46 protein-coding genes and 1 tRNA gene (2 of these 47 cut by a window edge) are annotated in these 57,671 nt (G+C 38.2%); 37 read left to right on the top strand and 10 right to left on the bottom strand.

The features are described from left to right. On the bottom strand, positions 1-1,125 hold the 5' end (the start) of the coding sequence (locus ABJQ32_17490) for a transglycosylase domain-containing protein (GenBank protein MEP5291453.1). The gene continues 1,143 nt to the left of window position 1, outside the view; 1,125 of the gene's 2,268 nt are visible here — the first part of the coding sequence; it begins with the start codon at positions 1,123-1,125; its stop codon lies off the left edge, out of view. Beyond that, the gene (locus tag ABJQ32_17495) at positions 1,125-3,671 is read right to left on the bottom strand and encodes a tetratricopeptide repeat protein (GenBank protein ID MEP5291454.1); all 2,547 of its coding nucleotides are present in this window, start codon (positions 3,669-3,671) and stop codon (positions 1,125-1,127) included. The genes ABJQ32_17490 and ABJQ32_17495 overlap by 1 nt, the downstream gene beginning before the upstream one ends. Before the next feature lie 103 nt (positions 3,672-3,774). On the opposite strand from ABJQ32_17495, the gene ABJQ32_17500 reads away from it, so the two are divergent. From ABJQ32_17500 to ABJQ32_17550, 11 genes are all read left to right on the top strand, one after another. Beyond that, positions 3,775-4,641 (top strand): M23 family metallopeptidase, encoded by an 867-nt coding sequence (locus ABJQ32_17500; GenBank protein MEP5291455.1) that lies wholly within the window; start codon positions 3,775-3,777, stop codon positions 4,639-4,641. A 9-nt stretch (positions 4,642-4,650) separates the two neighbouring features. Next, the gene (locus tag ABJQ32_17505) at positions 4,651-5,064 is read left to right on the top strand and encodes a polymer-forming cytoskeletal protein (protein MEP5291456.1); all 414 of its coding nucleotides are present in this window, start codon (positions 4,651-4,653) and stop codon (positions 5,062-5,064) included. 198 nt (positions 5,065-5,262) lie between these two features. Next, positions 5,263-5,610, top strand: coding sequence for a hypothetical protein (locus ABJQ32_17510; GenBank protein ID MEP5291457.1), 348 nt, complete (start codon positions 5,263-5,265; stop codon positions 5,608-5,610). Positions 5,611-5,643: 33 nt separating this feature from the next. Next, positions 5,644-6,672 (top strand): F0F1 ATP synthase subunit A, encoded by a 1,029-nt coding sequence (gene atpB, locus ABJQ32_17515; GenBank protein ID MEP5291458.1) that lies wholly within the window; start codon positions 5,644-5,646, stop codon positions 6,670-6,672. Positions 6,673-6,709: 37 nt separating this feature from the next. Continuing rightward, on the top strand, positions 6,710-6,913 hold the full coding sequence (gene atpE / locus ABJQ32_17520) for an ATP synthase F0 subunit C (GenBank protein MEP5291459.1): 204 nt from the start codon (positions 6,710-6,712) through the stop codon (positions 6,911-6,913). Positions 6,914-6,994: 81 nt separating this feature from the next. Next, complete coding sequence (atpF, locus tag ABJQ32_17525) at positions 6,995-7,489, top strand: F0F1 ATP synthase subunit B (GenBank protein MEP5291460.1); 495 nt, start codon at positions 6,995-6,997, stop codon at positions 7,487-7,489. Between the two features lie 2 nt (positions 7,490-7,491). Further along, on the top strand, positions 7,492-8,028 hold the full coding sequence (atpH, locus tag ABJQ32_17530) for an ATP synthase F1 subunit delta (protein ID MEP5291461.1): 537 nt from the start codon (positions 7,492-7,494) through the stop codon (positions 8,026-8,028). Between the two features lie 34 nt (positions 8,029-8,062). After that, a complete protein-coding gene (gene atpA, locus ABJQ32_17535) occupies positions 8,063-9,643 on the top strand; it encodes a F0F1 ATP synthase subunit alpha (protein MEP5291462.1) in 1,581 nt (526 codons plus the stop codon). A gap of 18 nt (positions 9,644-9,661) precedes the next feature. After that, the gene (gene atpG / locus ABJQ32_17540; protein ID MEP5291463.1) at positions 9,662-10,552 is read left to right on the top strand and encodes an ATP synthase F1 subunit gamma; all 891 of its coding nucleotides are present in this window, start codon (positions 9,662-9,664) and stop codon (positions 10,550-10,552) included. Continuing rightward, on the top strand, positions 10,552-11,340 hold the full coding sequence (locus tag ABJQ32_17545) for a hypothetical protein (protein ID MEP5291464.1): 789 nt from the start codon (positions 10,552-10,554) through the stop codon (positions 11,338-11,340). The genes atpG and ABJQ32_17545 overlap by 1 nt, the downstream gene beginning before the upstream one ends. Beyond that, entirely contained in the window at positions 11,331-11,933 is a 603-nt protein-coding gene (locus tag ABJQ32_17550) for a class I SAM-dependent methyltransferase (GenBank protein MEP5291465.1), read from the top strand. The genes ABJQ32_17545 and ABJQ32_17550 overlap by 10 nt, the downstream gene beginning before the upstream one ends. Here ABJQ32_17550 and ABJQ32_17555 read toward each other — a convergent pair. Further along, the gene (locus ABJQ32_17555; GenBank protein MEP5291466.1) at positions 11,911-13,821 is read right to left on the bottom strand and encodes a sensor histidine kinase; all 1,911 of its coding nucleotides are present in this window, start codon (positions 13,819-13,821) and stop codon (positions 11,911-11,913) included. The two genes, ABJQ32_17550 and ABJQ32_17555, sit on opposite strands and share 23 nt — an antisense overlap. Before the next feature lie 68 nt (positions 13,822-13,889). Between ABJQ32_17555 and ABJQ32_17560 the strand changes: the two genes are divergently transcribed. The 14 genes from ABJQ32_17560 (at position 13,890) to ABJQ32_17625 (ending at position 30,778) form a co-directional block, all read left to right on the top strand. Then, positions 13,890-14,618, top strand: a complete 729-nt coding sequence (locus ABJQ32_17560; GenBank protein ID MEP5291467.1) for a response regulator — start codon at positions 13,890-13,892, stop codon at positions 14,616-14,618. 188 nt (positions 14,619-14,806) lie between these two features. Beyond that, positions 14,807-16,303 (top strand): hypothetical protein, encoded by a 1,497-nt coding sequence (locus ABJQ32_17565; GenBank protein ID MEP5291468.1) that lies wholly within the window; start codon positions 14,807-14,809, stop codon positions 16,301-16,303. Further along, positions 16,300-17,232, top strand: coding sequence for an alpha/beta hydrolase (locus tag ABJQ32_17570; GenBank protein ID MEP5291469.1), 933 nt, complete (start codon positions 16,300-16,302; stop codon positions 17,230-17,232). The genes ABJQ32_17565 and ABJQ32_17570 overlap by 4 nt, the downstream gene beginning before the upstream one ends. A gap of 4 nt (positions 17,233-17,236) precedes the next feature. After that, on the top strand, positions 17,237-19,693 hold the full coding sequence (locus ABJQ32_17575; protein ID MEP5291470.1) for a TonB-dependent receptor: 2,457 nt from the start codon (positions 17,237-17,239) through the stop codon (positions 19,691-19,693). A 61-nt stretch (positions 19,694-19,754) separates the two neighbouring features. Continuing rightward, positions 19,755-20,483, top strand: coding sequence for a beta-ketoacyl-ACP reductase (locus ABJQ32_17580; protein ID MEP5291471.1), 729 nt, complete (start codon positions 19,755-19,757; stop codon positions 20,481-20,483). Positions 20,484-20,485: 2 nt separating this feature from the next. Beyond that, positions 20,486-21,475, top strand: a complete 990-nt coding sequence (locus ABJQ32_17585) for a ketoacyl-ACP synthase III (GenBank protein MEP5291472.1) — start codon at positions 20,486-20,488, stop codon at positions 21,473-21,475. 3 nt (positions 21,476-21,478) lie between these two features. Continuing rightward, on the top strand, positions 21,479-22,978 hold the full coding sequence (locus ABJQ32_17590) for an AMP-binding protein (GenBank protein ID MEP5291473.1): 1,500 nt from the start codon (positions 21,479-21,481) through the stop codon (positions 22,976-22,978). Positions 22,979-23,080: 102 nt separating this feature from the next. After that, positions 23,081-25,330, top strand: a complete 2,250-nt coding sequence (locus ABJQ32_17595; GenBank protein MEP5291474.1) for a PHB depolymerase family esterase — start codon at positions 23,081-23,083, stop codon at positions 25,328-25,330. A gap of 276 nt (positions 25,331-25,606) precedes the next feature. Next, complete coding sequence (locus tag ABJQ32_17600; GenBank protein ID MEP5291475.1) at positions 25,607-26,170, top strand: sigma-70 family RNA polymerase sigma factor; 564 nt, start codon at positions 25,607-25,609, stop codon at positions 26,168-26,170. Next, the gene (locus tag ABJQ32_17605; GenBank protein ID MEP5291476.1) at positions 26,142-26,639 is read left to right on the top strand and encodes a hypothetical protein; all 498 of its coding nucleotides are present in this window, start codon (positions 26,142-26,144) and stop codon (positions 26,637-26,639) included. Before ABJQ32_17600 ends, ABJQ32_17605 begins: the two co-directional genes overlap by 29 nt. Before the next feature lie 22 nt (positions 26,640-26,661). Further along, positions 26,662-27,726: a hypothetical protein gene (locus tag ABJQ32_17610; protein ID MEP5291477.1), complete on the top strand. Its 1,065-nt coding sequence runs from the start codon at positions 26,662-26,664 to the stop codon at positions 27,724-27,726. A gap of 29 nt (positions 27,727-27,755) precedes the next feature. Continuing rightward, complete coding sequence (locus ABJQ32_17615; protein MEP5291478.1) at positions 27,756-28,265, top strand: hypothetical protein; 510 nt, start codon at positions 27,756-27,758, stop codon at positions 28,263-28,265. A gap of 4 nt (positions 28,266-28,269) precedes the next feature. Beyond that, the gene (locus tag ABJQ32_17620) at positions 28,270-28,920 is read left to right on the top strand and encodes a hypothetical protein (GenBank protein ID MEP5291479.1); all 651 of its coding nucleotides are present in this window, start codon (positions 28,270-28,272) and stop codon (positions 28,918-28,920) included. Between the two features lie 43 nt (positions 28,921-28,963). Continuing rightward, complete coding sequence (locus ABJQ32_17625) at positions 28,964-30,778, top strand: tetratricopeptide repeat-containing sensor histidine kinase (protein MEP5291480.1); 1,815 nt, start codon at positions 28,964-28,966, stop codon at positions 30,776-30,778. On the opposite strand, the gene ABJQ32_17630 is transcribed toward ABJQ32_17625, so the two are convergent. Beyond that, positions 30,753-31,946 carry an RsmD family RNA methyltransferase gene (locus tag ABJQ32_17630; protein ID MEP5291481.1) on the bottom strand — a complete coding sequence of 398 codons (1,194 nt, stop codon included), beginning with the start codon at positions 31,944-31,946 and terminating at the stop codon, positions 30,753-30,755. The two genes, ABJQ32_17625 and ABJQ32_17630, sit on opposite strands and share 26 nt — an antisense overlap. An 8-nt stretch (positions 31,947-31,954) precedes the next feature. Continuing rightward, the gene (locus ABJQ32_17635; GenBank protein MEP5291482.1) at positions 31,955-32,947 is read right to left on the bottom strand and encodes an aspartate-semialdehyde dehydrogenase; all 993 of its coding nucleotides are present in this window, start codon (positions 32,945-32,947) and stop codon (positions 31,955-31,957) included. A 201-nt stretch (positions 32,948-33,148) separates the two neighbouring features. Between ABJQ32_17635 and ABJQ32_17640 the strand changes: the two genes are divergently transcribed. The 6 genes from ABJQ32_17640 to ABJQ32_17665 all read left to right on the top strand — a co-directional run bounded on the left by ABJQ32_17640 (position 33,149) and on the right by ABJQ32_17665 (position 43,360). Beyond that, a complete protein-coding gene (locus ABJQ32_17640) occupies positions 33,149-35,950 on the top strand; it encodes a triple tyrosine motif-containing protein (protein ID MEP5291483.1) in 2,802 nt (933 codons plus the stop codon). A gap of 48 nt (positions 35,951-35,998) precedes the next feature. Continuing rightward, positions 35,999-40,036: a lamin tail domain-containing protein gene (locus ABJQ32_17645; GenBank protein MEP5291484.1), complete on the top strand. Its 4,038-nt coding sequence runs from the start codon at positions 35,999-36,001 to the stop codon at positions 40,034-40,036. A gap of 101 nt (positions 40,037-40,137) precedes the next feature. Beyond that, positions 40,138-40,512 (top strand): TraR/DksA C4-type zinc finger protein, encoded by a 375-nt coding sequence (locus ABJQ32_17650; protein ID MEP5291485.1) that lies wholly within the window; start codon positions 40,138-40,140, stop codon positions 40,510-40,512. Beyond that, positions 40,512-41,072: an SMC-Scp complex subunit ScpB gene (gene scpB / locus ABJQ32_17655; GenBank protein MEP5291486.1), complete on the top strand. Its 561-nt coding sequence runs from the start codon at positions 40,512-40,514 to the stop codon at positions 41,070-41,072. The genes ABJQ32_17650 and scpB overlap by 1 nt, the downstream gene beginning before the upstream one ends. Positions 41,073-41,092: 20 nt before the next feature. After that, a complete protein-coding gene (locus tag ABJQ32_17660; protein ID MEP5291487.1) occupies positions 41,093-41,836 on the top strand; it encodes a pseudouridine synthase in 744 nt (247 codons plus the stop codon). 192 nt (positions 41,837-42,028) lie between these two features. After that, positions 42,029-43,360: an ammonium transporter gene (locus ABJQ32_17665; GenBank protein MEP5291488.1), complete on the top strand. Its 1,332-nt coding sequence runs from the start codon at positions 42,029-42,031 to the stop codon at positions 43,358-43,360. 12 nt (positions 43,361-43,372) lie between these two features. Here the strand turns inward: ABJQ32_17665 and ABJQ32_17670 are convergent, their stop codons facing one another. From ABJQ32_17670 to ABJQ32_17690, 5 genes are all read right to left on the bottom strand, one after another. Continuing rightward, a complete protein-coding gene (locus ABJQ32_17670) occupies positions 43,373-44,773 on the bottom strand; it encodes a glutamate synthase subunit beta (protein ID MEP5291489.1) in 1,401 nt (466 codons plus the stop codon). 10 nt (positions 44,774-44,783) lie between these two features. Then, positions 44,784-49,229 (bottom strand): glutamate synthase large subunit, encoded by a 4,446-nt coding sequence (gltB, locus tag ABJQ32_17675; protein ID MEP5291490.1) that lies wholly within the window; start codon positions 49,227-49,229, stop codon positions 44,784-44,786. A 194-nt stretch (positions 49,230-49,423) separates the two neighbouring features. Continuing rightward, positions 49,424-50,329 carry an alpha/beta hydrolase gene (locus ABJQ32_17680; GenBank protein ID MEP5291491.1) on the bottom strand — a complete coding sequence of 302 codons (906 nt, stop codon included), beginning with the start codon at positions 50,327-50,329 and terminating at the stop codon, positions 49,424-49,426. A 41-nt stretch (positions 50,330-50,370) separates the two neighbouring features. Beyond that, entirely contained in the window at positions 50,371-50,964 is a 594-nt protein-coding gene (locus ABJQ32_17685; protein ID MEP5291492.1) for a TetR/AcrR family transcriptional regulator, read from the bottom strand. Between the two features lie 327 nt (positions 50,965-51,291). Further along, positions 51,292-51,364, bottom strand: a tRNA-Phe gene (locus ABJQ32_17690). Between the two features lie 82 nt (positions 51,365-51,446). Here ABJQ32_17690 and ABJQ32_17695 point away from each other — a divergent pair. The 6 genes from ABJQ32_17695 to ABJQ32_17720 all read left to right on the top strand — a co-directional run. Then, positions 51,447-52,757, top strand: coding sequence for a (Fe-S)-binding protein (locus tag ABJQ32_17695; protein ID MEP5291493.1), 1,311 nt, complete (start codon positions 51,447-51,449; stop codon positions 52,755-52,757). Then, complete coding sequence (locus tag ABJQ32_17700) at positions 52,754-53,548, top strand: (Fe-S)-binding protein (GenBank protein ID MEP5291494.1); 795 nt, start codon at positions 52,754-52,756, stop codon at positions 53,546-53,548. The genes ABJQ32_17695 and ABJQ32_17700 overlap by 4 nt, the downstream gene beginning before the upstream one ends. A gap of 22 nt (positions 53,549-53,570) precedes the next feature. Then, the gene (locus ABJQ32_17705; protein ID MEP5291495.1) at positions 53,571-54,035 is read left to right on the top strand and encodes a hypothetical protein; all 465 of its coding nucleotides are present in this window, start codon (positions 53,571-53,573) and stop codon (positions 54,033-54,035) included. 78 nt (positions 54,036-54,113) lie between these two features. Then, positions 54,114-56,093, top strand: a complete 1,980-nt coding sequence (locus tag ABJQ32_17710; protein MEP5291496.1) for an OmpA family protein — start codon at positions 54,114-54,116, stop codon at positions 56,091-56,093. 27 nt (positions 56,094-56,120) lie between these two features. Beyond that, positions 56,121-57,281, top strand: a complete 1,161-nt coding sequence (locus ABJQ32_17715) for an AIR synthase related protein (protein MEP5291497.1) — start codon at positions 56,121-56,123, stop codon at positions 57,279-57,281. Between the two features lie 79 nt (positions 57,282-57,360). Continuing rightward, on the top strand, positions 57,361-57,671 hold the beginning of the coding sequence (locus ABJQ32_17720) for a DUF1223 domain-containing protein (GenBank protein MEP5291498.1). The gene runs 427 nt beyond the window's last position; the window shows 311 of its 738 coding nt (coding positions 1-311); its start codon is at positions 57,361-57,363; its stop codon lies beyond the right edge, outside the window.

The following is a 57,671-nucleotide window of genomic DNA, read 5'->3' on the forward strand; positions in this document are numbered from 1 at the left end:
TGACACTAATGCTTTGTAAGCACTAGTACGTTTGATCGCGTTATCAAGAAATTCTGGAATTTCATTGTTTTCATCATCGATCCAAGGGTTCTGATCTGACCAGTGCTCGTTGAAAACCTGTTGAAGTGTATCCATACTTTCAAATACCGCTTCTTCAGCATACTTCTGCATTCTACTGTCTATCGTAGTATAGATTTTCAAACCATCTTCAAAAAGGTCATATCCATTTTCACTAGCCCAGCTGACAAGATAGTTTTTTGCTACCGTTCTAAAATATGTAGCCAAACCTTCGTTTTGACTTTCTACCAAATAATTAAGCTCAAGTTCTTTATTATTTAGTGAATCATATAAGAAGCGATCTATCAATCCGTACTTATGAACATTCCAAAGCACTTCTGTTCTTTTACTCTTGGCTCTTTCAGGGTTGTAAGCAGGGTTAAAGGCCGTTGGTTTATTTATTGATCCCACTAAACTTGCGGATTCCTGATAATCTAATTGTGATGGAAGTTTATTAAAAAACGTATTTGCGGCAACTTTAATCCCATATGAGTTGCTTCCGTATTCAATAGTATTAAGATACATCGCTAGAATTTCTTCCTTAGTGTATGATTGTTCAAGTTGAACTGCAATAATCCATTCCTTGATTTTTGTGATTAGTTGGCCTATTGAAGGATATTTATATAGTGATCCTTTTTGAGTGCTATTGGTACTATACAGGTTTTCTGCTAACTGCATGGTGATCGTGCTGCCACCACCCTGAAAACTAAAAGTAAGTTTACCTATTACAGCTCTTGTAAAACCTCTGAGATCAATCCCTGAATGATCCTTGAATCTTATGTCTTCTGTGACAAGTAAGGTGTTGATGAGCTCTGGTGACAATTCATCATAAGAAACGGGTGTCCTATTTTTTCTAAAATATTTCCCTAAAGACACGCCATCCGTACTGATCAATTCAGAGGATAAATCTGGATCAGGTCTTTCCAATGCTTCTAAACTTGGGAGTCCTCCGAACCAGCCTAAGGCATCATTTTTCACCATTAGAAAAATTGACGGAATACCTAAAATCCCTAGTATAAAAAAAATCCAAATAGTTCTTAAAATGTATTTAGTAAGCTTTTGTCGCATTAATAATTTTTTTCAAAAAATGTGATATATGCTGATACATCTTTCGTTTTATAGAAAATATCAAAGTTATCTTCTGTGATGACAAAAACATCAATTTTTTGTCCTTTAAACTTATTCTTTAATTCAACACTTTCCATGAATGAACTCATAAAATTGAGGGCAGTCCCCTTTCCAGGAAAAATATTGACTAACAGCATTGATTTTTCTTCACTTAAAATGAGGTTGCCCGTTTTTAACGTTGAAAGATTTTTTTCTTCTAAAAACGTATCAATTAATGGAGGAATTGACTCTGTGAGTTCTGATTCAAGATTATATACAATGACAAACAAATGCTTTTGATTAAAGTCCTTGATAAATCGAGCTTTCGCACTATTATATCTTTTTTGTTGAAAATTTTCTGATGCTTCAAGTAAAGACATGGCGTAAGTGTTAAGCTCACTTTCGGGGTAATTTTTAATAAATTCTCCAAGTTCAAATTGATATCTATGGTCTTCCTCCATATGGCCAACAGTGAGAGCTCTGAGGAGGGCTATGTTGTCACTAAATTCATTATCAGGATGCTTAGCCAGTGAGCTGTCTGCAGCAAACAAGACTTCATCAAACTTTTTGATTCTATACATTTCGTATAGATTTTTATATAGCTTTTTTAGTTGTTCACTTGTAGCAAAGCTCTCTTCTCTATAATTAGGATTGTCTACCAACTTAGCATAAATGGTTTCCGGATACTTCTTTTTAAGAATACTTCCTTTTTCAAAAGATCTGGATGCATTAGCTTCTTTATAGAGAAGATAGAGTTGATAGAGTACCTCGGGTTCATATTCCGTCTCTGGAAACCTTTTGAGTAGTTTTTCAAAGGAGTCAGCGGCATTTTCATCCTCTTCAAGCCTCAAATTATATATGTTACCAAGATTATAGAGCGCGTCTTCAATCTCATCTAGGAGTATGCGCTTATTCTCTTCTTCATACGGAACGCCCGACATTAATTTTTTTGCTTCATCCTCTGCGGATTCACTTACAGTTTCCTCACCAGTAGACTCGGATATATCTTCGGAAATTATTTTTTCCTCTTTGATTAAATTGACTGTTTCTTTATTTTTTCTTCTCCAGTGATCCTCAAGTGCACGATCACCCCATTTTCTCACAAATTCACCAGAACCTCTGCTAAGAGCATTGCTATTATTAAAATACCAGTCAGAGCCCTTGGAAGTAGTCGTTATGATGTTTTCACCACCGTTTTGATTAATATTTCTAGCTCGATTGATTGCAACTTGTTTTTCTCTCTTTTTCTTCTCTGCAGCATTTTCTCTCTCTTTTGCAATTTCATTGGTGAGCATTGATATCACAGAATCTCTAGGCAAGGTTGCCAAATGAAGTAAGCTATCATTCTTTTGAATGACAACTACTTGTTTAACAAAATCGACAAGAATTTCTTGTCGTTCCTTGATTTCCTGATAATTTTCTTCGTCTTGCGGCATGGTAGCCACCGTGCTATCATAATAATTTTTAGCAAGGACAAAGTTTTTTAATGTGTCGTAATAAATCTTGCCTAGACTCAAGTAAGAATAAGCTTTCTGTCGGTTGTTGTTCGAGCTATTTTTGATAGAGAGCTTGTAGCTTTTGATAGCCTCATCTATGTTTCCATTTTTTAGTTCAAAACCAGCCAATTCATAATAAATCTTATCTTGGTATTCTTTGTTTTTAGGATCCTTTAAGAGATTCCTAAAATATCGTTGAATTTTTTTTAAGTCATTTCCCTCAGCAAGTTCAGTCACTTGTGCCATGTAGAGCTTGGAGTAAAATTCTAGCTCATACGAAGGGTTGTTTTTTAATACATTTTTATAATACCTGAATGCTTCACTTTCAAAATTCAATTCATGAAAAGTCTGGCCAATAATGAAATTTATTCGAGCCTTGTCTGAAGAGGTCAACAATTCCTCTGCTTTTACCAAACTGCCCACCATTTTACTCTGATCTCCCTTTTTTTGATAGAGATATGCGGTATTAATATGTAATCTTCTTTGATTGTCTTTATTAAGTTTTTCTTTGGCTAGATAATCTGTTACTGCAATAGCATTGTTGTATTCATCGAATTCTGTGAAACTCCTGATTAATTCCGTTAAGGCCTGATGCCTCGCATTATCATCTTCGCTATGGGTATTAACATATTTGAATGTTTCGATAGCATCGGGGAACTCCATTGCATAGTATCGAGCTTTGCCTACCAAAATATAGCTATCATCTTCCCATTTACTGTTTGGGTGTCTTTGAATCGCAATAGATGCTTTTTGAATACAATCTTCTATTTGTGTATTTAATGATGCCGATTTGATTGAGTCAAATTGTGAATAGATGGGTAATACTTTGTTGTAATTCCACTCTTGATCTTCAAATATGGAAGCTTCAATTTCCTTGATTCGCTCTTTTGCGATGAAATAGGCATTATAATGAGCCGTAAGATCATGAAATGAGCCACTGAGCGGATTGTTTTTGTAGGGAGAACAACCTGCAATCAAAACTATTAAATATGCTATAAGAATTTTCTTCAAAATGGAATTAGACTGATTCAATAAATAACGCTCTGAAATTCAAATTGGTGTAAAGATAAAACATGAGGCGATTGCATAACTTTACCGCCTTAAATTGCAATACATGGCCGCAAGAAAGACATTAAGCAACTGGCTAACGAATAAATACTTACTCATTATTCGTAATGAGGAGAATTTTGCCGAGAAAACTACATTTAGCTTCAATTATGCAAGGCTATTTCTCCTAATGGCCGGAATAGGAATTCTTTTACTGACTTTGGCAGTATATCTGGTGACTGTAGCCCTAGAGCAATGGCTGGATCCACGCCATGCTCAGATGGAAGCCAATAGACAAGTACTGGAATTATCTATGACAATAGATTCTCTGGAGCAGGAAGTAAGTAATAAAAATATTTATATTGAAAATGTACGCAGGGTCATTGCGGGAGAGCAGATAGATCAAAGTGAAGAAATAAGCCTTGAGTCTGACTTGCAACCTGCGGAGTTGAAACAAACTATACAGCCTTTAGATTCTCAATTTCGTGCTGAATTTGAGGATTCTGAATTAGCCGATATCACGGCGCTCCCTATTGCTGTTTCTTCCAATGTGTATGAGCTAAGGGATATTTATTTATTCAGTCCATTAGATGGAATAATTACAGATGGATTTAATCCGAAAACCGATCATTATGGCATTGATATGGTAGCTCAAGAAAATGAGCCCGTTAGATCGGTGGCAGATGGAGTTGTGATTATGTCTTCTTGGACACTTGATGGAGGGTATATATTAGCAATTCAGCATCCAGGCAATTTAATTTCGGTTTACAAGCACAATTCGGAATTATTTAAAAACGTTGGTAATTTTGTAGCCGCTGGGGAAGTAGTGGCCACAATAGGAAATACGGGCGAACTTACTTCTGGGCCTCATTTGCATTTGGAATTGTGGCACAATGGCAACCCTGTAAATCCTCAGGAGTATATTGCACTATAAAATCATGCTATGTTGAACAAGAATCAAAAAGAAGTAGAAGAGTTGAGTAACTCAAGTAATATAATTGGGAAAGGCACGATTGTAAATGGAAGTATCGAAACTTTTGGAAATATTCGTGTAGAAGGCAAAGTGGTAGGAGATATTAAGACTAAATCAAAAGCAGCTTTTGGACACTCGTCTCAAGTAGATGGAAGCGTGCTGGCACAGAATGCCGAGGTTGCAGGACATATTACTGGCACCATTGAAGTTACCGAGCAATTGGTTTTGAAAGCAACGGCTACAATAGACGGAGATATTATCACAAACAAGCTTTTGGTTGAGTCTGGCGCCACTTTCAACGGAAAATGTAAAATGGGCGTAAAAAGTAAGGAGATCAAAATTGGGAAGCTCGAAGACACAGAACAACAAGCCCTCAAAGCTTAATCAATCAGACCCAGCACCTGAGAAGAGGCCTTTCATGCGATTTTATGCACTAGCATTTGAGATGGTGATATTAAATCTCGCGCTAATTCTGGGAGGATATTACTTGGACAATTATTTAGGATCTAGCCCAATAGCTATATTGATTGGAACTTTCCTAGCAATGGCGGGCACTATTTGGCTACTTTTAAAATTCCTTTAATGAAAAAATGGATTGCCTTAGGTGCGATAGCAATTTTATTGCTTGTATTAGGCTATTTCTTTGAAGAAGAATTAGCGCTGCACTCATCTTTCCAAGTGATGATTTTTTTCTTTGTCAGTCAAGCATTTGTGCTTTTTCGAATAGACCATTGGGCGCCAAAAGAATGGTCAGTACAGATGTCCATGGTTAAGATTGTCATCAGACTTTTGTCATCATTGGTTTTCATCCTTATCCTTATTTATTCACAATCGGATCACTTTAATCTGGTAGTACAATTTATTGTCCTCTATTTGGTATTCATGATCTTTGAAATAGTTACGTCATTGACTAACTTGCGCCGAAATTGAGGAACGAACGAATATCCGATGAAAATAGGCTCTATGTTGAAGCGATCTAACTTTCTGAGAATCAACAAGTTTTTAGCAATATTACTGCTCGTAATGCCTAGTATGGTTTGGGCTGGGGGCGGTTCTGAAAAGGAAGGAGAAAAATTTGACCCTAGTGAGTTAATTAATCACCACATCTCTGATTCCCATGTATGGGAAATTTATCATGGTCTCACCGTTCATCTACCAATAATTGTATACACAAAAGAAAAAGGAATAGATGTTTTTTCATCGCATCATTTTTTTGATGAGAACCATGAGCTAGTTAGTTACAATGGCTATATCATGGATCATGATCATATCAATTTAGAAAGTGGAGGCCATGTTTTTGATATATCTATTACAAAAAACGTTCTATTTCTATTCATAGACGCGTCGCTTTTACTTCTAGTCTTTTTAGCCGTAGCTAGAGGATACAAGAAAAATGTAGGCAGAGCGCCGAAAGGAATTCAGTCATTATTTGAACCAATCATTCTCTTTATCAGAGATGATATAGCTAAAGAAAACATTGGACCAAAGTATGAGAAGTTCATGCCATTTATGCTTACAGTTTTCTTTTTCATATGGTTTGGGAACTTACTTGGACTATTGCCAGGTGCAGCAAATCTCACTGGTAATATTTCTGTGACATTGACACTTGCCGTAATAACATTGTTAATAACAACTTTTTCTGGAAGAAAGACATACTGGCTTCATATCGTGGATCCTTTGGGAAAATCTATGCCATGGGCCGGAAAGATCTTACTTTATCTTATACTTTGGCCGGTAGAAATCATTGGGATTTTTACTAAGCCATTTTCATTGATGATTCGACTATTTGCAAACATCACTGCAGGACACATTCTGATACTTAGTATTATCAGCTTGGCCTTCATTTTTGAAAGCTTAACGATCGGTGTAGTAGGGGCTGTTTTTGCAACTGTTATGAATATGTTAGAACTTTTCGTGGCAGTACTACAAGCGTACGTTTTTACGCTTTTATCTGCTTTGTATTTTGGACAAGCAGTAGAAGAGCATCATTAATTTAGAAACTAATTTTTTAAACTATAAATAATTTATCATGGGAGCAATTGGAGCAGGTTTAGCAGTACTAGGAGCAGGTCTTGGAATCGGTTTAATCGGTAAAGGAGCTACTGAAAGTATTGCAAGACAGCCTGAAGCAGCTGGTAAAATCCAGACAGCAATGATTATTGCAGCAGCCCTTATTGAAGGTGCGGCTCTTTTCGGCGTTGTAGTAGGACTATTGGCTGGATCAGGAAATTAATCCTTATTCAAATCTGGCTATGACCACATTAGGTGGCATGGCCAGGTTTATTTAGACATTTACATTTAAAAAATATATACAGTGGCATTAGTTACCCCAGACATAGGATTGATCATTTGGCAACTGATCATATTTGGAATTGTACTTTTTATTCTTCGTGCTTTCGTATGGAGACCTATATTAAGTGCACTGAAAGCTCGTGAACATCAAATTGAAGATTCACTTAGAGCTGCAGACAATGCGAAAGTTGAGATGGAGCAAATCAAAGCTGACAATGAGTACCTCCTTCAAGAGGCCAGAATTGAGCGAGATGCCATTTTAAAAGAAGCTAAGGAAGAATCTGTTCATATTGTAGAACATGCCAAAGCGGAGACATCAGATATTACCTCTAAAATGATTCAGGATGCTAGGGAAGCAATTGAAGTTGAAAAGAAAGCAGCCCTTACAGAAGTAAAGGATTTGGTGGCAACACTATCATTGGAGATTGCTGAAAAGGTGCTCAGAGAAAAGCTTTCTGATGACAAGTCTCAAAAAGCTTTGGTTGATAAGTTTATCAAGGACGTAAAAGTTAACTAAGAATGTCAATAGGCAGAATAGCAACGAGATATGCCAAGCCAATACTAGAATTGGCCGAAGAGATGAAAGTGGTTGATAAGGTGAAAGCGGACATGGAAGCTTTTTCTAATGTATGCGAGGAGAGTAGAGATTTTGCATTGATGCTAAAAAGCCCAATCATTCCGCATCAGAGAAAAGGAGAAATTTTGAAGAAAATATTTACGGGTAAAGTAAATGACTTAACTCTTCAAGCTTTTGATGTTATTACTCGCAAGAATCGAGAAAATCTTTTAGAAGATATTGCTGAAGAATTTCTTCATCTATACAATGTTCAGAAAGGTTTTGAAGAGGTCTCCGTAACAACGAGTATCAAGTTGGATGCTGACATGAGAAAAGCATTTGAAAAACTAGCAAAAGAAATTACAGGTAAAGAACCTATTCTGAAGGAGAAAGTAGACTCTGAAATTGTAGGAGGTTACATTATGCGACTTGGCGATCGTCAGCTTGATGAGAGCATAAGCGGGCAGTTAAAAGATTTAAAACTTAAGTTTTCAAAATAATAACATTAAGCCGACAGGCTAAACAGATAAAATTATGGCACAAGTAAGACCTGATGAGGTTTCAGCAATTTTAAGAGAGCAGCTGTCCAATCATAAAACAGAAGCTGAACTTGAAGAAGTGGGTACTGTACTACAGGTAGGTGATGGTGTAGCCAGAATCTACGGACTAAGAAATGCACAAGCTGGAGAACTTTTAGAATTTGAAAACGGACTAAACGCGCTTGTTTTAAATCTTGAAGAAGATAACGTTGGAGCGGTATTGCTAGGAGATTCTAGTGATGTAAATGAGGGCGATACGGTTAAAAGAACTGGTAAAATCGCTTCCATCCAAACAGGTGATGGTATGTGTGGAAGAGTCGTCGATACATTAGGCAAACCGATTGATGGAAAAGGACCAATCCAAGGTGAGCTGTTCGAAATGCCACTTGAAAGAAAAGCACCAGGAGTAATCTTCAGAGAGCCAGTAAGTGAACCTCTTCAAACAGGTATTACTGCCATAGATTCGATGATCCCTGTAGGAAGAGGTCAGCGAGAGTTGGTGATTGGTGATCGTCAGACTGGAAAAACAGCTGTCGTTATCGATACCATTATTAACCAAAAAGAATTTTACGATAAAGGAGAACCTGTATTCTGTATCTATGTTGCTATCGGTCAGAAAGCATCAACAGTAGCAGGGATCGTAGCTCAACTTGAAAAAGCAGGAGCGATGGATTATACGGTGATTGTAAATGCATCTGCTTCAGATCCTGCCCCAATGCAATTCTTCGCCCCATTTACAGGTGCAGCTATTGGGGAATATTTCAGAGATACAGGACGTCCAGCATTGGTTGTTTATGATGATTTATCTAAACAGGCAGTTTCATACAGAGAAGTCTCTCTTCTTCTAAGAAGACCTCCTGGACGTGAAGCATATCCAGGTGATGTATTCTACCTTCACTCAAGACTCTTAGAGCGTGCAGCGAAAGTTATTAATGACGATTCTATTGCAAGCCAAATGAATGACCTTCCTCCTTCATTGAAAGGAAAAGTTAAGGGGGGTGGATCATTGACTGCTCTTCCAATCATTGAAACACAAGCTGGCGATGTATCTGCATATATTCCAACTAACGTAATTTCAATTACAGATGGCCAGATCTTCTTGGAAACCAATCTATTTAACTCAGGCATTAGACCGGCGATTAACGTAGGTATTTCCGTATCTCGAGTGGGAGGTAACGCACAGATCAAATCAATGAAGAAAGTATCTGGTACATTGAAGCTTGATCAAGCTCAATTCCGTGAACTTGAAGCATTTGCCAAGTTTGGTTCCGATCTTGATGCGGCCACACAAAGAACGATTGATAGAGGCAGAAAAAATCAAGAGATTCTGAAGCAGCCACAATTCTCTCCAGTACCAGTTGAGGAACAAGTAGCTACAATTTATGCATCTACAAAAGGATTCCTTGATCCAGTACCTGTTAATCAAGCACGTGAGTTTCAAACTGAATTCATCAACGCGATGAGAACAACCGGTAAGGACGCTTTAGCAGATTTCAAAGCAGGTAAGCTAAGTGAAGAGGCGGTCTCTAAGACAGAAGAAATTGCTAAGGATATTGCATCAAGATTTAAGAAGTAAATAAGATAAGAAAATAGGATGGCCAATCTTAAAGAGGTAAAGGGTAGGATTCAGTCAGTTGTATCAACACAGCAGATCACCAAAGCTATGAAAATGGTGGCGGCTGCAAAGTTGAGAAGAGCACAAGATCGTATCATTCAAATGAGGCCATATTCTCAAAAACTTTCTGAAATTATTCAGAATGTTTCTGCCGGAGATTCTGATTCTGGAGATAATCCATATTCAGAAGAAAGGACAATCGATCGTGTATTGATTGTTGTGGTTTCCTCTGACAGAGGATTGTGTGGAGCGTTTAATAGCAGTGTATTCAAAGGGGTGAAATCGTTAGTTGCAGAGCATTACAGCGATTTAGAGGCTACTGGGAATTTGGAAATTTTGCCAATAGGTAAGAAGGCATTTGAACATTTCGCTAAGAGGAAATACAAAGTGATTGACACATATTCTAACTTGATTGAGAAGTTGAATTTTGCCGATGCAAAGGAGGCTGCAGAAATGGTAATGACCAATTTTGTTAGCAACAAATATGACAGGGTAGATATTGTTTATAATGAGTTCAAAAACGTTGCTACGCAAAATGTAAAAAAAGAACAATTTCTGCCAATCAAAGAAGTTGTGGTTGAAGAGAGTGAAGAAGTGTTTGCTCCTGTAGATTATTTATATGAGCCATCTAAAGATTTTATCTTTAATGAGCTTGTTCCGAAATCTTTAAAGATTCAGTTTTACAAAACATTGTTGGAATCAAATGCATCAGAGCATGGAGCTCGAATGACGGCAATGGATAAGGCAACAGAGAATGCAGATGAGCTTCTCAAAGAACTACGATTAACTTATAATAGAACTCGACAAGCCGCTATTACTAAGGAAATTCTTGAAATAGTAGGTGGAGCTGAAGCATTGGCTCAGGCGTAATGATCAATCGAGCATATCGTATTGCTCAAATTTTATCAATAGACATTGTAATCGGAGCAGTTATTCTGCTCCGATTTTTTTGTGTCCAGATGGATGTGAAAGTAGGTTGGCCTGTTTACATCTTACTGGGAATAACCGTATGGCTGATATATACAACAGATCATTTAAATGATGCTGAGAAAGCTAAAAAATCAGTTCGTGATAGGTATGTTTTTCATAGGAATCATCGAAAAAAGCTTCTTTTCGTAGCTATTATACTATTGATTATACTTTTTGTACTAGTATTTTTTATTCCTGTAGTCATCATGATTGGAGGGATATTCCTTGGTGGGTTTTCGTTTCTCTATCTGATTATTCAACATAAACTTTCAAACTTTTTTTTCAAGGAGTTTTATGTATCTATGGTATATACATCTGGAATATTGATGGTTCCTTTTTCTATGAGTGGGTCAATTCGGTATGAATATCTAATACTTCTATTCTTGTTGACTTTTTTAAACCTCATCATATTTAGCTGGTACGAGAAAGATGCAGATCTAAAAGATGGATTTAAGTCAATAGCAACTCAAAGTAGGAGGAGTTTCTTAGAGAGATTAATTTTCATCGTCGTAAGCTTTGGACTTGGAATATCCATATTAGATTCCAATGTGGTCGCACTTTATTTTATTTTAGGATTTTTAGTCTATGGATTGATGGTTATCTATTCTAGTTGGTTTAAGAAATCCTTTCGTTATCGTTTTGTAGGTGATGGTGTATTTTTGATGCCAATGCTATTAGAATGGCTGTAAATGACTTTAATCGTATTGCTCCCATCTATGATCAAATTGCACATTTGGTTTTTGGCGACAGATTACTAAAAGCTCAAACTCATTTCTTAGATCAAATTAAGCCGGATGATAAAGTATTAATTCTGGGTGGAGGTACGGGGGCGTTATTGGAATATTTGCCAATTTGTAAGCAAATTCATTATGTAGAAAAGTCAGATAAAATGATCCAGCGAGCTCGAAAAAGAAATAGTAAGAGCGAAGTGCAATTCATCAATCAAGATTTTTTAGCTTTCAAATCGCCAAATCAATATGATGTAATACTATGTCCATTTTTTCTTGATTGTTTTGCTGAAAGAAAACTAGAAACGGTCCTTCATAAAGTATCAGCAATGATTGCTAAGGATGGCTGGATGATGATTGCGGATTTCGATGTTCAATCTACCTCGATTTTTTTAAGTCAAATGATGCATCTCTTTTTCAGACTTTTTGCGTCACTTGGTTCAAGTAAACTTCTAGACATTCGGAAGCATATTGTGCGGAAGGGGTTCGATGAATCCTCACTCCAAAAATTCAAAAATGGAATTTTCAGCACTATTTACAAAGTGGAACAGTAAAAGAAACGATCGTTCCTTTTTGAATTTTTATATCCAAAGAACCGCCATTCTTTTCTACGAAATCCTTGCACATCAAGAGACCTATGCCTGAACCTTTTTCTTGTTCTGTGCCATTTCTTGTAAACCCTTCACCTTTGTTCAAGATTTGGACAATCATTTGATTGGTCATCCCTATTCCGCTATCTTCAATGGAGATATTTGAGAGATTATTTATGCTTCTGGCAGCTATCTTAACCTGCCCATGTTTTGGTGTGAATTTGATCGAATTATGCAGAAGATTTCTAATCACAAATTCTAGCATATCCTTATCAGCCATTAAAATGGTATCATCAACTTCATGTTCGATCTTCAGCTTTATTTTCTTTTGCTCCAATAGGAGTGAGAAAAGCTTGACTGACTTATCAACAACTTTTCTTAGATCAATTTCTATTGGATTAAAAGTAAGATTGTCTTGTTGAAGTCTGGACCAAAGTAGAAGATTATCCATTAATAGCGTAAGATTCTGAAGAGAAAATCGGGTTTTGTCGCTGAGGTCTGATAGTTCTTCCTGCGAGAGTTTGTTGTAGTGATTGATAAAAAGGTTGAGGTATGAATCTACAGTTGTCAAAGGGCTCTTCAGCTCATGCGATATGATGGAAAAAAGTCTTGATTTTACCTCATTTAGTTCGCGTAAGTCACTCGCAGAAATTTTAAGCTGTGTCAGGGTTTCCTCAAGTTCTTTAGTTCTTTCTGTCACCTGTTGCTCCAATTCATTCCGTTGCAGTTCGATCAGTCTTTTTTTCTCTATCTCCTTTTCACGGGCGAGTTTTTCTTTTTCAATTTTTTCACTGGCGAGCATTTTCCGAGTACGGTTGAGTCTGTCAGAAAGACCAAGAGAAAATAAGACTACCTGCGCAACTGCGCCAATCTGAATGACATAGCGAGTAAGAAAATTATCCGGCAAATAATTCAACTCCCTGAAGATGAAAAGAATCCCACCAATATTAAATAGCGCAAACGCTACCAGAAACCATAGTGCAGGTTTGTAACCACGCAAATAAACGATTATGCTTGTCAACGTGATAGCAGTCATGGTCATGGTTCCAAGAAAACCAATAACATAGTTTGTCTCAATGAGCCAATCCCTAATTTGCAACCAGCTCATTAGCCACATACCAATCGGGACCAGATAGGAAATTAAAATCATTCGAAAGAACAGATTCCACTTGGGTACATATTGATCTGTATGAAGATATGTCTGTGTAAAAAGAATTCTACAAATGTTGGTAAAAGGTATTATCAAAGCAAAGAAATAGGCATTCCAATGTGGATTCGAGGGCCAAAAATGCTCAAAAGTAAATCCATAGTAGAACCCCATATACAGCCCAAAACCTACAATAGAGAGCACATACCAAAGGTAACTTTGGTCTTTCACAGCGAAGTAAATCATCAGGTTATAAAGTGCCATTACGATCAGAATGCCAAAGAAGAGCCCATGAGCAAGAAGTCTCTGACGTTCTTCAAGACGCCATTCCTGTGATGTATATTCGATCGTAGTTGTTTGATCCAGCTCAAACAATGGATGTGCTCCCCGCATCTTTAATAGCAAAGTATTCTGATCTGGCTTTTCGATTATATTTCTGAAGGAGTAGTAGCTTTTTGAATGGCCAGACAGCATGGTTCCTGTCACTTGTTTTTCTTCTTCACTATATGCCACGACATGGCTCCAACCCGGCAACTCAATGTACGCCGAAGAAGAGGATAAAACTATCTCTGACCAATACCATTGATCATTTGATATCAATGAAGAATCTGCTGGTTTTTGCAAGAGGCTATCAAGAAATAACCCTTGAGCATACATGTCTAGCCCAATAACAAGTAAACCCCCCCAAAGTATAAATCGTCGCATCAAATGAAATTATTGATTGCAATATAAACCTGACTGATTTAGTTGTGAATTGCATTTACATTTGAAGAATGTCAGATGGTAAAACCAAAGTGCTTGTAGCTGAAGATGATTTTGTAGTTGCGAAAAATCTCAGCATTACGCTAGAGGAAAGAGGCTATCATATCCTGGGTATAAACGAATCAGGAGAAGAACTACTTCAATCTTTGAGTCAAAATCAACCTGATATCATTATTATGGATATCAATTTGGCTGGTTTGATGGACGGTGTTGAAGTCACAGCCTTGATAAAGAATAAGACGAATATTCCGGTTTTGTATTTAACCTCGGATAGAGATCAAACAACGCTCGAACGGGCTAAATTGACAAACCCTGATGGCTATCTTATCAAACCCTTTGACGCTGATGAGTTGGTATCCGCTATTGAAATTGCCTTGCATAGGCATCATCTTTCTTCAGGTAATCAAAAGGAGGGCACAGTCGTCAGTGACTCTCACCTGTTTGTCAAAGTGAGAAATCGCCTCGAAAAAGTGATGTTTGAAGATGTAAGGTATCTGGAGGCGAATGACATTTATTCCATACTTGTCACTCATCAAAACAATTTCATACTTAGCTATTCGCTTAAAACTCTGGAAGAGAAGTTACCTAGTCGTCAATTTATGAGAGTGCACAGGTCTTACATTGTAAATGTGGAGCATATCAATGCGATAGAAGATAATTATATTCTGATTTCAGATAAGAACATTCCCATCGGGAAAACCTATCGGGAGGATTTAATGAGGCGATTATCAATAATTTGAAAATTCAAAAAAATAGACCGAATTAGCAAGCTATTTTGACGCTTTTATAAAAATCGGGGATTTTATTGGAGATTTTCCTTTTACCACGACAATACCAACGTTCACCTAAAAAAAAGCATCCTTCACCAGTATTCATTTTTAATAACCCATTTCTAAGTAAAAATTGGAGCTTGTAAAAGCGAAAATCAATGGCTTCTGAGAGTTTTACGGGATATGTATGGATTGCAATTGGTGCCTATATGGCTTTGATTTTGTATTTTGTGATTAGAGGAGCAATCAAAACCAAAAATATTTCAGATTATGCGCTGGGCAATATTGCTTTCTCACCTATAGCAGTAGGGTTAGCTCTGGCAGCATCGATGACTAGCGCCGCAACATTCATAATCAATCCCGGATTTATAGCGTATTACGGCATAAGTGGATTCATTTCATTCGGGCTAGTTCTTTCCTTTGCTTCCCTCTTTTCATTGATCATTATTACAAAAGGGTTTCGAAAAATAGGTGCTTCGGTGGAGGCGCTTACTATGGCACAGTGGATTGGAAATAGATATCAAAACAAGTACTATGCATTATTTTTTGGTTTTGTTTCATTATTACTTGTAACATTCATTGTTCTAATCTGTGTAGGCCTGAGCAAGCTTTTATCCAAAGCACTTAATGTGGATGAAGTAGTGGTGCTGATATCTGCCATCATTTTTGTATTTGGATACATGATGTTTGGGGGTGCCAATTCCATGGTTTACACTAACATGGTTCAGGCTTCATTGATGATCATTGTAGCGTTTATTTTACTTACCTCAGGTGCGGAGCATTTTGAAAATGGCATATCAGGTTTCCTTGCCAAGCTTAACGCCATTGATCCAGCACTTTCGCAGACGCGGAATAGCGGGAGTCCTTTATTCAGAGACTATTTTGAGATCATTTTTTGTCAAGTAGTTGTAGGTATTGCCATAGTCTGTCAGCCGCATATTATTACGAAATCACTTTTGCTGAAAAATGATAAACAAGTCAACACTTACCTTATCGTAGGCGTAGTTGTAGAATCTCTCTTTTTTCTCGTGGTTTTTGCAGGTTTGTACGCAAGGCTGGAATTTCCGGATCTTACAGTAGATGGCAGTCTGCTTAGCCTTGATGGAGTACTTTCCGCATATGTGGTTAAGAAATTCACAATTGGTATTGGCGTGATAGTAGTGATGGGATTAATCTCCGCTGGCCTTTCCACATTGGAAGGCTTAATCCAGAGCTTAAGCACAACAATTACGCAAGATGTAATTCAGCCAATCTTTGGGGAACTCAGGATTCAACCGGTCATTCTTAATAGATTAACAATCGTTTTTCTTGCTGGAATTTCCGGTGTATTCAGCTATCAGCAGCTTGTGGCACCTGATTTGAGCGTAGGTATTTTTGCTCAAAATGGTGTCTACGCATATTTTTCTGCGGCTTTTGTACCCGTGTTATTTGGAACATTTATGAAGCGAATGCCTTTATATGTTCCATTCACAAGTTCCACTGCAGCCATTTTTATTCACTTTTCGGTGTACTATGGAAGACTCACACCCTACATGCAAGAAGAAATAAGAAACCCGGCGATAGCATCTACCATGGCTATTTTAGGTTCATTAGTCATTGGCCTGATACTTTTTGCCTTTGCAAAATCAAAAGAACGAAAGGTCTCGATTGTATGAAAAAATTGATAATCATATTAACTATTACTTCAAGTCATATTTTATCTGCTCAAGATGATGAAATGATACCCTCATATAAATACAACACAGAAAAAGTCACTATCTCAGAAGGAATCGAATTGGCCTATGTAAATGAGGGCCCCCAAGATGCTCCGGTGATACTCATGGTTCATGGCTTGGGTGGTTACATCAAAAATTGGTACCCCACCATTGATGGTTTGAAAGAGACCTACCGATGCATTGCTTTGGATCTTCCCGGATATGGTCAGTCCACAATTCGCGACTTTGAGAAAGAAGACTACATGCAGTTCTTTGCCAACTCAGTGAATGAATTTGCCGAAAAGCTTGAGCTCAATAAAGTGATTCTGATGGGTCATTCCATGGGAGGTCAGGTAAGTATTGTGATGGCACTACAAAACCCAAAATGGCTGGAACGACTAATCTTGGCAGCTCCTGCTGGTTTTGAAACCTTCACAGAAGCTGAAGGTACTTTATTGAAGCAGTTCTCAACAGCTTCTGCATTGATGAGTCATACGGAAGAGCAAATTTATGCAGCCTATCAGGCCAATTTTGTGAGCATGCCTGCTTTGGCGGAAGAAATGATACAGGACAGATTAAAAGCAAAGGAGGCGATGTGGTTTGCAGACTATGCGCTTATAAGAGAAATGGGAGTCAAAGGAATGCTTAGGCACTCGGTGAAAGAAGATTTATCTAAGATTAAAATACCTACGGTGGTGCTGTTCGGGAAGAATGACTTTTTGATTCCAAATAAATACCTACATCCCAGTTTAACAACTAGTCAAATTGCAGAAATAGGAAAAGAAATACCAAATGTAAAAATTAAATTGATTGAAACGGCCGGGCACATGTTGCAAATGGATAACCCGACCAGCTTCAATCTTGCTGTTAAACAATTGCTAACATATTAAAGTTATGAAAAACTTGTACTTAAACATTTTGTTTTCTCTTCTTTCGATGGCATTATTCGCCCAGAAAGGGAGTATTACCGGAACAGTTACTGATAGCAGTACCGGTGAAAAATTGATTGGAGCTAACATAGTTGTAAAAGGAACTCTCAACGGAGATGTCACCGACATAAATGGAAAATTTAGCATAGGAAGTCTATCAGATGGTTCATATATCATAGTAGTAAGTTACGTGGGCTATGAAGCACAGGAGCAGTCCGTTACCGTAAGCGGATCGGTAGCTACTGTTGATTTTCAACTTATAGAGGGAACCGTTTTTGGTGAAGAAATAGTGGTCTCCGGTACCCGAAGGCCTGAAAAGATCACCGAGTCTCCTGCGACTATCGAGGTAATCTCTAAAAAGGACCTGGAAAACTGGGGTTCATTTAATACCGGTGAGTTACTGTCTAGACTGAAAGGTGTGGATTACGTACGTTCTGGAGTAGTGGGAACGGGCATTAACGTTCGAGGATTCAATAGCAATTTCAATGCAAAAAATACTCAGGTGACAGACGGTCGCTTTTCTAGCCTCGTTGCAACAGGATTGCCATTTGGACCATTAAGTCCTCAAATAAAGGAAGACATTGAGCGTGTTGAAGTTATTCTTGGACCAAACTCTGCACTCTACGGACCCAATGCTCATAATGGATTGGTAAATATCATCACCAAGGATCCAAGATCCTCACAGGGGACAACCTTCGCCTTAGGCGCTGGGAATCAAGGTGTTTTTACTGCACGTGGTAGACATGCTCAAGTACTGAACAATAAGTTTGCCTTCAAGCTGAATTTTGAATATACAAGGGGTGAAGAATTCCAGTTTGCAGATTCAGTTTACATCGATCGAACAGATAACGCAGGCAATGGTGGGCCAGACGGGATCAAAGAAGGTTACGAAGAGCTGGACCTAAACAATGACTTTGAATTCTTCAAAGGAGGTGCAAGTCTTTACTATACGCTAAACGATGACTCAGACGTGATCTTTTCATATGACGCAAGCAATAGCACATATCTTTCACCAACCAACGTGGGACGAAATGAAATCGTAGATTGGAAAATTCAAACCTTTCACCTTAGATATGTATCACCTAGAATTTTTGCCCAGGCCTATCTTAGTCTAAGTGATACAAGGGATACACACTCATTAGACGATCGAACAAAAGCATATTATGTAGCCTTAGATGGAGGAGCAACACCTGAGCAGGCATTTGCTACATCTCTTGATGGCGGAGCGCGGTTCATAGACGACTCTAAACGATGGAATGGCGAAGTACAATATAACAATACATGGGGAAACTTCAGCTTTGTAACCGGAGTACAGTATCAGAGAGACATGGCAAACTCACATGGAACTTACCTTTTAGATGAAGATGAGAATGATTTCATCACAGTAGATCAAGTTGGATTGTATGGTCAGGGACAATACAACATTGGAAAAGGGTTTAAAGGAACAGTTGCTGTAAGAGCGGACAATCATGAAGTTTATGGATTCAATTTTGTGCCTAAGGTAGGTTTCACCAAGACGATAAAAAGTGGAACCTTCCGAGCAACTTATGGTCAGGGAGTTGCAGCTCCAACTATTCTCAACATGTATGGTGACTTGTTTGGCGGCTTGATTCTTGGAAACGCCGAAGGGTTTACGTTAGCAGATGGATCGTTAGTTGAAAAACAATCAATAGAAAAACTTCAAACCTATGAAGTAGGCTATAAGGGATCTATTGGATCAAAAAAATTGTATGCAGATGTAAACGCTTACTACAATATTTCTGAAGACTTCTTAAGCCCAGTTACAGTAGTAGGTGTTACCACACAAAGAGGATCGACTCCAATTGATGAAGTACAATCAGCTTTTGGCGTATATGGAGGTTTGGTTGCTACATATGTGAACTTTGGTAAGTTAAACACCTATGGGTTTGATGTCGGACTAAACTACCTTCTAAACAAAGACATCACGCTTGATTTCAATTACTCATACTTTGACTATCCTATAGATGAAAATGACTTAGAGAATGACTTTGACGGAGATGGTACAGTTACTAAGCTGGATGTTTTGGTAAATGCGCCTAAAAACAAGGCAAGCTTTGGAGTCAACTATAGCAAAAACAAAATCTTCGGAAACGTATTTGTCCGCTGGGTACAAGAGTATGATTACTTTTCGAGTTTCCAAATTGCTGCGGCCACTCAGGACCTTACCTATAGAGGAACGCCAATCGTAGAAAATGAGCGAAGCACCGATTCATTTAACTATGGACCATTGGCTGGATTTGTGAACGTAGACCTGGGATTTGGGTATAAGATCACCGATAACTTCACAGGGTCCGTTGCTGTCACCAACCTGTTTGACAGTGAATATCGAGAATTTACCGCATCACCATTTATAGGAAGACTCTACAGTGTGGAGTTGAGAATGAATATTCCAAATAAATAAATATAGGTTGTTCAATGCAAGGACCGATGGCACTACAGTTATCGGTTTTCAATAAAATTTTATGAAAAGACTTGAAGGTAGAATAGCCATTATTACTGGTGGCTCAAACGGAATTGGGAAAGCAACCTGCAAAAAATTTGCAGCTGAGGGTGCTAAAGTCCTCATATGGGACTTAAATGAAGAAGCTGGAGATCAACTGGCGAAAGAGCTTGACGGCCATTTCGAAAAGGTAGACACGGCCGATTATGATGCAGTGAAGAAAGCCACCGCCAACACAGTTTCAAAATATGACAAGATTGATATTCTGGTTAACAATGCGGGCATCACACGAGATGCAACCTTAAAAAAAATGACATCAGAGCAGTGGAAACAGGTGATAGATGTAAACCTCACAGGAGTATTCAATTGCGGGAAACACGTTCAAGAATACATGGTAGAAGCGGGTTATGGCAGAATTATAAATACCTCTTCTGTAGTAGGAATCTATGGAAATTTCGGGCAAACTAACTATGTAGCCACGAAAGCAGGAGTTATTGGAATGACCAAAGTATGGGCAAGAGAGTTAGGTAGGAAAGGGATTACTGTCAATGCAGTAGCACCTGGATTCATTGCAACAGATATGGTAATGGCAATGCCTGAAAAAACCATTGATATGATGCAGTCCAAAGTTCCAACTGGAACACTGGGAAGACCAGAAGACATAGCTAATGCTTATTGTTTCCTGGCTTCTGGTGAAGCTGGATACATCAATGGAGCTACAATTAGTGTGGATGGTGGAATGACAGTATAGATATGAGAAACGCAAAGATTATATCTACAGGAATGTATGTTCCGGAGAACATTATTCCTAATAGTTATTTCGATGAAATTCTCGGAGAGAATGTGTCAGAATGGTTGGAAGCCAATGTGCACATACGCAATAGGCGTTGGTGTTCAGATAATCAGTCAACAGCTAATTTGTGTGGAGAAGCTGCCAAGATCAACCTTAAGCGAGCAGGACTAAGACCAGAAGATATTGATTTGCTGATTGTATGCACAGATACTCCGGAATATATCTCACCGTCAACAGCATCAAAAGTTCAGCATCGAATGGGTATGACGAATGCAGGTACTTTCGATCTTAACTCCGCTTGTGCCGGCTTTGTCATTGGATTGGATACGGCTGTTAAGTATATAAAGGCTGATGAGAACTATACCAATGTGATGGTAATAGGAGCCTATGCTATGAGTAAATATCTCAATGAGCTAGATAAGAAAACATGCAATCTGTTTGCCGATGGAGCGGGTGCAGTTATCCTTTCTTTAACAGATGACGAAAATGAAGGCTATCTCGCGAGTGAACTTAGAACAAAAGGTGAATATTGCGATTGGATGGGAATATATGCGGGGGGAACACATCAGCCGGTAACTAAAGAAGTTGTTGAAAATAATGACCATCTGCTAAAGTTTGTCAAACGATTTCCTTCAGAGTTAAATCCGGATGTTTGGTCAGATATGGCACGAACACTAGCCAGTCGCTCAGCCACTAAGATTGAAGAAGTAGATCAATTTATATTTACTCAAATCAATATTAATAGTATTTGGGCCACTCTTGAGAAACTGGATATTTCCAGAGACAAAGCACATACTGTAATGCATGAATACGGATATACCGGTTCTGCCTGCATCCCGATGGCACTAGATGAAGCGGTCCAGCTGGGGAAAGTGAAGAAAGGAGATCTCATCTATTTTATTGGTTCAGGTGGAGGTTTAGCTTTTGCAAGTGCGGCATTTAGATTTTGACCTATGAACTTTCGAAAAGATTGGATGGATAGATGGGCAACATATGCTCCAATTAAAATGGCAGTAAATGATGCGGATACGGGAGAGAATTATACCTATCAGCAATTAAACAGTCAATCCAATTACCTTGCCCAAAGCCTCGAAGAAATGGGGCTAACTAAAGGTGATCGGGTGGCGGTACTTTCGGAGTATCGATTGGAATATATTGTCTTGCTTGGTGCTGCTATGAAGCTTGGAATCACCATCGTCCCGCTCAACTATCGACTGTCTTCCAGGGAACTTGCCTACATGATCAATAATTGTGAACCTAAGCTAATTGTAAGTGAAGAGAAGTATGAGAACCTATATAGTCCAGAGCTCATAGAATGTGATATTCAAAGCGTCATATTAATGGATGAGTTTGCTTCTGATTTAAGTAAAAAAATAAACGTCTCCTATACATATGAAGCGAAAGAAATAGAAGATGATCATCCACTTTTTATCATTTATACTTCGGGAACTACAGGATTCCCTAAGGGAGCTATTTATACACATAAAATGGCTTTTTGGAATGCTGTTAACACACAGGCCAGGCTCGATCTTACGTCAAGAGATCATACCATAATCTGTATGCCCCCATTTCACACAGGAGGATGGAATGTTCTGCTCATGCCATTTCTACTGCAAGGAGGATCGTTTACGCTTTTAAGAAAATTTGATGCGAGCATTGTAATGAAGCTTTTGGGAGATGAGGAGGCAACCCTTTTCATGGGAGTTCCCACCATGCTGAAAATGATGTCAGAGGTACCCGAGTTTGAAAGTATCTCACTTGATTCTCTCAGATACTTCATTGTAGGCGGAGAAGCTATGCCACTCCCCTTAATTCAGCAGTGGCAGAAAAAAGGCACTCCAATCCGACAAGGCTTTGGACTGACTGAGGTAGGACCAAATGTTTTCTCACTTCATCAAGATGATGCTATTAGAAAAATAGGCTCAATAGGGACACCTAATTTCTTTATTGAAACTAAACTTATGAAAAGTGATGGAACGGAGGCAGATGCAAATGAGGAGGGTGAACTCTGGCTTAAGGGGCCTGTAACCACTCCAGGTTATTGGGAAAATATTGAAGCAACTCTAAAATCTTTTACAGAAGGTTGGTTCAAAACAGGTGATATTCTAGTTAGGGATGAGGGGGGATATTACTTCGTCAAGGACAGGATCAAGAATATGTTTATTTCTGGAGGAGAGAATGTTTATCCTGCCGAGGTAGAACGCTTCTTGCAGACTCATCCTGAGATAAATGAGGTAGCAGTGATAGCTATTCAAGATGATAAGTGGGGTGAGGCAGGAAAAGCGATCATTATAAAGAAAGATACATCCCTTTCTAAGGATCTTGTCATCCATTTTTGTAAGGGGAGTCTTGCAAAATATAAAATACCGAAGGAGGTGGAGTTTGTGACTGAGCTTCCTAAAACTGCTAGCGGAAAAATCGATAGAAAGAAACTAAAAGCATCCTATGCATAAGTTCCGCCTCGGATAATACTGTTTTCTCATCTTTTGAATTGAATGAAGGCGCGTAAATCCTTATTCTATGGAAACAACATTTTAACCCTAAATAATACAATTATGAAGAAAAAATTGATTCTCTTAATAGGTATGGCATGCTCATTCCTATCTAGTGCTCAACTTACCCAAGTAAATGGTTTCGGGTCGAACCCGGGAAATCTTGATATGTACATTTATGTACCGTCCGGGATAGGTTCGGATGCGTCGGTGGTTCTGGTAATGCATGGTTGCACACAAAACGCTAGTTCTTACTCAAATGATTCTGAATGGAATGATCTGGCTGATGAGTACAAATTTTATGTGATATATGCTGATCAACCATCTTCTAATAATTCCTCGAACTGCTTCAACTGGTTTGAAAATGGAGATCAAAATAGAGGTGTTGGAGAAGCCGCTTCCTTAAAAAGCATGGTGGACTACATGAAGTCGAACTATTCTATTGACAATGATAAAGTGTTTGTTGCTGGTTTTTCTGCTGGAGGTGCCATGACTACAGTTATGCTTGCAGCATATCCGGAAGTATTTAGTTCAGGTGCTGTTATGTCAGGACTACCCTATGATGTAGCTACCGGGACAATTGAAGCTTTCCAAGCCATGTTCGGTAATGTCAATCTTTCTCCTGCACAACTAGGCAACAATGTAAGAAATGCATCCAGTTACTCAGGCTCATGGCCTACGGTAGCTGTATTTCATGGTGGATCAGATTTTATTGTTTATACCGTCAATGAGACGGAAATTATGGAGCAATGGACAAATGTTCATGGTATTGATCAAACACCAGAACTGGACGATCAAGCATATTTAGGAAATGCTAATGTTCGGAAAAGGGAGTATAAAGATAACTCTGGAAATGCTCGGGTAGTCACCTACAGTTTTAATGGAATGGGTCATGCTATTGCGGTAGATCCGGGAGCAGGACCTACTCAAGGAGGAAATACAGGATCTTATGCCACAGATATCAATTTTTGGTCTTCATATTATGCTGCTGAGTTTTTCGGTATTCTAGATGCAAGTACCAGCTTGGACGCTCCAACCGCCATTACCGCTTCAGCTAACTCGTTCTCTCAAATTGATCTGAATTGGACTGATAACGAGACTAATGAGACTGGCTATATTGTGGAAAGAGCTGGAAATGCCAATGGGCCATTCACTACAATTGCTAACTTGGGTATTAATGCTACGACTTACAGTGATACAGGGCTCGATCAATTGACAACTTACTTTTATCGAGTCTCCGTGACAAATGTAACATCCACTGCATCAGGAAATATTGTAAATGAGACTACTCCATCTGATGGAACACCTACTCCACCAGCCTCACCATCAGATTTGAATGCTACCTCTAATGGCCTCACTTCCATTAATTTGTTGTGGGATGATAATTCAAATAATGAAGAATTTTTTATTCTGGAAAGATCGGAAGAAGATGAATCGAATTATACTGAAATAGCCGTAATATCGAGCAATACCACCTCCTATACGGATCAAGGGTTAATAAGTGCCACTACATACTTTTACCGAATAAAAGCTCAAAATGCTGTCGGAGTTTCACCTTACTCCTCTTCTGTCAGTGCTTCTACTGATAACGAGGTAACTCTTCAGACGATTGAACAAACATCCGGTTCAGGTATTCTAAGCTATTTCAACTTTAACGATATGGGACAATCATTCACTCCATCGTTTAGTGGAGAGATCGTTTCAATAGATGTTAATTTAGTTAATACGATTTCAGGATCTACCCTGAGAATTTTCTCAGGGAATACGGTTTCCGGAACTCCAATTTATGAGCAGTCTAATATCTCTGTAGGAAGCGGATGGCAAACAGTTTCTTTAAGTAATCCTCTCACGATACAAAATGGACAGCAGTACACTTTCCAGTTGACAAATGCTTCTATTAGATATAGTTTTACTGACATTTATAGCGGAGGGAACTTTTGGTACAATAGTATTTCATATTCAGTTTTTGATGCTGCTTTTATCGTTACAACAAGCTCGAATTCTGGAGCACGCACCAGTTCCAATCAACCTAATCTTCAAAATCAAAAAATTGTTTCTGATTTTGAGGATAGTAAACCATTAGAAGCAAATGTATATCCCAATCCTTCTCAGAATGAAATTGTAGTTGAGTTTAATGAATCATCATTAATTAGATGGATAGAGGTTTTTGGTATCGATGGGAAAAAGTATTTAAACATTGAGACACAAAACAAGAGGGAGAGGCTAGACTTATCCACCTTTGGTAGTGGGATCTTTCTTATTAAAGTAAGTGATGCGAAGCAATCGATATTTAAGAAAGTTATAGTGAAATGATTAAAAAAAGCCCTTCAATTAATGAAGGGCTTTTTAATAACTCATGTATTGTTACCACTGCTTTTTAAATTAAATAATGTCTGCAGTTAACATAAAGTTTAATTAGTACTACTGTACATGGAGGTTTTTAGAAAATAGCCTTTTTCTGATAACTGATTTTCATTCAGAATAACTCTAAATTAATTGAGTTTTCAGAGATGAATCCAAAAAATTACATCGAAATCAACTTTTTTCACGTCTTTATAGAAACCTTTGGCAAAAGGTTCTGTCATTATTATGAACGTGAGCACCACACACACCATCCACAAGCACCTAATTGTGCAAAGTCAGCAAGGAGATCAAGCGTCCATGTCTTCGCTTTATGGTCTATATGCTAAGGCTATGTACAATATTTGCCGTAGGATGATGGGTGATGAGGAAGAGGCGAAGGACATGTTACAAGAATCGTTTATAGATGCGTTTCAGAAATTGCCTTCCTTGAGAGAGGTAAATACATTCAGCTCATGGATCAAACGTATAGTTATAAATAATTGCATTAATGCAATCCGAAAAAAGAAGTTGGATACAGCTGAACTGGAAGAAGGGGCTGATTTTATTGAAGAAGAGGAGGATGATTTTGAATATGCGCAATTTCAAGCTACTCAGATAATGCAGGTAGTAGATTTATTACCTGAGGGATGCAAAACAGTATTGAACTTGTATTTATTTGAAGGGTACGACCATAAAGAAATAGGTGAAATATTGGGTGTTACAGAATCAGCATCTAAAGCGCAATATTGTAAGGCAAAAGCGAGAATAAGGAAAATTCTAGTTGAAGAAAAAAGTCAAAATGCGGGATAATCTGAAGGACCATATAGAAAGCTTGAGAGAGGATTTTGAAGTATATCCCATCGAATTAGATAATGAGTGGGGCAAAGTTTCTAACAAAATTAACCCTAGTATTAAGAGCGAAAGTCGATGGAGAATTGCCGGAATGGCTGCCTGTTTTGCAGCAGTAATAGGTTGTACAGTATTTTTTATGAATACAAGATCAACAGATACTGGTGAAATGGTGGAGCTTGAACATTTTTATAATAGTGAGATTAATCAGAAAATTACTTTAATAAAAACTCAACTGACTGATGATCATATCTTGCAAGATCTTGAAGATATGGATAATGCTTTTGCAGAATTAAAAGCAGATCTAAAGGAAAATGTGGATAATGAGGAAGTAGTTACAGCAATGATGGAAAATTATCGACTTAAACTTCAAATTTTAGAGGAAATTCTATCAGAATTGGAAAAAGAAAGAAGTGAAGAAATACTTTAACATATTATTTACCATCATTATCATGACGCCACTCTTCTCGCAAGTGAGGCAGGAGCGTGATTATGAAAGATCCTTTACTGTGCCTGAAAATGCTAAAGTAGAAGTTATCAGTAAATATGGGGAGGTCATTGTTCGTACATGGAATTATGATTCTATTCGGTTTGAAGTGTTGGTGAGAGCAGAAGGTAAAAATTCATCAGCAGTTGCCAAATCAATGTCTAGAGTTGATGTAAGATTTAGGAAAGTGGGAAGCGTGATTTCAGCAGTTACTGAAATCAGCAAAGGGGGAGGATTTTTTGGCAATGTTCTGAGTGAAGTGGAAGGTGTGATGGGTAATAACAAACTTAAAATTGATTATCAGGTATGGTTGCCGAAAGACGTGATGTTAAGTGTAGAAAACAAGTTTGGAGACCTGTATCTAACTAATCACGATGGTAAAGTTGATTTAGATGTATCGCACGGTGATATTAAAGCCAACGATTTATCTCAATCTCTTAACTTAAAGCATAGTTTCGGGAAGTCATCTTTCGGAAAAATAAATGATGGTATTTTCACTTTGCGAGGGTCAGAGATTAGAGTAGATGAAGCTAAAGAATTGAACATTGAGAGCGGTAGCTCTGAAATCCGTGTTGATAAAATTGATAGAATACAGCTGAATTCAAGAAATGACAAAATTCACTTACTTGAAGCTAGAGAAATAATGTGTGAGGGTTCATTTACCAACTTGACATCAGATTTATTGAAAGGCTCTGCGAGATTGGATTTTAGTTATGGTGATATTTATTTAAGCCGGATCGTTAAGAACTTCAACAGTATTGATATCACTGGTAAATCGACTGATATCAACCTGATTCTAAACCAAGCATCTTACACGAAAACATACATCAAAGGGCCAGAAGATCGTATGATTCTACCTAATAGTATGCTAACAATGCAAAAAGAACAATTTGTAGATGAGGGTAAGATTTCACTTTCTGGTTTCGTTGGAAACACTAACACACGCCATAGCCAACTTCTTATCGAAGCTGACGGTGGAGAATTGATTGTATCGATTAAAGAAACTCCAATTTTTGTAGACAAAAACTAAATCATGCCCGTCACCACCGGAAGACCCATATGAAACAGTTCATATTATTCATTTCCATTCTGATTTGTTTCTCGGCAGCAGGACAACAGCTGTATGAAAAATCTGCAGGTCTTCGATTAGGACATACTTCCGGACTTACATTTAAGAAGTTCGTCAACGAAGATGAAGCTGTAGAGATGATTTTAAGTGGCAGAAATGAGGGAATGCAGTTTACAGCTCAATATCTATTCCATGAGCCAATGGAGTTCTCATTCAATGACCGCTTTTATCTTCACTATGGAGTGGGCGGGCATATGGGATATGAGAAATTTAGTGATATATCTAAGACTCTTTCTAATGCAGCTGGTGATGCATTTATTTATGAGGATAAAACATTTTTCACAATGGGTGTAGATGCAAGTTTAGGTATTGAATATAGGTGGCTTGAGGTTCCAGCTACTTTTGGATTTGATATTAAGCCCTACTTCAATTTTATAGGTATGCGGTATACTAAAGCACAATTTTGGGATGCTGCTATTTCTTTTAAGTATGTTTTTTGAGCAAATGAGGATATTCATCTTAGTTACATTAGTCCTTAGCTCGATAACCATTTTCGGCCAAAAATATGTGGATACCAATGACCCAAAGGATGAGGAGGTAAAATCATTGCTGAGCAAGAAGAATGATATTAATGCATTTGGTGCAGCAGATCTAAAGATTGGGGATCTTAAAGGTGAACGAGGATTGTTAGTAGGAGCATATGGGGGGTTCATTATTAATAGAAGATATTTATTTGGTGTCGCTGGATACGGATTAGTCACTCAACTAAGGTTTGATGGAGTGGTACCTGGACAAACTGAATCTAAGCCACTTAACCTTCATGGTGGGTATGGAGGCATTATAATAGGAGGAACCATAGCTCATAAAGAATTGATCCACATAAGCATTCCAATAATACTAGGAGCAGGCTCGATGGAAATCGTCGATAAAGATTTTTTTTTAAATAATCCTGCAGATTCTGAATTTACTGTAGAGAATTCAGTGTTTTTTGTTGCCGAACCTGGTATTGAACTTGAATTTAATATTACCAAATACTTCAGATTGGGAGCAGGAATGTCCTATCGCTATATTTCAGGCACTAAACTTGAAAATGTTAAAGATGAAGATGTTTCAGGTACTACAGCAATGATAAGTTTTCGATTTGGAAGGTTCTGATTTGTGCTATCTTTGATGTTGTCTGAAACGCACATCTCAACTTTTGAAACTCACTATTTACTTTTTTTTGATATTTGGATTTCTGTCTATTAATCCAGCAAGCTCTCAAGATTCTAGCATGTTCAAGGTGTTGAAACTTGTAGAAGACTGTGATTCATTATTATACGATCAGCCTCAACTTAGCCTTGACTTTGCAGAACGAGCCAATCTATATGCGAATGAGCTAGAAAATGATTCTCTAATTGCAATAACCCTTAATCGTATCGGTAGTGCCCATTGGTCTCTTGGAAATCAAATGGCTGCACTCGAGAAGATACAAGAGTCTCTTCAGCTCTCGGAATCAAATAGATACCAAGAAATCGGAGCAAAAAATCTAGGGAATATTGGAGACATTTATGCAGCATCAGGATTAGACCTTGATGCTATCGGGTATTACAAATCTGAATTAGATATTCAAAAAAAGGTAAATAATCGATTTAGGCTATTTACTGTCAACAACAGTCTAGGCCAAGCCTTTTTAGGCTTGAATAATTACGATTCTGCACATTTTTACTTGGATCAGGCGTCAAATTATCTGGATAAAGAGTTTGAGCATTTACATTCGATTTTCTTTTTTAATCAAGCCGAATTGAATTTTAAGGAGGGTAAAACTTTGGAAGCAGATTCTTTGATTAACCTAACCTATCAGAGCTCTACAAATTTTGACAGCAGGAGAGGAAAAGTACGTGCAAATCAACTGAGAGCAGAGTTATATAGAAGTAATGGAAAACTTGAACAAGCATTAAATCATGCACGTATTGCTTTTGACCTGGCTGATCAGAGTGGAGTGAAGGAGCTTATTTATATCACAAGTAAAACACTATCAAACTGCTATGGAGAATTGGGCAGGTATAAGCAAGCCTTTGAAAAACAAAAGCTTCATGAATTGTACATGGACAGTGTAAGAAATGTGTCGATAATTAACGAATTGGAGCTTCTTTCGTACTATCAAAGATTATTTCGAATGAGAGTGCTAGAGTCTAAGAATACGACGAATAAGGAAATGGCTGAGCAGCGGCAAATGGTAATTTATGGGCTCATTATTATCCTTTTGATTGCGGCCATTATGATTTCCGTAATTATCCGAAGAGGAAAGAAAATTCGAAAGCAGAAGCGAAAACTAGAAGAACTGGATGTATTTAAGTCTAAAATCTTTGCGATTGTATCCCATGATTTAAAGTCTCCAATCCAGTCTGTTTCTTCTGTAATAGAATTGTTCAACAAAAAATTGATTAGTAAAGAGGAGATAGAGCCATTTCTTCCTGAAGTAAAAGAGAAGACCTCAAATCTGATGAATTTACTGAACAACGTCTTTCAATGGGCCGAGGGCCAAATGGTGGGGGAAAACTTAAGTAAGGATATATTTTCTTTAACTCAAGTGATCAGTGATTTAAAAAGTGAATTAAATGATCGTTTAAAAGAGAAGAATATTAAGCTAAGTTTTGATAAATCTAAAGAGTATCAACTTGAATCAAATGGTGGTATAGTAAGAATACTGCTCAGGAACCTTATAGTAAATGCGATCAAATTTTCTCAGAGAGACTCAGAGATACGTATCAATATTATAGAAGGAAAGCTCCAAACCGTGTTAGAGGTGATAGATCAAGGAGTAGGGATGAATGAAGAAATGTGTAAAAGGATTTTCAATGGAGGTTTGACTAGTACTATTGGAACCGAAGGTGAAAAAGGAAATGGCTTAGGTCTTGCGCTTTGTAGCGACTTTGTGAAAGGCCTTGGAGGAAAAATAGAAGTTGAAAGTGAGGTTGGAAAAGGATCGATATTTAGAGTTACGCTTAAGGATTCATCTTCCGGACAATAACCATTTGAGCTTTTTCTTCCTTATCTCTGAATGCAATCAAGAAGTTATTTCCGCCATCTTTTAGTTTCCATTTTTTCTTTAACTCATTCGCATTTAATGAGTAATTACGAGTAATCACGTTGATCTTTTCATTGTCTGCATAATGAGAGATTTCTTTTTTCTTAGCGTGTGTTAAAATTTCAAAAACTTTTCCTGGAAAATCAAACAACTTCTCGTCTGAGGTATAGAGGTGAGTGTTTGGGGCAATTTTAGCCAACCCAAAATCAGCTCCTATTTTCTTGAATGCACCACTTTTCATGATGGAACTATTGGGCTCGTATAAATATTTCAGGCAAGTATTGAATTCGGAATGAATCTTGGCCTCCTCCGAACGAAAAAAAGAGTATGCGGACTGTCCACTTTCAAGGTTAACAGTTATTATTTTGGTATCGATCTGTTCATTAAAGTTGATGATTAATAAGATCTCTTTGCAATCATTTTTTACTGAAACAATATGAATTTCTGATGTTTCTGGGATTGCTTTGTCAATAGCTTGAATATCGAGAACCGGAGAAAGTTTGATCAAAACCCTGCTCGATTTTCCTTTAAGAGTTGGAATTAATTGGATGAGATTTGGGGAACAGTCTTCAATTTTAAACACACGATTTTTTTGATTATCTCGCCTAGCTGGATCTAGGTAAATGACTGTGTTTTCAGGCTCTGAGTCTAGGGTACTAAGGTATTCCTCCGCCGATTTATTGATGATGTCAATATTGCTCCACAATACTCTGGAGTTGTGTTGAAATATTTCGCAGAGTTTCGATTGCTCCTCCACATAAGTAGTTTGCCGGAATTGAGTACTTAGTGCCAAGCAATCAATTCCCATACCACCGGTTAAGTCAATTAATCTATCTCCCGAAATAAGCGGCTGCTTATATTGGCTGGTGGTTAAGGAAGAAGCTTGTTCTATCGAAAGAGGAGGAGGCATAATCAAATCAAAATTCTTTGCCCAATTATCCAGTTTCCCACGTGCTTTTTGACGAGCCAAAATCTGATTTGAAATTCCTTTGATTTGATTCTTAAAATCCTTTGGAGGATTCAGAATTAATTTTTTTGTATCAACATTGATATTTTGTTGGATGAAATCCTTTACATCTTCTCGGATTATAAAATCAAAAGAATCGTCCATGTTTTAGCTTAGTAAACCAGACTGTGCTCTAGCATATATTCAGCAATCTGGATCGTGTTGGTTGCGGCACCTTTTCTAAGATTGTCAGAGACTACCCACATATTCAATGTTTTAGGTTGCGTCTCATCTCGTCTGATTCTACCCACGAATACATCATCTTTGTCATGCGCATTGATAGGCATTGGGTATTCGTTTTTTGAAGGATCATCCACAACAGTTATACCAGGTGCTTTTGATAGAATAGAGTGGACTTGCTCCAACGTGTATTCGTTTTCAAACTCTACATTTATCGCTTCAGAATGCCCTCCGGCTGTGGGGATACGCACACAAGTAGATGTTACCTGAATGGAGTCGTCACCCATGATTTTTTTGGTTTCCAAGACCATTTTCATTTCCTCTTTCGTGTACCCATTTTCTTGAAATACATCGATATGAGGAAGCGCATTCATGTCGATTTTATGTGGATAGACTTTCTGAATGTCTTTGCCGGCACGCTCACCTTCTAACTGATCAACAGCTGCTTTGCCCGAACCAGTAACAGATTGATAGGTAGACACTACAATACGTTTGATTTTAAAATGATCATGCAGTGGTTTTAAAGCAACAACCATTTGTATAGTTGAACAATTAGGGTTAGCAATTATACGATCGTCGATTCGTAAAATATATCCGTTTACTTCCGGAACTATCAATTTCTTAGAAGTATCCATTCTCCAGGCGGAGGAATTATCAATAACTACAGTGCCTACTTCAGCAAATTTTGGAGCATATTCTAGCGATACAGATCCGCCAGCAGAAAAAATGGCAATATCAGGTTTTGCTGTAATGGCATCTTCCATTGAAATGATTGAATATTCCTTCCCTTTGAATGGGATTTTCTTGCCAATGGAACGCTCAGAAGCAACCAATAAGAGCTCATCAATGGGAAAATTTCTTTCAGATAAAATCTGGAGCATTTTTTGGCCCACCAGCCCACTAGCTCCAACAACAGCAATCTTCATATTGTATTAAAGTAAGATTCTAATTATTCTATTACAAAACTACTAATTTTATATATCGACGAAGATAAATACAGGATGATTGGATGCCTTTCAATTTTCCGAAAAAGACCACCAAATAGCATATAAAAGGTAACTAGTGTAGTGAGATATACATATAGTAAAAACTGAGTGGCCATTTCAAAAAAATAATCCTAAAAGATCATGAAGATTGTTTTTAATCAATTCAAGAAAACGTTAATTTTTAGTACTGCTTTACTTGTTAGCATGCTTTGTTTCGCTCAAACAGGGGACTTTATTTTAACACACCATTCCCCGAAGCACTCTGAAATTGATAATATCAATTTTGAGATAAAAGCGGACAAGAATGGGATCATTTGCATTGCAAATCGATTCGGAGTATTGAAATATGATGGTATAGATTGGGATTTTTATAGAACCAGTTCTTCTGCTCTTTCATTAGCGATCTCAGAAGACAACACAGTATATGTAGGTTGTCTGGGGGGATTTGGTAAATTGGATTTTGCCAACAATGCATATGCATATATCCCTATTTTAGAAAGCGATTCACTGTCAGATCATTTTTTGCAAACCTTCGCTACTGCAGAATACATTTACTTTTTGAGTGATAATAGCTTATATGAGTATTCTCCAAAGGAAGATGCTTTTAATAGGCTTGCCGAAGGAGATTTTTTAAATGGATATTTATCCGAAGACACCTTATTCGTAAATACGTATGATGATCTAGTAATTAAAGCAAAAAATGGAAGTATTGATACACTCTCAAACACAACCAAGCAATGGGGGTTGATTAGCGCTTCCCCAAAAGGAGAGCATGAGTTTGCTGTTGATATGGAAGGTGGATTATATCAACGAAAAAATGCTCAAATGAAGCCTCATCACCATTATGACAGATTGCAAGAGGCTGACGTTGTTATCACGGATTTGGAATGGGTCAATGATTCACTTGTTGCTTGTTCTACCATTGAATCAGGTGTATTCTTTTTGCATGTAGACGATTCATCTTATTTTGAAGTAACTGATTATCATTCAGGGCTTCCTGATAATGAAATTCACGACCTCTATGCGGACAATAACCAAGGAGTATGGGTAGCACATGAATTTGGACTGACTCGTATTGCTCCATTGTTCCCAGCCTACAGCTATACCAATTTTCCCGGTTTGGAGGGGAATCTGATAGAAGTTCAGCGGATTAGAGACGATTTATGGATCAATACCAGTCTGGGTGTTTATTATTTTTCACAGGACACCTCTTACAGAAGTAGAGTATACATTCAAAAGGTTGATAAAAAACCATCAAAAAGGACTACACCTACAAAAACGGTTGCAGAGTCACCAAAACAGAAGAAACAAGAGGCTGAGTCAGAGCAAAATGTAGAAGAGGAGGAAAAAAGCAAGAAGAAAAAGAGGAAGAAGAAGGGATTCTTAAATGGACTTTTTAAGAAAAAGGACCGGGCCAGCGATTCGGAAAAATCAGATGAAAAGTCAGGGTCTTTCAAGAAAAAATTCACTTCTCAAATACAAGAAAATGCGACATCTACTTCAAAACCAGTTGATAGATCTCAATATATCAGAAGGGTTGAAAAAGTGGTCACTGGAGTGAGCTATCAATTTCACCACGTGCCTGGCACAGATGGGAAATTTAAGCAATTGCTGAAGGCAAAAGATCGGATTTTAGCCACCAGCCATACAGGAATCTATGAGATCACAAGAAACTCAGCCCAACTGGTCATTAATGAAGCAATCAAGTATGCTTATCTCATTCCAGGAAGCAATCAATTAATAATTAGTACCGAGAGAGGAATCCTCAAATATTATGAACTCTTGAACAATATTTGGACTGAAATTTCAGGACAGGGCTTTGAGGATATTATATTGAATGTCTATATGGATCACAAAGGTGATATATGGATGGCTGGGACATCTCATATCTATCAGGGATCTATTACCTCACAAGGATTTGAAATTTTGCACAGCTATGAAATTAACAATAGATTTTATGATGAATTGAGTATCTGGGAACACGCCAATGCACTCTACTTCATAAATTCTCAAGGATACTTTAAGCTGGATAGAGATAAAGATAGGATTGTAAAAGACCGAGAATTAGAGAAAGAATTAGGAAGCCCTCATCATCATTTACATAACGAAAAAAGTAGAGTCTGGCTCTATAATGGCAAGATATGGCACTTGTTGCTTCCTGATGGGAGCATTAATGAATTTCAGTATCTGGGTGTTTTTCCAAATCTTAAGTACATAAACTATGATGATAAACTTGACAGGTATTGGTTGATTACGGACGATAATCAACTTCTGGCTTACTCAGCGGATAAAATACCTGAAATGAATAAGTCATATTCGATTTTTGTAAAGCGGCTTGTAAGTAGCAGTGGAGAGATGAAAGTGACGGAGAGTATTGCACTTTCGCATGACCAAAATACATTGAGTGTTGAACTTCTTAAGCCGGATTATGTCGGACTTTTAAATCCTGAATATCAATATAAGTTGGAAGGGCTAAATCCCGAATGGTCAAATTGGACTCATGCTAATCTAATTGACTACAGTTACCTGCCTCCAGGTGATTACAAGCTAAAGGTTAGAGTTCGCGATGCATTGGATCAAATTGATGAGGCTACTTTATTACAGTTTACTGTTGCAACACCGTATTGGCAAAAACCATGGTTTTATGCTATCCAAGTATTAATACTTGCGATGATGATAGGTATTTCGTCGAGGTTAAGTGAATCAAAATCAGTCAATAGATTTATTAAGCATGGCTTGAGTATTCTTACACTGGTTATTATCATTCAGTTCATGCAAGCAATCATCAATACCTTTATATCTTTTCAAAGTACACCAGTTGTTGAGTTTTTGTTCGATGTGGGGATTGCAGTCATGGTCTTCCCTCTAGAATTTATTTTACGCAAACTCATATTAAAAGGTGGGCTCAAGGTTTCAGGAACAACGGCTACAACTGAACTTTAAACTCTCCCATTTCAAACCACTACTTTTACATTGATAATGAGTTGAATTATGAAAGGTATTCTTTGTCTGATTTGTTTGGGTTTAGGTTTTTCGGTACTAGCACAGATAAACTCTTTCCCCGAAAATGAAGGTTTTGAAGACTCTTTCGTAGAAGGATCCGATATTGAGTTTGTTACTAATTGGATTGGTAATACTGTGGCATCTACAAATCGAATTTTTCAAACGAGTGATTTTAGAACAGGAGCAAATGCCTTAGCAGTCCAACCAATAACTAGTTTTGATGGGGAGATCTTGATTACTCTGAATTTAACAGGTTTTGAAGACTGTGAAATTAATTTTTATGCTAAATCAAACCAAAATGGCTCTGGAAATAGGTCAGCTTTAGTCTTTTTCTCAACCTCCATTGATGGAGGAATGAATTACGGAACTCCAATACAAATTGGAGATGAAAGCACATTTCCTAACTTACCCGGACAGTCCTATAACCAATACTCCTACACGCTTGATGCCGTCTCAGATAATCAATCTAATGTATTTGTGAAATTATTTGTAGAAAGAAATGAAACTGGTTCTGGTAGTGCTGCTGAATTTTTGATTGATGATGTCGAAATAATAGCAGACCCTTTAACAGACTCAGATCCCCCCACTATTCAATCGGTGACGGCTATCTCATTAACAGAAGTAGATGTCAAGTTCAATGAAAGTGTTGATGTGACGACCTCACAGAATTCAAATAATTATGGAATTGATGGCGCTATTGACGTAACCAATGCAGTAGTAGATGGAATTGACAATTCGATCGTGCACTTGACCACTGATGCATTGACAAATGGCACAACTTACGCTATCACCATTAATAATGTAGAAGATGAGAATGGAAATATAATTGCTTCAAATAGTCAGGAGAGCTTCCAATACCTGGTTTTTGAAGAAGCGGAAGAATTCGATGTGGTGATTAATGAATTCATGCCGGATCCTAATCCAGTAGTCACAACCTTGCCGGATGCAGAGTATGTAGAATTATTTAATAGATCGTCCAAGTACTTTAATTTGGAAAACTGGTCGTTGGATGGAGAAAGCTTGCCAGTGTTTACATTGGCCCCTGGAGGATATGTCATTATCGTAGACGATGATGACTTAGGGTTGTTTAGTGGCTTCTCGAATGTGCTGACCATTAGTTCATTCAGCTTAAATAATTCTACAGTAGATAATATTTCCCTACTAGATGATAATGCCACCACTATTCATGCAATTTCCTTTGTAGGATCTACAGGAGGAGTATCCACAGAACTTATCAACCCCAATGGTCCTGATTATTCGCAAAACAATTTTGGATTGAGCATTGATCCAGATGGAGGGACGCCCGGAGAACAAAACTCGATCTTTGACGATACACCAGATACCACAGCTCCACAAATAGAATCTATCAATGTGATTTCTATGACAGAACTTGATGTTACGTTTAGTGAAGTACTGGAAGAATCGTCAGCTGAAACAAGTGCCAACTACTCGATAGATGGAGGAGTCTCCATAAATGCTGTTGCATTAGATGACATGGATGGGAGTTTGGTTCATATAGTTGTTAGTCCACTAGTTTCGGGCGAAGTAAGAACTTTGTCAGTCAATGATGTGCAGGATCTATCAGCTAATTCAGCTTCTGATACAGAACCGTTTGAATATTTAGAAACTGAAGAAGCTGTTGCAGGAGATGTCGTCATCAATGAATTTCTATCTAATCCAGTAAACAATAGCGACGATTTTATAGAGTTATTCAACAACTCTGAGAAGTTTATAGACGTGGAAGGTTGGAACATCATAGATGCTTCGGATACTTCTAATAACCTTCCTTCATTTATCATTCGACCGGGGGAGTATTTGATTGTTTATGATGATGGATCAACGATAGATTATGCTGCATTTGGAAACGCACTAACAATCTCAAGTCTCACACTCAACAACTCAGATGATCAAATAGAAATTGTTAATGGATCAGATAATCAAATTGCTTTCATAGCGTATGAAGATGAGCAAGATGATGGGGTTTCATTAGAACTGATTAATCCTGATGATCCTTGCTTATCACTTGACAGCTACTCTACTTCGATAGACCCATCAGGTAACACTCCCGGTAGTCAAAATTCTGTTTTTGATGATACTCCAGATACTGAAGCCCCAACGGTGAGCTCCTTTGGCTATTCCACATCCTTAGCCATCAACTTCTCAGAAAAGATGGATGCTTCCAGTTTAATGACAGGTGAATATACTGTTTCAGGAGGGTTAACAATCGATGATATCATAATCAACGGTGATTATCCAACCTCGATAAATGTGGTATTCATACAGGGAATAGAGAAAGGAATTATTTACCAGTTTACCCTCTCAGATGTGAGCGATTGTGCAGGTAATGCGATAGTAGAAACAACTTTTAGTTTTAGCATGGGAAGAGCTCCTTCTTTCAACGAAGTGTTTATTACAGAAATCCTATTTGATCCAGATCCATCTGTTGGTCTGCCAGAGGTTGAATTTCTTGAAATTCATAATATCGCCGGAGATGTGATATCCACAGAAGGAATGTTTTTAATCGATGCAAGTTCCACTGTTGAATTGCCATCAATTAACCTGCAACCAAAATCATACACTATCTTAACATCAACTGCAGGAGCTAATGAATTCACTCAAGGCGCAGTTGGAATATCGAATTTTCCCTCACTAAATAATACAGGAGAACAACTCATTTTGACATTTCAAGAGAGTCTTATCTCTTCTATCGATTATGATCCTGCCTGGCACGAAGACTCTAAGTCTGATGGAGGTTATTCATTAGAAATGGTTGACATTACAAATCCCTGCACTGCAAGCGGAGCAAACTGGAATAGTTCTATCAATCTGAATGGAGGAACACCTGGGGCTGTAAATTCAATTAACAATGAAGGAAGTGTTCCTGACAATCTAGGTCCAGAACTTCAAAAAGTTACCGCAATTTCGAGCGATATGATTAGGTTAGATTTTTCGGAAAAAATTGATCCACTAAATGTGGAGACTATTAATTTGGAGTTCGAGCCTGAAGTAGAGATCGAGAGACTCTATCAAGACTTTCAAAATCCAATATCAGTATTTGTAGTTTTAACGCAAGACCTGGAAGAAAATATTGCTTACCAACTCAATGCATTTAATGTTGCAGATTGTAACGGCAATTTGAGTGAAGCTGATGAGATCACTTTTGCCCTCCCGATAGAGGCTCAAGCAAATCAAATTCTTATCAGCGAAGTACTCTTCAATCCGCGCACAAATGGTGTCGATTTCGTAGAGCTTTATAATAATTCCGATGATTTCATTACTCTAAAAAATTGGCAATTGGCAAGATTAGATCTAGAAGGATTGGATGATCAAGTGATACTCTCCGATGAGGAGTTGGTGCTAAATCCAAGAGATTTCATTGTCCTAACTGAATACGCAAATGTTCTGCTTAATAATTACCCGAAAGGGATCTTCTCTAAATTCTTTGAAACTTCCACATTTCCAACCTATGCTCAAGATACTGGAAATGTCATTATACTAAATGCTATGGGAGAAATACACGAGCGAGTCTTTTATGATGCAGACTATCATTATGACTTGTTGGAGAGTGTAAAAGGAATCTCGCTTGAAAGAGTCTCGTATGATGAATCCGCGAATAACTCGAGCAACTGGCGTTCTGCTTCTAGTACCGAAGGTTTTGCTACGCCGGGTTATGCCAACTCGCAATCTTTCGAAAATGATACACCAGTGGGAAGAGTTACTGCCAGTCCGGAAGTATTCATTCCTGGAAATGTTGGTTCTGGACGTGATTTCACCACTATCAATTACCAATTTGATGAACCCGGACAATTTGCGAACGTAAACATCTATGATCAAAACGGGAGGTTAGTGAAAAATCTGGCACAAGGTGCATCACTTGCAACTTCCGGATTTTTCCGATGGGATGGCGACACAGATGGTGGAAGCATGGCCAGAGTTGGTTATTATATCATCATTTTTGAAATATACGATGCTAGCGGAAATTCTGAGACGATAAAAGAGACAGTGGCAGTAGGGCGCGATTTTTAGTAAAATTTTCGTCGAGTTGGATTTGTCTAATTATTTATTGTGCATCAACCTGCGTATTTTCGCTTGATTTTTACGTTTTTAGAATAATAATCTCTACTACTATGAGCGAAAAGACAAGATATTCTGATGAAGAGCTAAAAGAATTCGAAGAATTAATTCTTCAGAAACTGGAAAAAGCTAAAGAAGAGCTTAATACATTGAAATCTTCTTTGACAAGAGAATCTGACGATAGCGGTGACAACTTTGCATCTGTAAAAACGCTTGAGGATGGTGCTGATACAGCAGAAAAGGAGCATTTGAGTCAACTTGCTGGACGGCAGCAAAAATTCATCAATAATCTAGAAAATGCCTTAGTGAGAATTAAAAATGGGACGTACGGAATTTGTGTTGATACGGGAAATTTGATCTCAAAAGAAAGACTCAAAGCGGTACCTCACACCACCCAAAGCATTGATGCAAAGCTGAATAGGTCTTAATGGATTATTTGGCCAATCATATTCAAGCGCTGGTTTTTTGCTCTCCTAAACCCATAACAGAAGAGGAAATTCAAGATTGCCTTAAGGAAATGTTTGATGCAGATGTGCCTGGTGGGGACATCTCATCTGGAATTGATACTATTCGAGCGAAATTTGAGACAGATGACTTTTCGATCGAGTTGGTGAAATCAGGAGGAGGTTATCAATTCTTGACAAAACCAGCATATCAAGCAAGTATTGGTATTTTGCTTAAACAGCAGTCAAAGAAACGTCTATCTAATTCAGCTTTAGAAACACTGTCTATTATTGCATATAAACAGCCAATTACGAAGAGTGAGGCAGAACAGATTAGAGGAGTAAGTTGCGACTATTCAATTCAGAAACTTCTTGAGAAGGAGTTGGTAGAAATTAAAGGGAAATCTGAAGGAGTTGGCCGCCCGATACTATACGGAACAAGTCAGAAATTCATGGATTATTTTGGCATCAATGACTTGAAAGAACTCCCCACCCCTAAAGATTTCAGTACTGAAGAGAACGCTATAGGCGAAGAGAACGAATAAAGGCGATCCCCGCCAGTTTAATGAAACGACCTAATAAAAAGGAAATAACAAAACCTGCTGAGATCAGATTGAATCGATTTATGGCCAATGCCGGAGTTTGTTCAAGAAGAGAGGCGGATAACCTCATTGCCTCAGGCAAAATAAAGGTCAATGGGAAAGTAGTGACTGAGATGGGCTATAAAGTCAAGAAAACGGATTCTGTTGAATATAAAGGTCAAAAACTAAAATCTGAAACTCATCAATATGTTCTCCTAAATAAACCAAAAGGTTTTGTCACCACTACAAAAGACCCTCACGCAAAGCGTACTGTTATGGAGTTGGTCTCTAAAGCATGCGAAGAACGAATTTATCCAGTAGGTCGGCTAGATAAAGAGACTACAGGCTTACTACTCTTTACTAATGATGGCGAATTAGCAAAAAAACTTACTCATCCATCTCACCAAGTAAAAAAAATCTATCAAGTGGAGTTAGATAAGTCGATCACAAAGGAAGATTTTCAGAAAATATTGAAAGGAGTGACCTTAGATGATGGACCAGCTACAGTCAATGAAATGGCTATTCTTGGAGATGACAATAAGGTGTTGGGAGTTGAAATTCATATCGGTAGAAATAGAATTGTTAGAAGAATATTTGAACATCTGGGGTACACAGTTAAAAAATTGGATCGTGTAATGTTCGCCTCGCTTACTAAAAAGAACCTTCCTCGTGGCAAATTCCGACACTTGGGCCCGAAGGAAGTAATGGGTTTGAAAGGGGTTAAATAACCTCCTCCCAAAATCAATGTCATTTTCTAAAAAAAATTGTTAAAAATTATCTTTTTGATAATTGATGGATCATTTATGTACTATCAATTATTCTTTTTGTAAAAATTCAATTCGAATGAGATAAAAAACTATCTTAAAAAGATATTATTTACGTAAATAGCTATCTTCATGGATCATTTTTAATCCAATTTCATGATAAAATTCAATTTTGACAAGAAATTTGCTTCAATTCTATTTCTTTTCTTACTTCCTGTTTTCTCTTTTGCTCAAAACGGAGATTCGATAGACACTGGCAATACCGCTTGGATGCTGATGTCAACAGCCTTGGTTATGTTGATGACACCTGCGGGCCTTGCTTTGTTTTATGGAGGATTGACACAAAGCAAGAGCGTGCTTAATACGGTAGGGATGAGCTATGTTGCTTATTTGATTGGCTCGCTTATCTGGGTGATTATTGGCTATTCACTGGCATTCGCTTCAGGAAATGACTTTATTGGGGGGTTGGATTATGTTTTTCTTAGCGGCATAAATATTACAGACTTGGTGGATGGTGCTAATATCCCCAAGTTGTTAGATGTTGCTTTTCAAGGAACTTTTGCTGCAATAGCTCTAGCCATTGTGAGTGGGTCTGTGATAGAACGGATACGATTCTCGACTTGGATATGGTTTTCCATCCTATGGATTATGGTGGTTTATGCACCCATCTGTCATTGGGTTTGGGGATCTGAAGGATTTTTGCATGGTGACTTGGACTTTGCTGGTGGCACAGTCATTCATATTAATGCTGGTGTTTCAGGGCTCATATTAGCTTTGTTGGTAGGCAGGCGTGTCAATTTGCACGAAGAGAGGAAGCCATCTTCAATCAAGTTTATGGTGCTTGGTTCAGCTTTGTTATGGTTTGGTTGGTTCGGGTTTAACGGGGGTAGTGCGTATGGAGCAAATGCTTCGGCAGCAAACGCGATGCTGGTGACCAATGTTGCTGCTTGTGCGGGCGGCTTGGTTTGGTTGTTGATTGAAATGTTGATCATTAAAAAACCAACCTTGATAGGCGTTGCTTCAGGGGTGATTTCGGGCCTTGTATGTATTACACCAGCAGCCGGTTATGTTGGAGTTTCTGGCGCTCTGATTATTGGAGCGATTGGAAGTGTGATTGGATATATAGGTGTGGTAAAATTAAAAGATTACTTTGGACATGATGATACATTAGATGCTTTTGGCATGCACGGCCTGGTAGGTATTGCTGGTGCGTTACTCACAGGATTGTTAGCAAATCCTGCAATCGACCCGTCTTCTGCTGGGGTATTTTATGGTAATCCGGGGCAGTTTCTTATTCAATTGAAGTCCGTAGTAGCTACCATTGTCTACTCGGCAGCAGGAACATTCATTGTATTTAAAACGGTGGCGCTATTCACAAAAGGAGGGAGAATAACAGAAGATATGGAGCTCGAGGGAATGGACATTGGATATCATGGTGAACAGCATATGGCCATTGAAAAAGAAATGGTAACTGACCTCACTAAATAAAAGAGCTTATACTTAGGCCGTAAGATAATCATCTACGGCCTGAGCTGCTTTTCTGCCTTCAGCTATAGCCCAGACAACAAGAGATTGACCCCTTCGCATATCTCCGGCAGCAAATATTTTCTTTGAACTGGATTTAAAATTTTTGGTTTCTACATTGCCTCTTTCATCTAATTCAATCTGAAGCTGTTCCAACAGCCCCTCTTTTTGCGGATGAACAAAACCAGCAGCGATGAGAGTGAGCTCAGCAGGGATGATTCTTTCAGAGCCATCTTTTTCTACCAGTTTTCCATTTTTGAAAGCTACATCTACAACTTTCAATCCTTTGAGTTTTCCATTCTCACCTACAAATTCTTTTGTAAGAATAGCCCATTCACGATCACAGCCTTCCTCATGAGAAGTTGAAGTTCTCAAGGTCATTGGCCACTCTGGCCAAGGATTAGTTTCCACCCTTTCAAGTGGCGGCTTATCCATAATTTCTATTTGACGAACCGAATCGGCTCCTTGACGATTACTTGTGCCCACACAATCAGAACCAGTGTCCCCTCCTCCAATGACTATAACATCTTTCTTGTTAGCGGAAATTTTATTTTTTACGCTGAGATTTCCGGCAACATCTCGGTTTTGTTGGGTGAGAAAATCCATGGCAAAGTGAACGCCTTCCAAGTCTCTGCCAGGAATAGGGAGATCTCGAGGAATAGTGCTACCACCACAAAGAACAACAGCGTCAAAATTTTTGAGCAACTCACTACCTTTAATATCCTGACCTACATTCACATTAGTTTTAAAGCTAATACCTTCCTTCCCGAGGATAGTTACCCGCCGATCCACTACTACTTTATCTAACTTGAAATCGGGAATCCCGTACCTCAGTAGACCTCCTATCTCTGAATCTCTTTCAAAAACAGTTACTTCATGCCCTTTTTGATTGAGTGTATCTGCGACTGCCAATCCGGCAGGTCCTGAACCAACAATCGCTACCTTCTTTCCAGTCTGAATTTGTGGATGGCGAACGATTTCCCACCCCATTTCAAAGGCTTTTTCAGCGATGCTTTTTTCGATGTGCTCAATAGCTACAGGTGGATGATTGATTCCAAGAACACATGATCCTTCGCATGGCGCAGGACAGATACGTCCTGTGAATTCTGGAAAATTATTGGTTGATTTTAAAATTTGATAGGCTTCCTTCCATTCGTTGCGGTAGACAGCATCATTGAAGTCTGGAATCTTGTTTCCAAGTGGGCAGCCGGAGTGACAAAATGGGACACCACAATCCATGCATCGAGCTGCCTGCATCTCAGTCTTTTCTTCCGGGAAGCTTAATTCAAATTCTGTGTACTTCTTTAATCGCTTAGCTGTTGGCTCATTCTCCGGCAACTCTCTTTGAAACTCTATAAATCCTGTTGGCTTTCCCATCTCTTATGATTTAATAAACTGGAGTCATTGGAATATTTGATTTGGCTTCTTCTCTAATGCCCTTGTATTGTATGGGGATCACCTTCACCAGATGATTTAGATATCGATCCCAATCGAGAAGAATTTCTTGAGCAAGACTGCTAGATGTATGCCTTAGATGATTAACAATCAAAGTTTTGATAGTGGATACATCTTCTCCGTCAAGTCTATCAAAAACGACCATCTCCATGTTGCAATTTCTGTTCAATTCACCACTTACATCTAAAACATAGGCGATACCACCGCTCATACCTGCTGCAAAATTTTTCCCAGTCTCACCAAGTACAAGCACGGTTCCTCCGGTCATGTATTCACAACCATGGTCTCCAACACCCTCTACCACTGCTTTTGCACCAGAGTTTCTAACGGCGAATCGTTCTCCAGCTATTCCATTTATGTAGCATTCCCCACTTGTGGCTCCATACAAAGCTACATTTCCGATAATGGTATTTTCTCTGGCTTTGAAACGTACATTTCTTTGCGGATGAATAATGACTCTCCCACCAGAAAGCCCTTTTCCCACATAGTCATTGGCATCACCTTCAAGAATAAATTTTATTCCGTTGGCTAGGAATGCACCAAAACTTTGTCCTGCCGATCCTTTAAATTTTATTTTCAATAAACTTGAAGGGAGCCCCTCTACACCATATTTTTTGGAGATAAAACTCGATATGATAGCACCAGTGGTTCGATCTGTGTTTTTTATGTCATACTCATATGCAGCTACAAATTCTTTCTCTAATTCATCTTTTACATCACTCCATATCTTTCTGTCCAATACTGTATCCAACTGAGACTGTTGCCTTCTGGAATGATAGCGGGTATCATTTGTTTCTTCATACAGAAGAATTTTGGAAAGATCTAACCCTCTGGAATCGATATTTTTGTTCTGTTGTAATACATGACTTTGTCCCACCATTTCGTTGATAGTCTTGAAGCCCAATTCGGCCATTATCTCGCGAAGCTCTTCTGCCATAAATCTGAAAAGAGTTATAACATGATCTGGATCTCCAGTAAATAGTTTTCTGAGCTTTTCATCTTGTGTGGCAATTCCTACAGGACACGTATTGAGGTGACACTTACGCATCATGATACATCCTTCGGCAATTAGTGCAGCTGTTGAGACACCCCATTCTTCAGCTCCTAGCAGTGTTGCAATGGCGATATCTCTTCCGGTCATCATTTTACCATCCGATTGTAAAACCACTCGACTCCTTAATCTACTTTTGACTAAAGTTTGCTGTGCTTCCGAGAGCCCCATTTCCCATGGTAGGCCCGCATGCCGTATTGAACTAAGCGGAGATGCCCCTGTTCCACCATCGGCACCAGAGACAAGAATTGCATCTGCAAATCCTTTAGCTACCCCAGCTGCGATCGTTCCCACACCCGCCTGAGAGACAAGCTTTACATTGATGCGAGCATCGGGATTGGCATTTTTTAGATCAAAAATTAATTGAGCTAAATCTTCTATTGAGTAGATGTCGTGATGAGGTGGAGGAGAAATCAAGTCTACCCCGGGCGTAGACATTCGAACTTTTGCGATCCATTTATTTACCTTATGCCCTGGAAGTTGTCCTCCCTCACCAGGTTTTGCGCCTTGAGCAATTTTTATCTGAATCTCATCTGCATTGTTTAGATAATGCGAGGTAACACCAAACCTACCCGAGGCTACTTGCTTTATTCTTGATTTTTCTGAGTCGCCATTTTCTCTTAAAACAAATCGACTAATGTCTTCTCCTCCTTCACCACTGTTGCTTTTTCCTCCAATGCGATTCATTGCAATAGCAAGGGTGGTATGTGCTTCATGTGAAATGGATCCAAAAGACATAGCCCCAGTTGCAAATCTTTGAAGTATTCTATCTACAGATTCAACTGAGTCTAATGAGATTGATTTTCTTTTTTTAAATGACAGTAAGTGACGTATATAGAAATAACCTTCCTCTGGCTTACTGATGTGAGCAGCATACTTTTTGTAAAGTGAGTAGTCTTTTAACTTGGTCGCTTTTTGAAGCAAATGGATTGTTTCTGGATCTATTAAGTGTTTTTCCTGATCCTTTCGCCAGCTATACACCCCACCATGTTCAATAGGATTATTCGAATAGGCGAGCATATGATTTTTGCGGATTCCTTCTTCGAAATGATCAAAACTATTCCCTTCAACTCTGGAAATGGTGCCATTGAAACATGTTTTAATGACCTTTGAAGATAATCCGATGGCTTCAAATATTTGAGCTCCTTGATAGGACTGAAGGGTGGAAATACCCATTTTGGACATAATCTTCAATAGTCCTTTCCCTATAGCTCTGGCATAATTGTCCGAAAGCTCATTGAAGTCAAGATCTTTAGATTTTGCATGGGCATTCATGTGGCTAAAGGCTAGATAGGGCATCACAGCACTAGCTCCAAAACCAATCAATGTGGCAAAATGATGAACTTCTATTATATCTGCACCATGGGCAATTAAACTGGTCTTGGCCCTTAGTTTTTTGTCAGTCAAGTAATGCTGGACGGCACCAATTGAGAATAGTGATGGAATTGCAAAATGAGTTGCATCCTGTTTAGCATCACTAAGGATTAGGATTTTCGATCCACTTACTACGGCCTTCTCAGCTTCCTTGCATATTCGAATTAATGCTTTTTCCAGTGTCTCATTTTTTGAAAAAATACAATCAATTACTTGATGAGAAAATCCTTGATTTGAAAGTTCTAAAACTTTCTGAAATGTATTTGGTCGTAGAACAGGTCTGGTTATATGTATCTGATGGCAATGCTCAGGATCTTCGGACAAGATGTTGGCACCCTGACCTAATCTTGTAAAGAGTGACATCACCATTCGTTCGCGAATTGGATCAATAGGAGGGTTACTCACCTGAGCAAAAAACTGTTTCAAGAAGTTCGATGGATGCTGCGATTTGGTGCTTAGCGCTGCTAAAGGTATTTCCAATCCCATGCTACCAATAGGCTCTTTGCCCTGCTCACACATGGGAATCAATATTTGGTCAATGGCTTCTCTTGTCCACCCATTGGCGATTTGGAGTTTACTGATTTGATCACTATCCAGAAATTCAGGGTCAGTGAAAGGCCCTGGTAAAAAGCGGAGTTTAATTCTGTGCTTTTTAATCCACTCCAAATAAGGCTTAGATCTAGATATTTCTTCTTTTATATCGGCATCAAATTTCACTTCACCTTTATCTAAATCAGCCACTATCATTTTTCCAGGTTGAAGTCTTCCTTTTTCTTTAATCATCTTTTGATCTATTGGTAAGGCTCCAGTTTCGCTGGAAACCACCAATCTGCCATCAAAAGTGATTGAGTATCTGCATGGCCTCAGTCCATTTCGATCGAGAGTAGCTCCGATGACATCTCCATCTGTAAAACATAAAGCGGCAGGCCCGTCCCATGGCTCCATAATGGATGCGTTATATTTATAAAAGGCTTTGGTATGTTCATCCATGCTCTTATTGTACTGCCAGGTTTCGGGTACCAGCATCATGAGAGCATGAGGAAGAGATCGTCCGCCTATCACAAGTAATTCGATTAACTCATCCAGGTTTGCTGAATCAGAAAAGTCAGGGTTACATACCGGTAAGAGCTTCTTTAATTCTTCTTTAGAGAATACATCTGATTTCAATAGCGCTGATTTTCCTTTCATTTTATTGACATTGCCCCGGATGGTATTTATTTCTCCATTATGAGCAATGTATCTAAAAGGCTGAGCTAAGCTCCATCGAGGAAAAGTGTTAGTAGAAAATCGAGAATGAATGATCGAGAACGCGGATTTAAAAGCCGGATTTTGAAGATCCAAATAGTATGGTTTCAACTGATCAGTTCTTAATTGGCCTTTATAAACAATCTTGTAGCAAGACAGTGAAGAGATGTAGAAATCAGGAAAAGATGCAGTTATTTTTTTGGTGGCAGTCTTGTTAAGAATATACAGTTGCTTCTCCAGTTCTCGCTCCGCTAATTCACTATGTTTTAAAAAGACTTGAATAATAGTTGGTTCGTTTTCGCGTGCAGTAGGCCCCACAAATAAACTATCTACAGGAACTTCTCTTGTGTGAAATAGAGTGAATCCTAGAGAGTCAGTTATCAACTTTAATTGATCTAGACATTCTTCCCAATTTGGCTTTGGAAGGAATAACATTCCTACACCGTAAGATCGAGGAGTCAAAAGCGATTTATGCTCACTTAATTCCTGATCAAAAAAATCGTAAGGAATTTCAGTCATTATTCCGGCACCATCTCCCGTTTCTGGCTCAGCCCCAACCCCTCCACGATGCTCCATATTTTCTAGCATCAAGATTGCATCAGAAACAATTTCATGAGCTCGTTTTCGCTTAATATCTGCTACAAAACCTATTCCGCAAGCGTCATGCTCTAGCTCAGATAAATACATTGATTGACTATTTCTTCCCATTATATTCAACACTACAAGAGGATGAATATAGCCCTTATTGTACTTTTAACTGTAAAAATTTTAATAGAATTAATCAAAAATTATGATAATTATAATTTTTGATACTATTTATTGCGAATGGATAAATTCTGCTAATTATAATTGAATAAGATTATGAAATTCCCATTTTTGAAAATCTAACGTTCCTGCTGGGTTTATCTTGTTTTCATTGCATTGATCATGTAGCTAATGATTGAGTCATTGGCTATTATTTTATAATGTCCTAAACCTTTGACGTGAACAAATGAAGCATGAGGCCATGCTTCTTCTAGCTCAATTCCTTTATCGAATGGAATCACCTGATCATCCTCACAATAAAAAAGATGTGTATTGACATTTTTCATCTGAGTGGCTTTTAGACGAAGGTCAAAATAGTCAACAGGTTGATGATATCTTTCCTTTACTAGTCCACACATAGCTTCATAAACTGAGTGATTGCAGCCAATTTCCTTGACAATATCATCAAAGAAGTAACGCACATATGGAGGTGCTGCCAATACAAAGAAATTGTTAGGTTGGAAATTTTCACCAAGTTCACTCAAAACTATGCCTGCAGCTAGTGCGCCAAGTGAGTGACCTATGATAGCTTCATAGGGTCCATTTTTTGAAACATGCTTTTTTATGATATCTCTGAACTCGGGAAGTGCAGTATGTTTTCCTTCTGAATTTCCATGGGCACGCATATCAATAGCCTCAACTACATAGCCATCAGCAACTAGTGAGTTTATCATTCTTCTAAAGTCTGCTCCTTTTGATCGCCAACCATGACAAAGAAGAATTTTTGGACCTTCCTCTCCCCATTGATAGCATTTTATCAAATCGCCCCTGTAGTTAGTTTGACTAATATTCGCCTTTGATACAATATCATTTTGTGGTTCTGAGAAGCGAACTCTCCCTGGCATTGTAAAATAATGCCATATAATTCCTGCGGACTTCTTGGGTGATGCGTGTTGCAGCAACCCTAAACCCTTCTTGATTAATTCAATTTTCCAGCTTGTTTTAGGTGGACGTTCAGCAGGCCTACTGATGTCTTCACCTTTTATTTCTATGTGTGTGACCATAATAGTTATATACCAATTGGTATTTTATTAGCTAAATTTTTTTAAATACTTATTTCATCAATGCGCTTTTCCAAATAGTTTTTTACAAAGTCATAAGACCTTCCATCACCTTCAATTCTGGAAAGTGATATAGCTCCTTCAATAGTAGCGTAGAAGAAAACAGCAAATTCTTCTGCGTCTACATCTTTTTTTATCTGCTTTTCCAATATTCCTCTAGTGATGATTTTTGCTAGTGAATCTTTTATCAGAGCAATGGAGCGTATGATTCTTGATCGTAGAAAAGGATGATTATCGTCTGCTTGAATGGATGAATTTAGAATTGGACAACCTCCTGGTATGGGGGGATTGTTGATATATTTACCATAATACTCAATCATAGCCATTAGTTTTCGTGGAGCTGTTTTTTCGAAACTCACCTGCTTGGCAATCTGTCCAGTAACTATTGAAACACCTTTCTCGAAAGCTGCCGAAGCTACCTCATCTTTATTTTTGAAATTCCCATAAATGGCCCCTTTTGTAATTCCGGTTGCCGAAGTAATATCTGAAAGAGAAGCAGCTGCATATCCCTTTGTGTTGAATATGGGGAGTGCTTTTTCAATAATTAATTGCTTTGTGAGTTCAGGATTTCGAGGCATATACAAATATACCAATTGGTATATAAATTAAAAATTAATTTAAAAAGCTTCTAAAATAGTATGCATGCATACTATTTTGGTGATTTGATCTTATCTTAGAGGTGAAGTACAAGAACTTTCTAAAGGAGGTAGCTTTAAGGTGATTTGTTGAGTTGGAGAATCATATCAGGAAAAGGGATTGTTTCTTGACCTGATGCTGAGTGTTTGATCGCAGCGGCGAACCGTCGGAGTGGCGTTCCATTGAGTCGTCGAACCGCCACCGACTCGCGGGTTTTCGTTGAGATTGGATAGAAACAAAAAAGCCACCCTGTTTAGGACGGCTTGATGTGGTGCTGAGTGGATTCGAACCACCGACTCACGGATTTTCAGTCCGATGCTCTACCAACTGAGCTACAGCACCAAAAAAATTGGTTGGCAAAAGTATGTATTTCTTTGAAAAGGCAAAATTTAAATTGAAGTTCGTGTTAGGAATTTTTTAAAATATGGAATTTATCCCTCAAATTGTTTTCATTCTGATCGTAGGATTCTTTGGTTTCCTTATCTATCGCAGAGTCTCTCAGATTTCAAAAAACATTAAACTCGGTAAGGATGTAGATCTATCTGATAATAAAGCTGAACGTTTGAAAAACATGGTCTTAGTGGCTTTTGGTCAAAAGAAAATGTTTAAAAGGCCTTTACCAGCTTTTCTGCACCTGTTGATTTATGTAGGCTTTGTGCTCATCAATATAGAGGTCTTAGAGATTATCATAGATGGAGTTTTTGGAACACATAGAGTAGCTGCTCCGATTTTAGGAAACTTTTACTCAGGCATGATTAATTTCTTTGAATTTCTTGCTGTAGGTGTATTGTTTTCCTGCATAGTATTCTTAATTCGAAGGAGTGTCTTAAGAATTAATCGTTTCAAGAAAATTGAAATGGTTGGATGGCCTTCTCTTGATGCAAACCTCATACTTATCATTGAAATCTTGCTAATGATGGCAATTTTAGGAATGAATGGAGCTGATCAGATTTTGCAACAAAGAGGTACAGATCATTATACTCAAGTAGGATCATTCTTTTTTAGTTCGACGCTATTTGGTTGGCTTTCTGAATTCGAAACTGGTGCATTAATTCTAATAGAGCGAGGAGCTTGGTGGTTTCACATTGTAGGGATATTTGCTTTTGCTCTCTATGTGACTTACTCTAAACACCTTCATATATTTTTAGCATTTCCAAATACTTACTACAGTAAAATTTCTCCAAAAGGGAAAATGGAAAACATGAATGAAATCACTAATGAGGTGAAAATGATGTTAGGAATGCCTGTGGAAGGAGATAGTGCACCACCTCCTGAAGGAATGCGATTTGGAGCTAAAGATGTGAATGATCTTACCTGGAAAAATTTGATGGACGCTTATTCATGTACTGAATGCGGACGTTGCACTTCCGAATGTCCAGCAAACCTCACCGGGAAAAAGTTGTCTCCTAGGAAGATTATGATGGATACTAGAGATCGATTGGAGGATGTTGGTAAGAATGGATTAGATGATGGAAAATCCTTGCTTGGAGACTACATCACAAAGGAAGAAATCAATGCTTGCACAAATTGTAATGCTTGCGTAGAAGCTTGTCCTGTAAACATCAATCCATTAGATATTATTCTACAGACACGTAGGTACGTTGCAATGGAAGAGTCAGCCGCACCTGATTCATGGAATGCCATGTTCCAGAACGTAGAAACAAACTTTGCACCATGGAAATTTGGTGTGCAGGATAGATTTAACTGGTCAAACGAACTAAAAGAAGGGAAATGAGCGAAATACAAATACCAACAGTAGCAGACTTAGTTGCAAAAGGGGAAAAGCCGGATGTATTATTTTGGGTGGGTTGTGCAGGATCTTATGATGATAGATATAAAAACGTTACGAAAGCGTTTGTTAAGATCCTTAATAAAGTTGGAGTCAAGTTCGCAGTGTTAGGTCCTGAGGAAACCTGTACAGGAGATCCCGCTAGAAGGGCTGGGAATGAATTTCTTTTTCAAATGCAAGCAATGGCTAATATTCAAGTTTTGAATGGCTATGAAATTCAGAAAATAGTTACAGCTTGTCCGCACTGCTTCAATACACTTAAAAATGAGTACCCTGAGCTTGGAGGAAATTATGATGTGATACATCATTCTCAATTCTTACAAGAGTTGATTAATGATGGGAAAGTAGAATTGAAAGGTGGAGGTGAATTTAAGGGTCGAAAAATAACATATCATGATTCTTGTTTTTTAGGGAGAGCCAATAACGTGTACTCTGCTCCTAGAGCAGTCCTTGAAGCTTTGGATGCTGAGTTGGTAGAGATGAAGAGATGTAAGACCAAAGGGCTTTGTTGTGGAGCTGGCGGAGCGCAAATGTTTAAGGATGCTGAGCCAGGAAATAAAGAAGTGAACATTGAGCGTACGGAAGAGGCCTTAGAAACCAATGCAGACACTATTGCGGTTGCTTGTCCGTTTTGCATGACTATGATGTCCGATGGTGTTAAGAATAAAGAGAAAGAAGACTCTGTGAAAGTTAAAGATTTAGCGGAACTCATTGCAGAATCTGAAGGTTTGAACTGATATGTTGATTCCATTTGAACAAATGCCTGAGCAAGCCCGCTTGTGGATTTATCAGGCTGAAAGAAAACTCACACAGGAAGAAGTCAAACTAGTGCAAGCGAATGCAAAAACTTTTTTGGATCAATGGAGCGCTCATGGCCAAGATCTAAAATCTTCTTTCACAGTTGAATACAATCAATTTCTGATTATTTCAGTTGATGAATCATTTAGTCAAGCAAGTGGATGTAGTATTGATGCATCCGTTCATTTGATTAAAGGATTAGAATCTGCACTTGGAATCTCATTCATGACGACTAATCAGGTAGCCTTTTTGCAGAATGAACAAATAAATCTGTATCCATTCAATCAACTAAAGGCTCAGGTAAAAGAGGCTGTTATTCAGCCAGAGACCCTGGTTTTTGACAATACCGTTCAAAATATTGCTGATTTTAGATCACGTTGGCTACAAAAGAGTCAAAATACTTGGATAAATAGGTACTTTCAATAGGGCTTTTGTTTCGTTTCTTGTTTAAGGATTAACTATTTTCGGATAATCATCTGAACCAGTTTTTCGTTATTCTTTTATATGCGAATTCTTCAATACATCATTTTAGCTTCAATAGTAGTCAGCTGTTCTTTGGAAAAGAGCATGAATAATGCTGAGTTTGATGCTGTAATTTCCAAACTTGGGAATGCTCCCGAAAAAAATTCTCCAGAAGAAAATCTTATGGTTGGCGATGCATTTCGCAAATCAAATCGCTTAGTTGAATCAATCCCCTTTTATCAAGCGGCGATCAAAGAAGGAACTCCGGAAGAAGCTGCAAATCTTTATTTGGCTCAAGGCTTAAAAGTGGAACAGAAATATGATGAAGCGCAAAAAGTTCTTGACAATTATTTGCCTCGTGCAAGAGATGAAAAAACGAAGAAGATGGCAGAGAAAGAACTTCAGAATTTAAGAAAAATTGAAGATTTAAAAGATCATGGAAGCTATTATAGAGTTAAGAACTTACAAGATATAAATACTGAAAATGCTGAATATTCTCCAGTTTTCAGCAGAAACTATCTTTATTTCACAACAAATCGTGAGGGGAGTAAAATTTATAGAACTACTGGCACTCCATTTACAGATATTTATCGTGTTGCATCAAAAGGAGCCAACGTAAACTTGAGCACCTTGAGTGCGCTCGACCCAATTATCAATCACCTTGATACAAATGAAGGTTCTGTTGCAATTTCTCCAGATGGATCATCTATGATTTTTGCAAAGGGAAACGATGGTAAAGCAAAAGGATTTAGTGAAGTGAATCTTTTCTTCACAAGGTATAGAAATGGGAAATGGTCTGAACCAGTAGCGCTTTCTATCAATGAGGCTGAATCTTGGGATAGTACACCTACTTTTTCTCCCGATGGAACTACACTTTATTTTTCATCTACAAGAGCTGGAGGTTATGGTGGAGCGGATCTTTATCAGGCTAAAATTAATAGACGAGGTAGGTGGGTTGATGTTAGAAATCTGGGACCTGAGATCAATAGTACCGGAGATGATGTATTTCCATATGTGAGTGAGGATGGCAGTCTCTATTTTTCGTCTGATGGACATGCAGGCTTTGGTAAGCTAGATATTTTTAGAGCAGTACGCGAAGGGGGGCATGTGACTATTGAGAATTTGGGCAAACCAATGAATTCATCAGCGGACGATTTTGGTCTTTATCAATTTAATCTTACGAAAGGATTCTTTACCTCTAATCGTAAAGGAGGCAAAGGAGATGATGATATTTATACGTTCATCAATGACGACCCTGATTTGAAGGTGGTGAACTATTTCCTGACAGGAATAACAATTACTACTGACGATGCAGGTAAGGAAATAATTCTTCCCAATACAAAAGTTTCATTAACTACTGACTCAGGAGAGGTATTGGATGAAGCATTTACAGGGGCAGATGGATCATTTAATTTTCGTGTTTACCCTGAGGAGCATTATGATTTGATAAGTGAGAAGACTGATTATTTCACGGTAAGGAAAGATTTCACAACTATCGGGAAGACGGTAGAGAAATCGACACTGACGGAATTTGTTACCAATGTGAATTTTGAAACAAAGATCATGATGGATCCTATCGTTTTGGAGAAAGCAATAGTGCTTGATAATATTTACTACGATCTTGATAAAGCAGATATTAGGACGGACGCTGCTTTAGTTTTAGACAGTTTAGTACAAATCATGAATGATAATCCTGAGATCTACATTGAACTAGGCTCCCATACAGATGCCAGAGATACGGATGAATACAATTTGAATCTCTCGAGAAGAAGGGCGCAATCTGCAGTTAGATATATAATCAATACTGGGATTAAGTCCCAGAGAATTACAGCGAAAGGATATGGAGAGTCACAGCTCTTAGTTAAGAATGCTCAAACGGAAGAAGAACACCAAAGAAATAGGAGAACAGAATTCAAGGTGTTAAGATACAACCCCAGAGATCGAAATGATGACCTACCGCCAGAAGAGTCTGTTGATGAATATGATCGATTCTTTAAAGAATCAGGTGATGGGAACGGATAAACCTTTTTCTTTGCAAGAAAAAACAGCATGATCGATAGGTATGCACAGCGGGGAGTTTCTGCTGACAAAGAAGACGTACATTCAGCTATTAAAAATATTGACAAAGGTTTATTCCCAAAAGCCTTTTGTAAAATAGTAGAGGATATTTCCGGCGATTCTGAATACTGCACAATTATGCATGCTGATGGTGCTGGTACCAAATCTTCACTGGCGTATCTCTATTGGAAAGAAACAGGCGATATCAATGTTTGGAAAGGGATAGCCCAAGATGCAATCATCATGAATGTTGATGATCTTTTATGTGTCGGATGTACTGATAATATTCTTGTTTCATCGACCATAGGTAGGAACAAAAATTTGATTCCTGGAGATGTGATTTCTGAAATAATCAATGGCACAGAAGAAGTGCTTCAGATGTTGCGTGATAGTGGGATAAATATTAAGTCTACCGGTGGCGAAACAGCTGATGTAGGTGATTTAGTGAAAACAATCATTGTAGACAGCACAGTAACTGCTAGAATGAAACGTCAGGAGGTCATTAACAATGAAAATATACGTCCCGGTGATCTTATAGTAGGTATGGCTTCTTATGGGCAGGCAACATATGAAAAAGAATATAATGGAGGGATGGGCAGTAATGGACTTACATCAGCTCGCCATGATGTTTTTGATAAAACTTATGCAAATAAATACCCGGAATCTTACGATTTAGGAGTTCCGGAAGATTTGGTCTATAGTGGATCGAAGAAGCTTACAGATCAGGTAGAAGGTTCAACATTGGATGCAGGTAAGCTCGTATTGTCCCCGACTCGAACATATGGACCGGTTATTAAATCAATTCTGAAAGAATTACGTTCCGAGATTCATGGAATGGTACATTGCAGTGGGGGCGCTCAAACAAAGGTTTTGCACTTTGTAGATAATGTAAGAGTGGTTAAAGATAATCTTCTTCCCACACCACCTCTTTTCCAGATGATCCAACATGAAAGCAATACTGATTGGAAGGAAATGTATAAAGTATTCAATATGGGTCATCGAATGGAGGTGTATGTTGATGAAGAATCTGCCGATGAAATAGTAGAAATTGCTAGATCTTTTAATATTGACTCACAAGTCATTGGTCGAGTAGAGGCTTCAGATAATAAAGAGCTAATCATTCAATCAGAGCACGGAATTTTCGAATACTGAGATGTCAATTGGGATACACTAACCAATAATTTGGTTAGTGTATCAAAACTTATACTAGAGTATTTTCGATTTTAGAAGTATGAAAACGAATCTTCTTGCTCTATCCCTTCTTTTGATTTCTTCATTCGTACTAGCTCAACAAGAAAAACCAATTGTTATTGTAGAGTTATTTACATCAGAAGGATGTTCTAGTTGCCCACCAGCAGACAAACTATTGTCAGAAATTGTTAATTCAAGTGACACGAAAGTTGATATCATCGGGCTTTCATTCCATGTAGATTATTGGGATTATATAGGATGGAAAGATCCTTATGCAAGCAAGGATTTCACGATTCGTCAAAGAGCTTATGCAAGAAAATTTCGTTTAAATTCTATTTATACACCACAAAT

Origin of the sequence: Marinobacter alexandrii, assembly GCA_039984955.1 — a bacterium.
Taxonomy (GTDB): domain Bacteria; phylum Bacteroidota; class Bacteroidia; order Cytophagales; family Cyclobacteriaceae; genus Ekhidna.

Coding starts and splice junctions, on each gene's coding strand:
- ABJQ32_17500 (MEP5291455.1), top strand. CDS start 3,775: ATGGCCGCAAGAAAGACATTAAGCAACTGGCTAACGAATAAATACTTA.
- ABJQ32_17505 (MEP5291456.1), top strand. CDS start 4,651: ATGTTGAACAAGAATCAAAAAGAAGTAGAAGAGTTGAGTAACTCAAGT.
- ABJQ32_17510 (MEP5291457.1), top strand. CDS start 5,263: ATGAAAAAATGGATTGCCTTAGGTGCGATAGCAATTTTATTGCTTGTA.
- atpB (MEP5291458.1), top strand. CDS start 5,644: ATGTTGAAGCGATCTAACTTTCTGAGAATCAACAAGTTTTTAGCAATA.
- atpE (MEP5291459.1), top strand. CDS start 6,710: ATGGGAGCAATTGGAGCAGGTTTAGCAGTACTAGGAGCAGGTCTTGGA.
- atpH (MEP5291461.1), top strand. CDS start 7,492: ATGTCAATAGGCAGAATAGCAACGAGATATGCCAAGCCAATACTAGAA.
- atpA (MEP5291462.1), top strand. CDS start 8,063: ATGGCACAAGTAAGACCTGATGAGGTTTCAGCAATTTTAAGAGAGCAG.
- atpG (MEP5291463.1), top strand. CDS start 9,662: ATGGCCAATCTTAAAGAGGTAAAGGGTAGGATTCAGTCAGTTGTATCA.
- ABJQ32_17545 (MEP5291464.1), top strand. CDS start 10,552: ATGATCAATCGAGCATATCGTATTGCTCAAATTTTATCAATAGACATT.
- ABJQ32_17550 (MEP5291465.1), top strand. CDS start 11,331: ATGGCTGTAAATGACTTTAATCGTATTGCTCCCATCTATGATCAAATT.
- ABJQ32_17555 (MEP5291466.1), bottom strand. CDS start 13,821: ATGCGACGATTTATACTTTGGGGGGGTTTACTTGTTATTGGGCTAGAC.
- ABJQ32_17560 (MEP5291467.1), top strand. CDS start 13,890: ATGTCAGATGGTAAAACCAAAGTGCTTGTAGCTGAAGATGATTTTGTA.
- ABJQ32_17565 (MEP5291468.1), top strand. CDS start 14,807: ATGGCTTCTGAGAGTTTTACGGGATATGTATGGATTGCAATTGGTGCC.
- ABJQ32_17570 (MEP5291469.1), top strand. CDS start 16,300: ATGAAAAAATTGATAATCATATTAACTATTACTTCAAGTCATATTTTA.
- ABJQ32_17575 (MEP5291470.1), top strand. CDS start 17,237: ATGAAAAACTTGTACTTAAACATTTTGTTTTCTCTTCTTTCGATGGCA.
- ABJQ32_17580 (MEP5291471.1), top strand. CDS start 19,755: ATGAAAAGACTTGAAGGTAGAATAGCCATTATTACTGGTGGCTCAAAC.
- ABJQ32_17585 (MEP5291472.1), top strand. CDS start 20,486: ATGAGAAACGCAAAGATTATATCTACAGGAATGTATGTTCCGGAGAAC.
- ABJQ32_17590 (MEP5291473.1), top strand. CDS start 21,479: ATGAACTTTCGAAAAGATTGGATGGATAGATGGGCAACATATGCTCCA.
- ABJQ32_17595 (MEP5291474.1), top strand. CDS start 23,081: ATGAAGAAAAAATTGATTCTCTTAATAGGTATGGCATGCTCATTCCTA.
- ABJQ32_17600 (MEP5291475.1), top strand. CDS start 25,607: ATGAACGTGAGCACCACACACACCATCCACAAGCACCTAATTGTGCAA.
- ABJQ32_17610 (MEP5291477.1), top strand. CDS start 26,662: ATGACGCCACTCTTCTCGCAAGTGAGGCAGGAGCGTGATTATGAAAGA.
- ABJQ32_17615 (MEP5291478.1), top strand. CDS start 27,756: ATGAAACAGTTCATATTATTCATTTCCATTCTGATTTGTTTCTCGGCA.
- ABJQ32_17620 (MEP5291479.1), top strand. CDS start 28,270: ATGAGGATATTCATCTTAGTTACATTAGTCCTTAGCTCGATAACCATT.
- ABJQ32_17630 (MEP5291481.1), bottom strand. CDS start 31,946: ATGGACGATTCTTTTGATTTTATAATCCGAGAAGATGTAAAGGATTTC.
- ABJQ32_17635 (MEP5291482.1), bottom strand. CDS start 32,947: ATGAAGATTGCTGTTGTTGGAGCTAGTGGGCTGGTGGGCCAAAAAATG.
- ABJQ32_17640 (MEP5291483.1), top strand. CDS start 33,149: ATGAAGATTGTTTTTAATCAATTCAAGAAAACGTTAATTTTTAGTACT.
- ABJQ32_17645 (MEP5291484.1), top strand. CDS start 35,999: ATGAAAGGTATTCTTTGTCTGATTTGTTTGGGTTTAGGTTTTTCGGTA.
- ABJQ32_17650 (MEP5291485.1), top strand. CDS start 40,138: ATGAGCGAAAAGACAAGATATTCTGATGAAGAGCTAAAAGAATTCGAA.
- scpB (MEP5291486.1), top strand. CDS start 40,512: ATGGATTATTTGGCCAATCATATTCAAGCGCTGGTTTTTTGCTCTCCT.
- ABJQ32_17660 (MEP5291487.1), top strand. CDS start 41,093: ATGAAACGACCTAATAAAAAGGAAATAACAAAACCTGCTGAGATCAGA.
- ABJQ32_17665 (MEP5291488.1), top strand. CDS start 42,029: ATGATAAAATTCAATTTTGACAAGAAATTTGCTTCAATTCTATTTCTT.
- ABJQ32_17670 (MEP5291489.1), bottom strand. CDS start 44,773: ATGGGAAAGCCAACAGGATTTATAGAGTTTCAAAGAGAGTTGCCGGAG.
- gltB (MEP5291490.1), bottom strand. CDS start 49,229: ATGGGAAGAAATAGTCAATCAATGTATTTATCTGAGCTAGAGCATGAC.
- ABJQ32_17680 (MEP5291491.1), bottom strand. CDS start 50,329: ATGGTCACACACATAGAAATAAAAGGTGAAGACATCAGTAGGCCTGCT.
- ABJQ32_17685 (MEP5291492.1), bottom strand. CDS start 50,964: ATGCCTCGAAATCCTGAACTCACAAAGCAATTAATTATTGAAAAAGCA.
- ABJQ32_17695 (MEP5291493.1), top strand. CDS start 51,447: ATGGAATTTATCCCTCAAATTGTTTTCATTCTGATCGTAGGATTCTTT.
- ABJQ32_17700 (MEP5291494.1), top strand. CDS start 52,754: ATGAGCGAAATACAAATACCAACAGTAGCAGACTTAGTTGCAAAAGGG.
- ABJQ32_17705 (MEP5291495.1), top strand. CDS start 53,571: ATGCCTGAGCAAGCCCGCTTGTGGATTTATCAGGCTGAAAGAAAACTC.
- ABJQ32_17710 (MEP5291496.1), top strand. CDS start 54,114: ATGCGAATTCTTCAATACATCATTTTAGCTTCAATAGTAGTCAGCTGT.
- ABJQ32_17715 (MEP5291497.1), top strand. CDS start 56,121: ATGATCGATAGGTATGCACAGCGGGGAGTTTCTGCTGACAAAGAAGAC.